Consider the following 54,477-nt stretch of genomic DNA (forward strand, 5'->3'; position numbering starts at 1 on the left):
CTCGGGCCGCGCCTGCGTCAGTACCTGGATGACGACGTCGCCGGGGATGCGGCCCTCTTCGATGATCTGCCGGACGAAGTCGAAGTCGGTCTGCGAGGCGGCGGGGAAGCCGACCTCGATCTCCTTGAAGCCCAGGCGTACCAGCAGCTCGAACATCTGGAGCTTGCGGTGGGAGTCCATCGGGTCGATCAGCGCCTGGTTGCCGTCGCGCAGGTCCACCGCGCACCAGCGGGGCGCCTTGGTGATGACCTTGTCGGGCCAGGTGCGATCGGTCAGCTTGACGGGCTGAAAGGGCTGATAGCGATGGATCGGCATCCGGCTGGGCTGCTGAGCGGTCATGGTCGTTGCTCCTCGTCGGGCGGTTCGGAAAGGAAGCGGCCGACGCGCATGACTGGCTCCGCGGCGAGGGAGCCGGCCTTAAAGGCCCCCGCCGCGGCAGCTAAGAAGGAGCCCGCGCAGCATGTCTTGCACGCTATCAGACGTCTCGGTATGCGCCGTGCGTTATCTCAGATCGCGAGAAACGGTGTGTCGCGGCTCACTCCTCGACGAGCACGCTGAGGCAGGTCACGCAGCCTTCGAGCTTCTCGAACTCCGAGATGTCCACGGCCGTGACGGCGAGCCCGCGCCGCTCCAGCAGCTCGGCGGTACGCGGGGCGGAGGCGGCGATCAGCACGCTCTCGCCGCCCAGCGGGACGACGTGGGCGCCCGGCTCCTCCGGCGGCACCAGCAGGCCGGGCAGGTCCACGTGGCGGGGGTCGCCGATGAGGGTGCCGTCGGGCAACGCGGTCACGGCGGACTTGAGATGCAGGACGCCGCGTACGTCCACGGGCACGACGCGGCGCTCCGGCAGCAGGGCCGCGAGCTGGCGGATGCCCTCCTCGTTGGTGCGGGCGGAGCGGCCGACGTAGACGGTGGGGCCGGACTGCAGCACGTCGCCGCCGTCGAGCGTGCCCGGCCGGGCGATCATGACGGTCTTCAGCCCGAGGTCGCGTACGGTCCGCGCCACGGACTCCACCTCGGGCCGCCGCTCGGCCGCGCCGGGCCGGGTCAGCACCGCCACGCGGCCCGACACCACCACCGCGTCCTCCACGAACGGCGCGTCGGGCAGGTCGTCGGCGGGCTCGGCGTACACGATCCGCCGGCCGGCCGCCTCCAGCGCGGCGACGTACGCCTCGTGCTGGTCGAGGGCCCGCCCGGGATCCACCGGCTCGCGCTGGAGGTGGGTCACGATGCCCTCGGCGATACGGGGGCCGGGCTTCCTTACCAGCGCGATACCAGACATAGGGCGTGTTCTATCACGTTCGGATTAGAGTCTTGGCATGAGTGATGACGAGATTCTGACGAGGATCAGCGCCCTGGTCGACGAGGAGCACCAGTTGCGCGAGAAGCTCTCGAACGGCGAGGTGACGACGGACGACGAGCACAACCGCGTCAAGGAGCTGGAGACGGCGCTCGACCAGTGCTGGGACCTGCTGAGGCAGCGCCGGGCCCGGCGCGGCGCGGGCGAGGACCCGGACGAGGCCGCGGTCCGCCCGGCCGGCCAGGTGGAGAACTACCGCCAGTGACCCGCGCTCCGGAGTGCGCGATCATCATGGAGTGAACCCCCGTTTCCTCGGCATCACTGACTTGGTCGAAACCCCGTCCGTGGCGGTCGTGGTGGACGTCATGCGCGCTTACACCGTGGCCGCCTGGGCCTTCGCCCAGGGGGCGGAGAAGATCGTGCTCGCCGAGTCGCTGGACGACGCCCTGGCGCTCAAGGCCCGCCACCCGGACTGGGTGGCGCTCAAGGACGGTCCGCCCGCGCCCGGGTTCGACGCCGTCAACTCGCCGGCCCTGCTGCGCTCCCTTGACCTCGGCGGACGGACCGTCGTGCAGAAGACCACGGCGGGGACGGTCGGCGCCCTCGCCGTCAAGGAGGCGTCGCTGGTGCTGTGCGCCGGCTTCGTGGTGGCGGAGGCGACGGCCCGGCTCCTGCGGGCACGCGGGTACGACAGCGTCACGTTCGTGGTCACCGGCGAGGACGGGCAGGCCGACGAGGATCTGGCGTGCGCCCAGTACATCGCTCACCGCGCCGCCGAGGCCGGGACGGATGCGGCCGAATTCCTCCGCCGCGCCGCCGGGTCACGTGCCGCCGCCGAGCTGACGGAGGGGGTGCGTGAAGGAGCCCATCCTGACGACGTCGCCCTCTGCCTTGAGCTCGACCGGTTCCCCTTCGCCATGGTGGCGACCCTGGAAGACTCGATCATGGTCCTCCGGCCGCACGCCGTGCCTATGCTGACCGGATGGCTGTCCAGCGAGTCGATCTCGGCCGGGACGAGGGCATGGTCGCGGGCCTGTACGACGCCTACGTGGCGGCCAACGCCGACGACCCCGGCCCCCTCCCCACCCTGCCCCGCTTCCGCCTGAACTTCGGCGCCGACCGGCCGGGCCAGGGAGTGGAGATGTGGGTGGCGGTCGAGCGCGGGAACGTCGCCGGCGGCTACAGCCTGGGGCTGCCGCGCCTCGACAACACGCACACCGCGTCGGTGTTCCCCCTGGTGGTGCGGCCCGAGCGGCGCGGGCGCGGACTGGGCGCCGCGCTGTTCGAGCACGCCGTGGGCCGGGCCCGCGCGCACGGCCGCCGGCTGCTGCTCACCGAGACGCCGGCCACGGGCGCGGGCGCGCGGTTCGCGCGGGCGCACGGCATGACGCCCTCGGTCACCGAGGCGCGCCGTACGCTCGACCTGCACGCGGCCGACCCGGCGGCGCTGCGGGCGCTGACGCCGGCGGTCGAGGGTTACACGCTCCAGCAGTGGGTGGGTCCGGCGGGGCCGGAGCTGCTGGACGACCTCGCCACGCTGTTCGACGGCATGAACGACGCGCCGCGCGACGCCGGCGTCGAGGCGAGCCGCTACGACGCCGAGCGGGTCGGCGAGCGCGAGCGGAGCATCGCCGAGGCGGGCCAGACCTGCTACACGACGATCGCCCGCCGCGCCGGCGACGGCGCGCCCGCCGCCTTCACCCGCATCGTCCTGAAGGCCGACCGCTCCGACGGCTGGGCGAGCCAGGTGGACACGGTGGTGCTGCGCCCGCACCGGGGCCGCCGCCTCGGCCTGCTCGTCAAGCTCGCCAACCTGCTGTGGCTGCGCGAGAGCGAGCCGCACCTCGACCGCGTCATCACCTGGAACGCCGGCACGAACGTCCACATGCTGGCCATCAACGAGGCCATGGGATTCCGGCTGCTCGACGAGTGGCACACCTGGCGGCTTGAGCTGTGACCCTCCCCAGGCTCCTGCGGGCGGGTTACTCTGACGGCTTATGACCTTGGACGCGCTGCGCGACGGGGATCCACGCCAGGCCGGGCCCTACACCCTGCTGGGCCGGCTGGGCGAGGGCGGCATGGGGATCGTCTACCTCGGGCGGGCGCCGGACGGCGCCCGGGTGGCGGTCAAGCTGATCAACGCGCGGATGAGCGCGGACCCCGGGTTCCGCCGCCGCTTCGCCAGGGAGGTCGCCGCGGCGCGGCGGGTCGCCCGCTTCTGCACCGCCCCGGTCCTCGACGCCGACGTGGACGGCGACCCCGCCTACCTGGTCACCGAGTACGTCGAAGGCCCGAGCCTCGGTGACGCGGTACGCGCGTCGGGGCCTTTGACGGGGTCGGCGCTGGACGGGCTCGCGGCGGCCATGGCGGTGGCGCTGCGGGCCATCCACGGGGCGGGCGTGGTGCACCGGGACCTCAAACCGTCCAACGTGCTGCTCTCCCAGGTGGGGCCCAAGGTCATCGACTTCGGGATCGCGCGCTTCACCGAGGCGGAGGTGAGCAGCGCGATCGTGGGGACGCCCGCGTACATGTCGCCCGAGCAGGTGTCGGGGTCGCGGGTGGGGCCCGCGTCGGACATCTTCTCGTGGGGGTGCACGGTGGCGTTCGCGGCGTCGGGGGTGTCGCCGTTCGGTACGGGCTCGGTGCCGACGATCCTGCTGCGCATCGTGAACGAGGCTCCGGAGCTGCACGGGCTGTCGGGGGTGCTGCGGGAGCTGGTCGAGGCCGCGGTCACCAAGGACCCGGCGCGGCGGCCCACGGCCCAGGACCTCCTGGACCGTCTCAGCGCCGCCAATCCCTCGGCCCTGCCCGTGGACGCCTTTCCCGCCCCTCCCCCACCGGACTCTCAGGGCGGGGCGGAGGGTGAGGGCGTGGCGGGAGACGAGGGGACGACCGCGCCGTCCGGTGGCCGGAGGCGGGGCAGGGTCGTGGCCGGGGTGGCGGCGGTGACCGTGGCCGTGGCCGGGGTGACGGTGGGGCTGGTGCTGAACGGGGTGGCCGGGCCCGGCGGCGGCTCGCCCGCCGAGAACGCCTCGCCCGGCGCGGCCTCCCGGGTGAGCGGCCGGGGCGATCCCACGACGACGGCCACCGCTCCAGGGGACGGGAACCCGCTGCGCGCCGCCCGTCCCGTCGCCTTCTACTCCCCCGAAGAGCCCAACGCCGCCGGCCAGGCGGCCCTCTGGAAGAAGGACCGCCCCCAGGACGCCGCCCTGATGGAGAAGCTGGCGAAGGTCCCGCACGCCATCCGCCTCGGCAACCCGGAGGTACGCGACAAGGTGGCCCAAGCCGTGGACAACGCCGCGGGCGGGGTCCCGGTGTTCCTGGTCAACTACCTGCCGGGCAGCGACCAGTGCCGGCCCGCCACCCCGGCGGAGCTGGAGTCGTACCAGAGCTGGATCGAGGGGATCGCCGGCCAGATCGGCACGTCCCCGGCCGTGGTCGTCCTGGAGCCGGGCAGCCTGGTCAAGCTGCCCGGCACGAAGAACTGCGACCCGCAGGGCTCCCCCGACCAGCGCTACGCGGCCCTGCGCGCGGCGGCCGGGGCGCTCAAGGCGAACCCGCGCACCGCCGTCTACCTCGACGGCGCCCAGGACCTCTACCCCGGCACCGAGGTCATGGCCGAGCGCCTGCTCAAGGCGGGCGTCGGCGAGACCGACGGCTTCTTCGTCAACGCCGCCGCCTTCCAGCGCACCGCGAAGGCCGTCGGGTACGGCAAGAAGCTCTCGGTTTGTGTCGCCCTGCGCCGCGCCGGCCGTTCCGACTGCCCGCCCGACGCGCCGGTGGACCCGGCCGCGCTGCCGCACTTCGTCGTCGACACCGCCCGCAACGGACAGGGTTCCTGGGCGCCGGAGAAGCACTACGCGGACCCGCAGACCTGGTGCAACCCGCCGGGCAGGGGCGTCGGCGACCGTCCGACGACCGAGACGGGCGAGGAGCTGGCCGACGCCTACCTGTGGATCGCCCGTCCCGGCACCTCCGGCGGCCACTGCCGGCGCGGCACGAAGGGCGACAAGGACCCCGAACGGGGCGTCGTCGCGCCGGAGGCGGGCACATGGTGGGCGGAGATGGCCCTGGAACGGGCGAAGCTGGCGAACCCGCCGTTGCGCTGACGTTTCCACCGGAAGGCGCCGATGTTAAGCGGACGTTAGATCTCGGCCCCTCCACCTTGTCCGGGCTCCTTCCTGGGGTGAGGCTCTGACCTGCAGGTACTCCCCCAGCCCCCTGGAGGTCCCCAAGTGAGCAAACCCCGTGTGCCGTGGAAGGCGGTGGTCGGCGGCTCGGTCGGCAACCTGGTCGAGTGGTACGACTGGTTCGTCTACAGCAGCTTCGCCGTCTACTTCGCCGCGTCCTTCTTCCCGGAGGGCGACGACACGGCCAAACTGCTCAACACCGCGGCGATCTTCGCCGTCGGCTTCTTCATGCGCCCGCTCGGCGGCTGGCTGCTCGGCCGTTACGCCGACCGCCGGGGCCGCAAGGCGGCGCTCACGCTGACGGTCACGCTGATGTCGGCCAGCGCCCTGCTGATCGCGATCGCGCCCACGTACGAGTCGGTCGGCTACTTCGGCGCGCTGGTGCTGGTCGTCGCCCGGCTGCTCCAGGGCCTGTCGGTGGGCGGCGAGTACGCGGCCAGCGCCACGTACCTCACGGAGGCGACCCCGCGCGGCCGCCGCGGCCTGGCCTCCAGCTTCCAGTACGTCTCCATGACCGCCGGCCAGCTCGTCGGCCTCGGCCTGCAGATCATCCTGCAGAACACGATGTCGAAGGAGGCGCTCAGCTCCTACGGCTGGCGCATCCCGTTCGTGGTCGGCGCCCTCGCCGCCGCGGTCGTGTTCTACCTGCGGCGGAGCCTGCTGGAGACCGAGGCGTACGACGAGGAGCGGCACGCCGAGGAGAGCTCGGACCGGGGGACGATCCGGGGGCTGCTCGCCCACAAGAGGGAGGCGCTGCTGGTGATCGCCCTGACGATGGGCGGCACGGTGGCGTACTACACCTACACGACCTACCTCACCAAATACCTGTCGAACACGGCGGGCCTGGCGAAGGAGACGGCCACGCTGGTGAGCTTCTGCGCGCTGTTCGTCTTCATGTGCCTGCAGCCGCTGGCGGGGGCGCTGTCGGACCGGATCGGGCGGCGGCCGCTGCTGATCACGTTCGGGATCGGGTCGATGCTGGGGACGGTGCCGCTGATGACGGCGCTCGGCGGGGCGAGCGGGTTCGGCGGGGCGCTGGCGCTGTCGCTGACCGGGCTGGTGATCGTCACCGGCTACACCTCGATCAACGCGGTGGTGAAGGCCGAGCTGTTCCCGACCGGGGTGCGGGCGCTCGGGGTGGCGTTGCCGTACGCGATCGCGAACGCGCTGTTCGGCGGCACCGCCGAGTACGTGGCTCTGTGGTTCAAGAACGCGAAGATGGAGTCCGGTTTCTTCTGGTACGTCGCCGGTTGCGCCGCCGTCTCGCTCGTCGTCTACCTGTTCATGCGCGAGACCCGGGACGCGGCCCTGTCGCGGGCCGAGCAGACGGCGGGGGCCGTCCCGGAACGCGTGTAGCCCGCGCGCGTCTACCCTGGCGGCATGCGAGTTCTGCTGGTCGAGGACGATGACCGGCTGGCCGCCGCGCTGACGACGGCGCTCGCCCGGCACGGCCACCGGGTGACGCGGGCGGGTCTGGCCGTCGACGCCCTCCGCCTGGCGGGGGGCGTCGACTTCGTCCTGCTGGACCTGGGTCTGCCCGACATGGACGGCCTCGACGTGCTGCGCCGCCTGCGCCGGGTGTCGGCCGTGCCGCTGATCGTGGTGACCGCGCGCACCGAGGAGCGCGAGGTGCTGCGCGGCCTGCGCTCGGGGGCCGACGACTACCTGGTCAAGCCGTTCCGTACGGCGGAGCTGATGGCCCGTATGGAGGCGGTCGTGCGGCGCGGCACCCGCCCGCTGCCGCGCCGCGACGACGTGGTGCAGGTCGGCGACGTGCGTATCGACCTGGAGACGCGGCAGGTGACGGTGGCCGGGGAGGCGGTGACGCTGACCCGGCGGGAGTTCGACGTGCTGGCGCTGCTGGCCAGGGAGCCCGGCGTGGTGCGCAGCCGGGAGGAGATCCTCGACGAGGTGTGGGGCGACCCGCTGCTGTCGGCCTCGCGGTCGCTGGACGTGCACGTGGCGGGGCTGCGCGCCAAGACGGGCCGGCCGGGGCTGGTGGAGACCCTGCGGGGCACGGGCTACCGGCTGGGCTCGGCCGGATGAACGCGCGGCTGGTGGTCACGTTCACCACGCTGATCGCGATCCTCATCGCGGCGCTGGCGGTGCCGCTCGGCTGGGCGTACGCCTCCCACCGGACGAACCGGCTGCTCCTCGACCGCCGCGCCGACGCCACCCGCTTCGCCGAGCTGGCCGACCAGGCGGCGCGCGAGGGCGACTACGCGGGCCTGGTGCAGGAGGTGCGCCGCTACGCCGACCTGTACGGCGCGGCGGTCCGCGTCCGCGACCGGGACGGCTCGGTCCGCTTCACCGCCGGCTCCTTCGCCGCCGACGACCGCGAGGCCACCCGCCTGGCGCTGTCCGGCCGCACCACCGATGACCTGCCGATGACGACGCCGTTCGGGCCGGCGTACGCGCTGCTGGCCGAGCCCGCCGGGCGGGACGCGCAGCTCTCGGGCGTGGTGCTGCTCCAGGCCCCGGCGGGCCGCGCCCGGCTGGACGTGTCGCTGGTGTGGGGCGCGCTGGCGCTCGGCGCGCTGGCCGCGCTCGGGCTCGGCGCGCTGGTGGCCAGGCGGCTGGCCCGCTGGATCCTGCGCCCGGTCACCGAGCTGGACCGCACCACGCGGGCCATCGCCCGGGGCCGGCTGGACGCGCGGGCGCATCCGGGGGCCGGGCCGTCGGAGCTGCGGCGGCTGGAGGAGCGCTTCAACGCGATGGCCGACGCCGTGGCGGGGGCGATGGAGCGGCAGCGGGCGTTCGTCGCCGACGCCTCGCACGAGCTGCGCACCCCGCTCACCGTGCTGGGGCTGCGGCTGGAGAACCTGGAGCCGCATCTGAAGGCCGAGGGCTCGGCCGAGTACGCCGAGGCGATGGCCGAGCTGGACCGGCTGGCGCTGCTGGTGGAGGACCTGCTGACCCTCGCCAGGGTGGAGGCGGGAGCAGGGCTGGAGTCCCGGCCGGTCCCGCTGGGTCCGCGCCTCGCGGTCTGGCGCGAGGTGTACGCGGCCAAGGGGCTCGCCCTGGTGGCCCCCGAGCACGGCGAGGTGCCGGAGGCGGCGGCCAGGATCGCCGACATCGCGCTGGACAACGCGCAGAAGTTCGTCCCCGAGGGCGGGACGGTGACCGTCACCCTGGCCGGCGGGGTGCTGCGGGTGGCCGACGACGGGCCGGGGCTGGGCGAGGAGGAGCGGGCCGAGGCGCTGGGGCGCTTCTGGCGGGCGGGCTCGCACGCGAACGTGCCGGGGAGCGGGCTCGGCCTGGCCATCGCCGCCGAGCTGGCCCGCGCCTGCGGCGGCGCCCTCCACCTCCTGCCCACCGTTCCTCACGGACTGACCGTGGAGCTCCGTCTCCCCTCGTGAGCTCCGTGTCGGATTCCGGGGCCGGTCCGTGCCGAGTTGGAGAGCCGGCGGACAGCGAAGACGCCGAGTGCCAGGTGCAGGACGCCGGCCACGGCGGCGGCCACGTGCAGGCCGGTCACGAAGGCCGTCTTCGCCTCCTCGGCCGCCGCCGCCGCGAGGCCGGGAAGCCGGAGGGTCTCGCCGAGGGTGGGCGCCAGGTCCGGCCCCTGGAGGCGGAAGACCAGGGCGGCGAGCGAGCCGAGGAGCGCGATGCCGAGGGCGTTGCCCAGCTCGTTGCTGGTCTCCGCGATCGCGCCCGCCGAGCCCGCTCGTGCCGGAGGGACGGCGCCGACGGCGGTGTCGGCGACGACGCTGAAGGAGATGCCGTAGCCGATGCCCGCGACGACCGTGGAGGCGACGTACCAGCCCGTCCCGCCCGTGACGGCCGTGGGCAGCAGGAGCAGCAGACCGGCCGCGATGGAGAAGTGGCAGACCGCGAGGGCGGCGCGCTTCCCGACGCGGCCGGCCACGAGGGGCGTGACGACGCAGCTGACCGTGAGGACCACGGCGCCGGGCAGCGCGAGCAGGGCCGCGCGCAGGACGGGCAGGCCGAGGACGGACTGCAGGTAGACGCCCGCCAGGTACGCGGTCGCCGACCAGGCCGCCAGCGGCAGCAGCCCGGTGATGATCGCCACCGTGAAGACCCGGTCGCGGAAGAGCGAGAAGTCCACCAGCGGGTGCCGGAGGCCGCGCTGCCTGCGCGCGAACCACGCCAGCAGCGCCGCCCCCGTGATCCCCGGCACGACCGCGACGGCCGACGGGCCTTCGGCGGCGGCGTGCTTGAGCGCGTAGATGACGAGCAGGAGACCGGCCGCCGAGGTCACGACGCTGAGCACGTCGACGCGACCCGGACGAGTCGCTCGGACCTCGCGTAGCAGGATGGGCGCGAGGAGCAGGAACAGGGCGACGACGGGCAGGTTGATCAGGAAGACCGAGCCCCACCAGAACCGCTCAAGCAGGATGCCGCCGACGACCGGGCCGATGGCGAACCCGGCCGCGAACGCCGCCGCGAAGACGCCGATGGCCTGCGCCCGCCGCCGCGGGTCGGCGAACAGCTCGCTCAGCACCGCGAGGGCCGACGGCAGGAGCGTGGCGCCCGCCACCCCCATCAGCGCGCGGGCGACGATCAGCAGCTCGGGGCCGGGCGCGAACGCCGCTCCCGCCGAGCCGATCCCGAACGCCGTCGCGCCGATCATGAGCAGTTTCAGCCGGCCGTACCGGTCGCCGAGGTTGCCGAACGCGATCAGCAGGGAGCCGACGGCGAAGCCGTAGACGTCCAGGATCCACAGGGCCTGGTCGGCGGTCGGCGTGAGGTCCTGGCTGATCCGGGGCATCGCCAGGAAGAGGATGGACCCGTCCATGGAGACCAGCAGGACGGGCCCGAGGATCACCGCCAGGCCGAGCCAGGCCCGCGGCCCCGGCGAAGTGTGCGTGTGCTGTCGAGACATGGCATCGACGGTCCGCCAGGAGGGGGCCCGGCAACCATCCCCCTGGCGTGGGTGCACTTGACAGGGACACCCTCCGGGGCGCCGCTCGGCCTACGATCGACGGCGTGGAGAGTTTCGGAGCGTTTCTGAAGAGCCGGCGTGACCAGGTGACGCCGGCCGCGATCGGTCTGCGCACCTTCGGGACCGCCCGCCGGGTCCCCGGTCTGCGGCGCGAGGAGCTCGCCCAGCTCGCGGGGGTGAGCGTCGGCTACTACACGCGCCTGGAGCAGGGGCACGCGGACACCGCCTCCGAGCAGGTGCTCGACGCGCTGGCGCGGGTGCTGCGGCTCGACCCGGTCGAGACCGTGCACCTGCACAACCTCGCCCGGCAACCCGCGCGGCCCGGCCTCTCGGAACCGCCGCCGGAGGAGCCGCACCCGCGGGTCCTCGCGCTCCTGCGCTCCCTGGCGGACGCGACGCCGGCGATCGTGCTCGGCCGCCGGGGCGACGTGCTCGCCTGGAACCGCGCCGGTCACGCGCTCGTCGCCGAGCACCTTCCCTTCGACGCGCCGTGGGAGCCGGCGGGCCGCCCGTCCGTCCCGCGGATGTTCTTCCTCGACCCGCTCACCCGCGACCTGCACCACAACTGGGACGAGCTTGCCCGCGTCCACGTCGCCTACCTGCGGCTCACCGCCGGGCGGTTCCCCACGGACGCGCGCCTGGCGGAGCTGATCGGCGAGCTCACGATGCGCAGCGACGCGTTCGCGACGATGTGGGCGGCCGGCGAGGTCGCCGACTGCACCGTGGGGGCCATGCGCCTGCGGCACCCCACCGTCGGCGCCGTGAACGTCACCTACCAGGTCTGGCTCCAGCCCGAGAGCCCGGACCACCGGCTGGAGTTCTACACCCCGGACGACCCGGGCTCCGCCGACGCCCTGCGCCTCCTGGCCCACCAGAGCCGGGCACTGGAAGAGTCTCAGCCCAGCTCCGCCCTTTCTCTCCAAGGACCTCAGCCGTAGACCGACCGGTAGTACCGGATCGCGCCCGGGTGCAGCGGCACCACCCCGGTGCCGATGGCGTAGCGCGGGTCGAGCCGCCCGCCGGGCGCGGACGGCGCCTGGAGCCGGTCACGGGCCCTGAACACCGTCTCGACCACCGTGTACGCCACGTCCTCCCCCAGCGACGCCCGGCACATCAGGTAGCTGGGCGTCCCGACGGTGGCCACCGGCCCGGCCGCGCCGTACGCGCCGGCGGGGACGGTGCCGTGCTCGTACACGGGGCCGAACTCCCGCCGCAGCACCGTCACCATGGGGTCCAGCGGCACGAGCCGGATCCCGCCGGCCGCCTCAAGCGCGGGCGTCGGCACCCCGCCCGACCAGAAGAACGCCTCCACCTCCCCGGCCCGCAGCGCCGCGATGGACGCGTCCAGCTCCAGCCGGACGAGCTCGGGCGGGCGGGCGAGCCCGGCCGCGGCGAGCACGCGGGTGGCGGTCACCGCGGTGCCCGACCCCTCCGCCCCGATCGCGACCCTGCGCCCGGCGAGGCCGCCGACGGCGGCGATCCCGGACCCGGCGGGCACGACGAGGTGGACGTAGTTCATGTAGACGCGGCCGAGCGCCGCGACCGCCTGGTGGCGTACCCGGATCGCGTCGTCGGCGGTGTCGGCCAGCGCGAAGCCGACGTCGGCCCGCCCGTCGGCCATCATCGTCAGGTTCTGCACGCTGGCCGCCGTGGACAGCACCCGTACGCGGAGCCCGTCCCGCCGCAGCTCCCCTGCCAGGCGGTCGCCGAGCTGCCCGTACGCGCCGCCGGTCTGCCCCGTGACCAGCCGCAGCTCGGCCTCGGGCGGGCCGCCGCCCGAGCAGGCGGCCGCCGCCAGGGGCAGCGCGAGCAGCGACCGGCGGGTAATGGACATGAACTCACGTTATCCGCCGGAGCAGAATGGACCTTGTGACCACCGCTCGCCTGCGCATCGCCCCAGAGCTGAGGATGTTCCTGCCCGTGAGCCGCCGCCAGGAGTGGCACGAGGTGACGCCGGACGGCACCTCCACCCTGGGCCACCACGTGGAGTCCACCGGCGTCCCGCTGACCGAGGTGGGCCAGCTCACCGTGGCCGGCCGCCCGGTGCCCTTCTCCTACCAGCTCGCGCCCGGGGACGTGGCGGAGGTCCCGCCCAAGCCCCGGCCCCAGCGCCTGCCCGACGACCCCCGCTTCCTGCTGGACGTGCACCTCGGCACCCTGGCCCGCCGCCTGCGCCTGCTCGGCGTCGACGCCGCCTACCACAACGACATGGACGACCCCTCGCTCGTGGCGCAGGCCAACGCCGAGCGCAGGGTCCTGCTCACCCAGGACCGCGGCCTGCTGCGCCGCCGCGCGCTGTGGCTCGGCGCGTACGTCCGCGGCTCCGACCCCGCCGACCAGCTGCACGACCTCCTCGACCGCTTCTCGCCGCCCCTGCGCCCGTGGTCGCGCTGCACGGCCTGCAACGGCGAGCTGGACCCGGTCGACAAGCAGGAGATCTCCCGGCAACTGGAGTCGGGCACCAGGCGCAGCTACGACGCCTATGGCCGCTGCCGCGACTGCGGCCAGGTCTACTGGCGCGGCGCCCACAGCGGCCGGCTGGAGGAGATCGTGCGCTCGGCCCTCGCCTGGACCGGCGGCTCGGCGCCGGGTTGACCTTTCCGGGTAGCCGGAGCTCCAGGGGCCTGATAAGGAAGGGCGGTGGAATTCCGCATCATGGGGCCGCTGGAGGTCCGGGACGCCGACGGCGCGGACCGCACCCCGGCCGTGCCCAAGCACCGGGATCTGCTGGCGATGTTCCTGCTCAACGCCGGCCGGCCGCTCACCGCCGAGCGGCTGCGGCGGCTGCTGTGGCCGCGCGAGGGCGGTGAGCGCTCCGACTCGCTGATCCGCGGCTACGTCGGGCAGCTCCGCAAGCTCATCGGCCAGGACACGATCGCGACCGTCTCCGGCGCGTACGCGCTGCACCTCGGCGACGGCCGGCTCGACGTGGACCGGTTCCGGCTGCTGGTGGGCGAGGGCGCGTACGAGGAGGCTCTGGGCCTGTGGCGCGGGGAGGCGCTGGAGGACCTGGACCCCGACGGCGTGCGGTGGGTGGAGACGCGGCGGCTGCGCGAGGAGCTGGAGGAGCTGCGGCTGCTGGCCCTGGAGCGGCGGGTCCAGGCCGACCTGGACGCCGGACGGCACCGCGAGCTGCTGGCGGAGCTGCGTCAGCTCACCAAGCGGTATCCGCTGTGGCAGCGCTTCCGCGGCCAGTACATGCTGGCGCTCTACCGGAGCGGGCGGCGGGTGGACGCGCTGGCCGCGTACGCGGTGCTGCGCGACCGGCTCGACGGCGGGCACGCGATCGAGCCGGACCCCGAGCTGCAGCTCCTCTACCACCGCATGCTGCACGACGACGTGTCGCTGCACGTCTCGGCCGGCCCGCCGGTGCTGCTGCCGCCCGACGTGGCCGACTTCACGGGCCGCGAGGACCTGCTGAGCGAGGTGGTCGGCGGGCTGGTCGTGGTGCACGGGCAGGCGGGGGCGGGCAAGTCGGCGCTGGCGGTGCACGCGGCCTGGCGGGCCCGCGAGCGTTTCGGCGACGGCATCCTGTACGCCGACCTGCGCGAGACCACGACCCCGGCCGCCGTCCTGGAGGACTTCCTGCGCTGGCTCGGCTGCCCCGCGCAGGCCATCCCGGCCGGGCTGGAGCAGCGCGAGCGATTGTTCCGCGCCTACACCGCCAACCGGCGGCTGCTCGTGCTGCTGGACAACGCCGTCGGCGAGGCGCAGGTCCGGCCGTTGCTCAGCGCCTGCCCGACGGTCGTGACCAGCCGTTCGCCGCTCGGCGGGCTGCCGGGCGCGCGGCGGCTGTCGGTGGGCGTCCTCGACGACGCGGCGGCGCTGGAGCTGCTGGCCAGGAGCTCGGGCCGGGCGGGCGACGACGGGCTGCGCGGCCTGGCCCGCTTCTGCGGCGGCCTGCCGATCGCGCTGCGCATCGCGGGCTCGCGCCTCGCGGCCCGCCCCGAGTGGACCGTCGGCTACCTGGTCCGCCTGCTGGAGGACGAGCACGAGCGGCTGGACCGGCTGCACGCCGGCGACCTGGCGGTGCGCAGCGTGTTCGCGATCGGGTTCGACGGGCTGCCGGAGGCGGCCAGGCGCACGCTGCGCGGCCTCGGCGCGCTGTCGGCCCCCGACTTCGCCGACTGGGTGACCGACCTGCTGGGCGGCCAGGCCGAGGCGCTGGTGGACGCGGGGCTGCTGGAGACGCACGGCGTGGACGTGGCGGGCCAGGTCCGCTACCGGCTGCACGACCTGACCCGGCTGTTCGCCCGCGAGCGGCCGGTGCCCGAGGTGCTGCCGCGGCTCGCGGAGGTGGTGCTGGAACGGGTCCGCGCCTCCCGCTTCCAGCTGGTGTCCGGCGATCCCGCGACGACCGTGGCGACCCGCGACATCCGCGAGTCGGTGGAGTGGCTGGCGGCCGAACGTGGCTTCCTGGTGAGCCTGGTGGCCGACCTGCACGCGGCCGGCCTCGACGAGCCGTGCTGGCGGCTCGCGCACCTGCTGGCGCCCTACCTGGAGCGGCAGCGCTTCCTGGACGACTGGCGGGCCGTCACCTCGCTCGCGCTGGTGTCGGCGCGGCGCTCCGGCGACGGCGAGGGGCTCGTCCTGCTGGATTTGGGCGATCTGCACCTGGCCGAGCGGGACTGGGCGCGGGCCGAGGAACTGCTGCTCGCGGCGCTGGCGAAGCTGGCCGGACAGCCCAGGGAGAGCGCCCGCGCCACCCGCAGGCTCGGCCGGGTGCACCTGGAGCTGGGCCGGCTGGAGGAGGCCGAGCGCACGCTGCTGGCCTGCCTTTCGCGGGCGGAGAACCAGCGCGACGCGGCCGACGCCGAGCAGGCCCTCGGCATGGTGCTGCGCCGCGCGGGACGCCTGGACGAGGCCGCCGACCGGCTGACCGCCGCCGTGGACCGGCTGGCCGCGCTGGGCGACCGGCACCGGCAGGCCGACACGCTGCTGGAGCTCGCGGCGGCGCGCCTCGCGCAGGGGCGCAAGCCGGACGCCCGCGCCGCCGCCGAGCAGGCGAGAAGCCTCGCGGTACGCCTCGGCGACCGGCTGCTCGACGCCCACGCCCTGCTGGCCCTCGCCCGGGTGGGCCGGGCGGAGGGCGCGGCCGGGCGGGCCGGCGAGCTGGCGAGGGCGGCGCTGGAGATCTTCGACAGGACGGGCGAGCGCCGGGGCGCCGCGAACGCCCGCAGCCTGCTCGCCCTCCTGGGCTCCTCCGCGTAAGCGGCCTACACCGCCAGCAGCCTGCGTACGTCGTCGCGCCGCAGCTCCTCGGCGCCCCCGGTGCGGACGACGTGCCCGGCGTCGAGGATGACGAACCGGTCGGCGAGCCGCAGCGCGATGTCCAGATACTGCTCGACGAGCAGCACCGCCAGCCCGGCGGCGTGCAGCCGCTCGATGGCCGCCTCGATCTCCAGGATGATCGACGGCTGGATGCCCTCGGTCGGCTCGTCCAGGATGAGCATCCGGGGGCGGGTGACCAGGGCGCGGGCCATCGCGAGCTGCTGCTGCTGGCCGCCGGACAGGTGCCCGGCGCTCCGCCTGAGCATGGGCTTGAGCGCCGGGAACAGGTCCAGGGCCTCGTCCACGGCCTCCTTCGGCTGCTTGGCGGCCTCGACGGTGACCAGCAGGTTGCCGAGCACCGAGAGCTGGGGGAAGCACTGGTGGCCCTGGGGGACGTACCCCATGCCGAGCCTGACCCGCTCGTGCGGCTTCAGTCCGGTCACGTCGCGGCCGTCGAAGGCGACCGTGCCGGCCGTGGCGGGCAGCACGCCCATGACGGTGTTGAGCAGGGTCGTCTTGCCGACGCCGTTGCGGCCCATCACGCAGACGAGCCGGCCGGGCTCCACCTCCAGCGACACTCCGAACAGCACGTGCGCCCGTCCGTACCCCGACTCAAGTCCGTTCACCGACAGCAGCATCGCTCGGCCTCCTCCCGAGATAGACCTCCTGCACCCGCGGGTCGGCGCTGACCTGCTCCACCGAACCCTCCACGAGCACCTTGCCCTCGTGCAGCACGGTCACGGTGGACGCGTGCCGCCGCAGGAACTCCATGTCGTGCTCGACCACGATCACCGTGTGGTCCGCGGCGATCTCGGTGAGCAGCCGGCCGGTGCGCTCGCGTTCGTCGCCGGACATGCCGGCCACCGGCTCGTCCAGCAGCAGCAGCCGCGGCCGCTGCGCCAGCAGCATCCCGATCTCCAGCCACTGGCGCTGGCCGTGCGAGAGAACGCCCGCTGAACGTTCGGCGAGCTCTTCGAGCCCGGTCCTGGCCAGGGCCTCGGCGACGGTCTCGGAGACGCCGCGGCGCCGCCGGGCGAGCGACCAGAGCGGGCTGCGGAAGCCGGCCGCCAGGTCGAGGTTCTCCAGGACGGTCAGCTCCTCGAACACCACCGACGTCTGGAACGTCCGGCCGACGCCGAGCCGGACGATCTGATGCTCCTTGCGGCCTGCCAGGTCGTGGCCGGCGAAGCGCACGCTGCCCGCCACCGGCCGGGTCAGCCCGGTGATCACGTCGATCAGCGTGGTCTTGCCCGCGCCGTTCGGCCCGATGAGGAAGCGCAGCTCGCCCTCGGGGACCGTCAGGTCCACGCCGTCGAGCGCCCGGTAGCCGTCGAACTCCACCCGCACGTCACGCAGTTCGAGCACGGCGCACCCTCCCGAGCAGTCCGGCGATCCCCTTGGGGGCCAGGGTCATGACCAGGATGAACAGCGCGCCCTGCAGGTAGAGCCAGCCGTCGGCGAACTGCTCGCTGAAGGCGGTCTTGGCGTAGCCCATGACGACCGCGCCCAGCACGGCCCCCGCCAGGGCGTGCCGCCCGCCGACCGCCACCGCGACCACCAGCTCCAGCGACGGCACGACGCCGAGCAGCGCCGGCGAGATGATGCCGACGACCGGCACGAACAGCGCGCCCGCCAGCCCGGCCATGCCGGCCGAGATCGCGAAGGTGACGGTCTTGACGAGGGCCGGGTCGTAGCCGAGGAAGCGCACCCGGTCCTCGCCGTCGCGCACCGCCACCAGCAGCCGGCCGAAGCGGCTGTTCACGAGCTGCCGGGTGGCCAGGTAGAGGACGCCGAGCACGCCCGCGGTCACCAGGTAGAGCCCGCGCTGCGTGGAATCCTCGGCGAGGTCCTGGCCGAACAGCTCGAAGAAGTTCGTCATGCCGTTGGTGCCGCCGGTCAGCCCCTGCTGACCGACCAGCAGGATGACCAGGGCGGCGGCCAGCGCCTGGGTGAGGATCGCGAAGTACGCCCCGCGCACCCGCTGCCGGAACACCAGCGTGCCGAGGACCGCCGCGAGCGCCATCGGCCCGAGCACGGCCATCGCGAGCGCGAGGACCGGGCTGGCGAACGGCGCCCACAGCGCCGGCAGCTCCTCCACGCCGCTCCACACCATGAAGTCCGGCAGCCCGCCGGGCCCGGCCTCGGTGAGCTTGAGGTACATCGCCATCGCGTAGCCGCCGAGCCCGAAGAAGACGCCCTGCCCGAGGGTGAGCATGCCGCCCTTGCCCCACGCCAGCCCGATGCCGAGCGCGACGATCGCGTAGCACAGGTACTTCGCCAGCAGGCCCAGCCGGAACGGCTCCAGCAGCAGCGGCGCGGCGACCAGCGCCACCACGGCGACGGCGGCGAACGGCAGGTTGCGCCGGATCAGCCCTTTCATGTGAGCACCCGCGATCGGAGCACGAACATCCCCTGCGGGCGCACCTGGAGGAACGCGATGATCACGGCGAACACGATCACCTTCGCCAGCGAGGCGTCCGACCAGAACTCGGCGTAGGAGTTGAGCAGGCCGAGCCCGGCCGCCGCGAGCACCGCCCCGCGCAGCTGCCCGAGCCCGCCCGCGACCACCACGAGGAAGGCGTCCACGATGTAGTACGTGCCGAGCCCCGGCCCGACCGGCCCGATGAGGGTGAGCGCCACCCCGGCCACGCCGGCCAGCCCGGACCCGACGAAGAACGTCAGCATGTCCACCCGCCCGGTGTCGATCCCGCTGGTCGCGGCGAGCCGCCGGTTCTGCACCACCGCCTGCGTACGCCGCCCGAGCGCGGTCCGGTTGAGGTAGACCCAGACCGCGACCACGCCGGCGACGGCCAGCGCCATGATGAACAGCCGGTTGTAGGGCAGGATGCCGACGCCCCCGGCCAGCCAGGAGGGCGCGGGCACCTGCACGTTGGGCGCGCCGAACAGGTCGCGGGCGAGCTGCTGCAGCACCAGGCTGACGCCCCAGGTGAGCAGCAGCGTGTCCAGCGGGCGGCCGTAGAAGTGGCGGACGGCCGCGCGTTCCAGGACCAGCCCCATGGCCCCGGCGACGAGGAACGCCGCCGGGAGCGCGAGCACGAGGTCGCCGATGAGGAACGCGGTGTACGCGCCCGCCATGATGAACTCCCCGTGCGCCATGTTGATCACGCCCATCTGGCCGAACGTGAACGTCAGCCCGAGCGCCACGAGCAGCAGCACCGCCCCGATGGACAGCCCGATGGGAAGCTGGTTGACGAAGGCCGTCATCAGGAGGCCGCCAGCCCGGCCGCCCAGGGGTAGCCCTTCAGGTACGGGTCGGGCTTGATCGGCTCGCCGGAGTCCCACACCTGCTTGATCAGCCCGTCGGGCTGGATGATGCCGATGCGGGCGGTCTTGTACAGGTGCTGGTTCTCGCCGTCGATGGTGACCTTGCCCTCGGGGCGGTCCAGCGAGATGCCGGGCGCGGCCTTCTTCACCGCCTCGACCTCGGTGGTGCCGGCCTTCTTGACGGCCTCGGCCCACAAGTAGACGGCGTTGTAGCCGGCCTCCATCGGGTCGGAGGTGACCTTGTTCGCGCCGTACTTGGCCTTGTACGCCTTGACGAACGCCTCGTTGGCCGGGGTCTCGGTGGTCTGGTAGTAGTTCCAGGCGACCGGGTGGCCGGCGATGTTGTCCACGCCGATGCCCGTGACCTCCTCCTCGGCGACGCTGACCGACAGCACGGGCATCGTCTCGGCGGTGACGCCGGCGCTCTTGAGCTGCTTGAAGAAGGCGACGTTGCTGTCGCCGTTGAGGGTGTTGAACACGGCGTCCGGCTTGGCCTGGACGACCTTGTTGACGAGGGTCGAGTATTCGGTGTGGCCGAGCGGGGTGTACTCCTCGCCGAGGACCTCCATGCCGTTGGCGGCCGCGTACGCCTTGATGATCTTGTTGGCGGTGCGCGGGAAGACGTAGTCGCTGCCGACCAGGAAGACCTTTTTCTTGCCCTGCTCCTTCAGGTAGTCGAGGCCGGGGATGATCTGCTGGTTGGTGGTGGCGCCGGTGTAGAAGATGTACGGCGAGCTCTCCAGGCCCTCGTACTGCACCGGATACCACAGCAGCGCCTTGTAGCGCTCGAAGACCGGGAGCATGGCCTTGCGGCTGGCGGAGGTCCAGCCGCCGAAGACGGTGGCGACCTTGTCCTGCCTGATGAGCTTGGTGGCCTTCTCGGCGAAGGTCGGCCAGTCGGAGGCGCCGTCCTCGGCCACGGGGACGAGCTTCTTGCCGAGCACCCCGCCCGCCCGGTTGATCTCGTCGATGGCCAGCAGCTCGGCGTCGCGTACGGTGACCTCGCTGATCGCCATCGTGCCGCTGAGCGAGTGGAGGAGGCCGACCTTGATCTCCTGGGCCTCGGCGGCCGGCTGGGCGTTGGATCCGCAGGCCGCTAAGGCCAGGACGAGGGCTCCTGAGACAATCGGGCGGGAGATGCGCACGGCGGTTCCTTCCTGCCGACCGGTTCTGCGAGAAAGGTGACCCCGGCGCGTTTCGCGCTCGGATCCCGGGCGTTAATACGCCTTTGCCGGATCTTCACAAGTGCACATAACCCGTCATGTGCGCCTTCTCCGCAGCGCGAAACAGACCCGACATCCCCCGGCAACGGCGGCGAAACCCCCGGTTCCTATGGTCCGGCCATGCGGCTTACCTCACACGAGCAGGAACGGCTGCTCATCCACGTCGCCGCCGGGGTGGCGCGCGAGCGGCAGGCCAGGGGCCTGCGGCTCAACCACCCCGAGGCCACCGCCGTCATCGCCTCGTTCCTCATGGAGGGCGCCAGGGACGGGCGCACCGTGGCCGAGCTCATGGAGGCCGGCCGCGCGGTGCTGAGCCGGGCCGACGTCATGGAGGGCGTGCCGGAGATGCTGGAACGCGTGCAGATCGAGGCCACGTTCCCCGACGGCACGAAGCTCGTGACCGTGCACAGGCCGATCCCGTGATCCCCGGCGAGTACGCGCACCCCGAGGGCTCCCACCCGCTCAACCCCGGGCGCGAACGGACGACGCTGCGCGTGGTCAACACGGCAGACCGGCCGGTCCAGGTGGGCTCCCACTACCACTTCGCGGCCGTCAACCCGGGGCTGGAGTTCGACAGGAAGGCGGCGTGGGGGATGCGGCTGGACGTGCCCGCGGGCACCGCGATCAGGTTCGAGCCGGGCGTCGAGCGCGACGTCACGCTCGTGCCGCTGGCCGGCGGCCGGATCGTCCCCGGGCTGCGTCCCGAGTGGGCGGGGCCGCTCGATGGCTGACCTCTCGCGGGCCCGCTACGCCGCGCTCTACGGCCCCACCACCGGCGACCGGATCCGGCTGGCCGACACCGACCTGTTCATCGAGGTCACCGAGGACCTGTCGATGGGCCCGGCGGGCGCCGGCGACGAGGCCGTGTTCGGCGGCGGCAAGGTCATCCGCGAGTCCATGGGGCAGTCGCGCGCCACCCGCGCCGAGGGCGCGATGGACCTCGTCATCACCGGCGCGGTCATCCTCGACCACTGGGGCGTGATCAAGGCCGACGTCGGCATCCGCGACGGCCGCGTCCACGGCCTCGGCAAGGCCGGCAACCCCGACACCATGGACGGCGTGGACCTCGTCATCGGCCCGTCCACCGAGATCCTGTCCGGCAACGGCAAGATCCTCACCGCCGGGGCCGTCGACTCGCACGTCCACCTGATCTGCCCGCAGCTCCTCGACGAGGCCATCGGATCGGGCGTCACCACGATCGTCGGCGGCGGCACCGGACCCGTGGACGGCACCAAGGCCACCACCGTGACCGGCACCTGGTATCTCGGCCGCATGCTGGAGTCGCTCGACTCCTACCCGCTGAACTTCGCGCTGCTCGGCAAGGGCAACACCGTCAGCGCCGAGGGCCTGCTGGAGCAGTTGCGCGCCGGCGCCTCCGGCTTCAAGCTGCACGAGGACTGGGGCACCACCCCGGCCGCCATCGACGCCTGCCTGCGGGTGGCCGACGCGACCGGCGTGCAGGTGACGATCCACACCGACACCCTGAACGAGGCCGGGTTCGTCGAGTCGACGCTCGCCGCCATCGGCGACCGGATGATCCACGCCTACCACACCGAGGGCGCGGGCGGCGGCCACGCCCCCGACATCATCCGCGTCGCCGCCTACCCCAACGTGCTGCCCTCCTCCACCAACCCCACCCGGCCGCACACCGTCAACACGCTCGACGAGCACCTCGACATGCTGATGGTCTGCCACCACCTCAACCCGTCGATCCCCGAGGACCTCGCCTTCGCCGAGTCGCGCATCCGGCCCACGACGATGGCCGCCGAGGACGTGCTGCACGACATGGGCGCGATCTCGATGATCGGCTCCGACTCGCAGGCCATGGGCCGCATCGGCGAGACGATCATCCGCACCTGGCAGACCGCGCACGTCATGAAGACCCGCCGCGGCCGGCTCGGCGACGGCCCCGCGGACAACCTGCGGGCCCGCCGCTACGTCGCCAAATACACCATCTGCCCGGCCGTCGCCCACGGCCTGGACGGCGAGGTCGGCTCCGTCGAACGCGGCAAGCTCGCCGACCTCGTCCTGTGGGACCCGGCGTTCTTCGGCGTCAAGCCGGACCTCGTGCTCAAGGGCGGCGTGGTCGCCTGGGCGCAGATGGGCGACGCCAACGCCTCCATCCCGACGCCGCAGCCGGTGCTGCCACGGCCCATGTTCGGCGCCTCACCGGTCACCGCCGCGGCCACCTCGCTGCACTTCGTGGCGCCGATGGCGCTGGAGTCGGGGCTCGCCGACCGGCTCGCCGTGCGGCGGCGGCTCGCTCCGGCCGCCGACGTACGCCGGCGCGGCAAGTCCGCCATGCCGCTCAACGACGCCCTGCCGAGGATCGAGGTGGCGGCCGACACGTTCGAGGTGCGGGTCGACGGCGAGCTCATCGAGCCCGCCCCGGCCGTCAGCCTGCCCATGGCCCAGCGTTACTTCCTGTTCTGATGACCTCATGCTGAGTCCAGGTCTGCTGCTGCTCGCCGACTCCCGCCTGCCGGCCGGCGGCCACGCGCACTCCGGCGGCGCCGAGCGGGCGATCGCGTCGGGGGCGGTGCACGACGTGCCGTCCCTGGAGGGGTTCCTGCGGGGCCGCCTGCACACGGCGGGCGCGCTGGCCGCCGCCCTCGCCGCCGCCGCGCACGCCGCCGCCGAGCGTCCCGGGTGGGAGCTGCTGGACGAGGAGGCCGACGCCCGCACCGCCTCCCCCGCCCAGCGGGCGGCGTCCCGTACGCAGGGCCGCCTGCTGCTGCGGGTCGCCCGCCGGGTGTGGCCGGCCGAGGCTCTGGAGGAGCTGGCGCGGCGGACGCCGAGCCCGCACCACCCGGTCGCGCTCGGCGTGGCCGCGTACGCCGCCGGGGCCACGGCCGGGGAGGCGGCGCTGGCGGCGGCGTACCACGCGGTCAGCGGCCCGGCCACGGCGGCGGTCCGGCTGCTCGGCCTGGACCCGGTCGCCGTGCACGCCCTGCTCGCCGCCCTCGGCCCCGACCTCGCGGCGGTGGCCGGACGGGTGCACCCGCCCGGCTCATGGGCGGAGCTGCCCGCGTGCTCGGCCCCGGCCCTGGACCTGCTCGCCGAGCAGCACGCCAGGGCCGAGATCCGGCTGTTCGTCTCCTAGGAAGGACCCTTCACATGGGCGCTCGACACGACGACCACCACCACGCTCCCGACGGCCACGGCCGGGCGCTGCGCCTCGGCGTGGGCGGCCCCGTGGGCAGCGGCAAGACGGCCCTGGTGGCCGCGCTGTGCCGGACGCTCGGGCCCGTCATGTCCCTGGGCGTGGTGACCAACGACATCTACACCACCGAGGACGCCGACTTCCTGCGCCGCGCGGGCGTGCTCGACCCCGAGCGCATCCTCGCCGTCGAGACCGGCTGCTGCCCGCACACCGCCATCCGCGACGACATCGCGGCCAACCTCGACGCCGTCGAGACGCTCGAAGATCGGTTCGGGCCGCTCGACCTGGTCATCGTGGAGAGCGGCGGCGACAACCTCACGGCCACGTTCAGCCGCGGGCTCGCCGACCGGCAGATCTTCGTCCTCGACGTGTCGGGCGGCGACAAGGTGCCGCGCAAGGGCGGACCCGGCGTCACCACCGCCGACCTGCTGGTGATCAACAAGACGGACCTGGCGCCGATGGTGGGCGCCGACCTCGGCGTGATGGACCGCGACGCGGCCGCCGTACGCGGCGAGCGCCCGGTCCTGTTCACCTCGATCCGCGAGCAGCCGTCGGCGGACGCGGTCGCGGGCTGGGTCAGCGACCAGGTGACCACCTGGTCCCACGCGCACGCCGCCCCCGCCTCCTGATGCGTGCGGCCGGGATGCGTGCCGCCGCGGCCGTGGGGACGGCGCTCGGCCCCGGCGGGCGGACCGTGCTGCGGCGGCTGGCCTCGGCGCCGCCGTTGACGCTGCGCCAGACCGGCCCGCACACCGTGCACCTGGTCTCGACGGCGGCCGGTCCGCTCGGCGGTGACCGCCTGTGGCTGGACCTGGACGTCGCTCCCCGTACGACGCTGGAGCTGGCGTCGGTGGCCGGCACGCTGGTCCTGCCCGGCACCGGAGAGTCGGAGCTGCTGGTCACCGCCCGGGTCGGCGCGGGCGCGCGGCTCCGCTTCGTCCCCGAGCCGACGGTGCTCGCCGCGGGCTGCGCGCACCGGCTGATCGTCCGCCTGGAGCTGGAGCCGGAGGCGAGCGTGCTGTGGCGCGAGGAGATCGTGCTCGGCCGGCACGGCGAGCGGCCCGGCCGCTGCCGCACCCGCTTCGACGCGACCCTCGCCGGCCGCCCGCTGCTGCGGCAGGAGCTCACGCTCGGCGATCCCGGCCTCGACGCCTCCCCGGCGGTGCTCGGCGGGGCGCGCTGCCTCGGCACCACGTTCCTCACCGCCACCGCGAAGGAGCCCCTGGTGTCCGACGGGCTCGCGGTGCTGCCGCTGGCGGCGTCCGGCACGGTGGTCTCGGCCCTCGCCACGGACGCGGTGGAGCTGCGCGCCCGCCTGGAACGCGGGGAGCGCGCGGTGTCCGGAGATGGTGACGACACTGTCGCAGGCCGTGGCGGTGGCGCGCGGCCCGGCATACCCTGATCGTGTGGCCGAAGACCTGCAGCTCGTCCGCCGCCCCGGCCGCGGCTACCCGCTGGCCGTGACCGTCGTCGCGGCGCTCCTGGTGTTCTGTGCGATCCTGCCCTGGGCCGGCGTCGAGGCCAGGATCGGCGTGCTCGGCGCCGGGGTGTCGGGCGACGTGCGCGGCATCGACGACGGGCTCGGCGTCTATGCCCTGCTGGCCGGGCTGGCGGCGCTCGCCTGCGGGCTCGCCGGGCTGCTGGCGCATCCGCGCCTCGCCGCCCTGGCCGTGCTGCCCGGCGGGCTGGCCGTGGCCGCCACCCTGATGTTCCAGCTGCAGGGGGGCGGCGTGCGGGACCGGATCTCGGTGGACCTCGGCCTGCTGTCGGTCTCGCCGGTGATCAGGGCCGGCTGGTTCGCCACGCTGGCCTGCGCGCTCGCGCTCGTCGTGCTCGGGGTCCTGGCGCTGGTCAGGAGGGCCAGGCCCGCAGGCCGGTCGTAGCAGGTCAGTCGTAGAAGCCGAGGCGGCGCAGCTGCTTGGGGTCGCGCTGCCAGTCCTTGGCCACGCTGATGCGCAGGTCGAGGTAGACGCGGGTGCCGAGCAGCGCCTCGATCTGCTTGCGGGCCTTGGTGCCCACCTCGCGCAACCGCTCGCCCTTGTGCCCGATGACGATGGCCTTCTGCGAGGGCCGTTCGACGAACATGTGGGCGTAGATGTCGAGCAGGTCGTCACGCCCCTCGCGGGGCAGCATCTCGTCGACGACCACGGCGATGGAGTGGGGCAGCTCGTCGCGTACGCCCTCCAGCGCGGCCTCCCTGATGAGCTCGCCGACCAGCACCTGCTCGGGCTCGTCGGTGAGGGTGCCGTCCTCGTAGAGCGGCGGCGACTCCGGCAGGTGCTTGATCAGCACGTCGCCGACGACGTCGAGCTGCTCGCCGGACTGCGCCGAGACCGGCACCACGTCGGCGAACTCCGCGATCTGCGACACCGCGAGCAGCTGCTCGGCGATCTGCTCGCGCGAGGCCAGGTCGCACTTGGTGACCACGGCCACCACCGGCGTCTTCTTCACCGCCGACAGCTTGTCGGCGATGAACCGGTCGCCCTTGCCGATCGGCTCGTTGGCCGGCACGCAGAAGCCGATCACGTCCACCTCGGTCAGCGTGGACAACACCAGGCTGTCCAGCCGCTCGCCGAGCAGCGTGCGCGGGCGGTGCAGGCCGGGGGTGTCCACGATGACGAGCTGGGCGTCGGGACGGTGCACGATGCCCCTGATGGCGCGCCTGGTGGTCTGCGGCTTGGAGGAGGTGATCGCCACCTTGGAGCCGACCAGGGCGTTCATCAGCGTGGACTTGCCGACGTTCGGCCTGCCCACGAAGCAGGCGAATCCGGCGCGATGGCTGTCTGGCGAGGTCACCTCTGCATTCTGTCCTATCGGCGGGCGTGTTCACGCCACCAGGCGAACGCCTCGGGCGCCGCCAGCGGCATCCAGGCGGTGGTGTCGAGGCCGGCCAGCTCCTCCTCCCTCACCCACCGGCACTCGTTGATCTCGTCGCCGTCGGGCTCGGGGTCGCCGGAGACGATCACGCAGGCGTAGCCGGCGATGACGTAACCGACCTGGTGGCCGTTGGGGTAGCGGACGCGGAACTCCGGGCCGCCGTAGACGCCGACCAGGCCGCGTACCTCGATCTCGATGCCGAGCTCCTCGCGCAGCTCGCGCGCCACGGCGTCCTGGGGGCGCTCGTCGGGGTCGACGCCGCCGCCGGGCGCCGCCCACAGGCCCACGTCGCCGTGCCTGGCCACCAGCAGCCGCCCCGTCCCGTCGAAGACGAACCCGGTCACCGAGGGCAGCATGAGCAGGTCGCCGCCCACCTTCTCGCGCAGCCTGGCGAGGAACGGGGACATCGGCATGTCAGCTCCGCAGCGTGCCGTCGGGGCCGGCCACGAGCAGCGTCGGCACGCCCAGCTCGGCGGCCACGGCCCGGTCGGCGTCGCCCGGCTCGCCCTCGGTCACCACCGCGACCGCCTCCAGGGACCGCGCGCCGCTGGAGATGGCCATGGCCACCGCGACCTGCACGGCCGAGAGCGAGAGCGCGGCCAGCTTGACGTCGGTCGCCGAGTAGGTGCGCCCGGTCTCGTCGCGCACTGCGGCGCCCTCGGCCGAGCCGTTGCGCGCCCGCGCGGCCCGCGCCAAGGTGATGATCTTGCTGTCTTCAGGGTCGAGAGTCACGCGCTCTAGATTAGGCGCCCCGGATCAGGTGCCGGCCATCGCCATGGCCGCCTCGACCACCTGCCTGGTGCGTGCCGGGTCCACGTCGTTCATGCCCGTGTGCACCACCGACACGAGCGTGTCGCCCACCCGGGAGAAGACCACGTCCAGCGCGTACGGATACCCGTGCAGCCGCCCCTGCAGCCGCGCGCCGACGGCGTCGTCCCCGGCGGCCTCCGGCGGCAGCTCGCTCAGCCACAGGTCGGTCCCCGACGAGGTGCGCACCACCTGGCACTCCCTGCGGGCCCTGTCCAGCTCGTCGAGGTGCGCCCCGGCCTCCCCGCCGGCGTACCGGGCCAGGCCCACCCCGGCCTGCTCCCCCAGTCCGTCGCCCTGGTAGCTGACCGCCGCCTGCGCGGTGAGCGCCTGGCCGGGCGCGTGCCCGGCGGCCGGCTCCAGCAGCGCGCGGCAACTGCGCTGCGCCGGGCCGAACGGCATCCGCCACGCCTGGTCGGGCCGGGCCGTGAAGCCGTCGGGCAGGCTCGGCTCCTTGCTGAGCGCCTCACGCAGCTGCGCCATGGCGCGCGGGTCGATGAAGCTCTCCCCGCCTCCGCCGCCGCAGCCCGCCAGCGCGCCCGTGAGCACTCCGGCGAGCGCCCAGGCGAGCAGGGCCGTGGCGGCGGTCCTCCGTCTTCGTCTCATGATTCCCCCAGCGCGGAAAATGCCCTGGGCGCTCACCAGGGGATCTCGGCGACACGCAAAAAGGGTGTCCTCATCCGGTATGCCGGACAAGAACACCCTTTACGCCGACCAGCGCCTCAGCCGGCCGCCCGGCCGGGACGCTGTCGTCCCCCCTGGAGTCGTCCTCCCGCCGCGAACCCCACCCGGCGTTCGGACGCCTCCCCCTTGACACCCACCGCACTGGATGTCGTGATTCACAGAGTGCCCGACGGTGCTTGCAGAAAACTTGTAGATCGCTTGCGAGCGGCCTTCCCGCCTACTCCTGCCCCGCGTTCGCCGGGACCGACTCCTCGTCCTCCTCGGGGGAGGCCACGCGGCGTACGACGACGGTGCTGATGCGGTTGCGCCGGCCGGCCAGCGTCTCCGCGGTCAGCGACAGCCCGGCCACCTCCGCGTGGGAGCCCGCGATGGGCACCCGGCCGAGCGCGTGGGCCAGCAGGCCGCCGACGGTCTCGACGTCGTCGACCTCGATCTCGGTGTCGAACAGCTCGGCCAGCTCGTCGACGGGCATCCGGGCGGTGACCCGCAGGGCGCCGTCGGGGACCCGCTCGACCCGGGGGGCCTCCTGGTCGTACTCGTCGGTGATCTCGCCGACGATCTCCTCCAGGACGTCCTCGATGGTGACCAGGCCGGCGGTGCCGCCGTACTCGTCGATGACGATGGCGATGTGGATCTGCCGGGCCTGCATCTCGCGCATGAGCTGGTCGATGGGCTTGCTCTCCGGCACGTACGCGGCCGGCCGCATGATCGTCTCGACCGGCTCCTTGCCGCCGCCCTCGCCCGACTCGTGGATCTTGCGGGCGATGTCCTTGAGATAGGCGATGCCGACGACGTCGTCCTCGTTCTCGCCCGCGACCGGGATGCGGGAGAAGCCGCTGCGCAGCGCCAGCGACAGCGCCTGGCTGATCGTCTTGCCGCGCTCGATGTAGACCATGTCGGTGCGCGGCACCATGACCTCGCGCACGAGCGTGTCGCCCAGCTCGAACACCGAGTGGATCATCTCGCGCTCGTCCGGCTCGATCACCCGGCGCTCCTCGGCCAGGTCGACCAGGTCACGCAGCTCGGCCTCCGAGGTGAACGGGCCGTCGCGGAACCCCTTGCCGGGCGTGAGCGCGTTGCCGAGCAGGATGAGCAGCTTGGGCAGCGGGCCGAAGATGCGGGTGAGCCCGTAGACGACCGGCGCACTGGCCAGCGCGACCGGCTCGGCGTGCTGGCGGCCCAGCGTGCGGGGCATGACCCCGACCACCACGTAGCTGATCACGATCATCACGACCGCGGCCCAGACGTACGCCCAGCCCTGGTCCTCCATGACGTCGATGAACAGCAGCGTGGCGATGACCGTGGCCACCAGCTCGCAGCTCAGCCGGAGCAGCAGCAGCAGGTTGAGATAGCGCGGCGGGTCGGTCACGATGGCCTGCAGCCGCCGCGCCCCCCGCCGGCCGTCGCGGACGAACTCCTCGGCCCGCACGCGGGAGATGCGCGTCAGCGCGGTCTCCGCACTGGCGATCAGGCCACCGATGATGACGAGCGCGACGGCCAGGAGCAACCAGGGCACGTTCACCGCGAGTCGCGCACCTCCTGCCACGACTCCAGGAGCTGCGCCTGGAGCCCGAACATCTCCTTGTGCTCCTCCGGCTCGGCGTGGTCGTAGCCGAGCAGGTGGAGGATGCCGTGCGTGCACAGCAGTTCGAGCTCGTCGGCGGTGGCGTGGCCGGCCTCCTGGGCCTGCCGGGCGGCCACCTGCGGGCAGAGCACGACGTCGCCGAGGAGCGCCGGGTCGGCCGGGCTCTCGGAGTCGCCGCGCGCGCCGCCGCCGGGGCGCAGCTCGTCCATCGGGAAGGCGAGCACGTCGGTGGGGCCGGGCTCGCCCATCCACTTCTCGTGCAGCTCGGCCATGGCGTTCTCGTCGATCACGACGATGGACAGCTCGGCGAGCGGGTTGATGCCCATCTCGCCGAGCACGTGCGTGGCCAGCGCGACCAGGCTCTCCTCGTCGACGCCTACGCCGGACTCGTTGTTGATCTCGATGCTCATGGCCGGCGCTTCCCCCGCTGCTGGATGGCCTTGGGCTCCTGGGCCGCCTGCGAGGCGTCGTAGCGCCCATAGGCGTCGACGATCTCGCTCACCAGCTTGTGGCGGACGACGTCGGCGCTGGACAGGCGGGCGAAGTGGATGTCGGGGATCCCGTCGAGGATCTCCTGGACCACCCGCAGCCCGCTGACCGTGCCCGAGGGCAGGTCGACCTGCGTGACGTCACCGGTCACCACGATCTTGGAGTTGAACCCCAGCCGGGTGAGGAACATCTTCATCTGCTCGGCCGAGGAGTTTTGCGCCTCGTCGAGGATGATGAAGGCGTCGTTGAGCGTCCTGCCGCGCATGTAGGCGAGCGGCGCGACCTCGATCGTCCCGGCGGCCATCAGCTTGGGGATGGAGTCGGGGTCGACCATGTCGTGCAGCGCGTCGTAGAGCGGGCGCAGGTAGGGGTCGATCTTCTCGTAGAGCGTGCCGGGCAGGAAGCCGAGCCGCTCGCCGGCCTCGACCGCCGGGCGGGTCAGGATGATGCGGTTGACCCGCTTCTCCTGCAGCGCCCGGACCGCCTTGGCCATGGCCAGGTAGGTCTTGCCGGTGCCGGCGGGACCGATGCCGAAGACGACCGTGTGCTTGTCGATCGCGTCGACGTAGCGTTTCTGGTTGACGGTCTTGGGCCTGATCGTGCGGCCGCGCGAGGACAGGATGTCGAGCGACAGCACCTCGGCGGGACGGTCGGAGGTCATGCGGAGCATGGCGATGCTGCGCTCGACCGCGTCGGGGGTGAGCTCGCCGCCGCTGCGGAGCACCTCGACGAGCTCCTCGAACAGGCGCACGACGACGCCGCTCTCGTCCGGGCTGCCGGTGACGGTGATCTCGTTGCCCCGTACGTGGATGTCGGCCTTGAAAGCGCCCTCGATGACGCGAAGCAGCTCATCACGGGAGCCGAGGAGGCTGACCATCGGGTATTCGTCCGGAATCAGCACCTTGGCTTGAGTGCGCGAGGGAGGTGCCGTGCGTCGGGATTCATGTAGTTCGGACATGGGCAGGCCAGTGGCCTGATGCCTCCCGGTCTCTTGCGGAGTTCTTCTCCGCCCATCGTATCCGGGGCCAGGCGGTTTGCTCGCGTCAATATCACCGCACCGGCCCCTCTCGACACCACAACAGGTCTAACCGGGCGGCTCTAACCGGGCGGCCAGGTGAGGTCGCGGCCGCCCAGGACATGGGCGTGCGTGTGGAAGACGGTCTGCCCGGCGGCGGGTCCGGTGTTGAAGACGACGCGGTAGCCGCGCTCGGCCACCTGGTCGAGCACGGCCACGGCGTGCGCGGCCTTCAGCACCTCGTCGGCCAGGCCGTCGTCGGCCTCGGCGAGCGCCGCCGCGTCCGCGTGGTGCTCCTTGGGGATCACCAGGACGTGGGTCGGCGCCTTGGGGTCGATGTCGCGGAACGCCAGTGTCCTGCCGGTTTCGTAGACGATCTCGGCGGGAATCTCCTTGGCGACGATTTTGCAGAAGAGGCAGTCCTTCACAGCAGCACCATACCGACCCGCCTCCCGCCCGCCGGTCCGTTGCGAATCGGTAATCGGCGGTGTCGTGCGCGGGAAGATCAACGCGGTTAGGGTGGGTGTGCGACACTTCAACAAAAAAGACGATTCAGGGTCGGGCGAGCGCCACCTGGCGAGGACACGACTGGGTAATGCACCCTAAGGAACCGGGGAAACCTCAAGAACCGGAAGAGCGTAAACCCACTGGGAAGGCCGCGCGTCCCACTGATGTGACCACCGAAACCCTTCTGGCCGACAGGTCGATGGGGGCGGTGCCGGTCGAGTGGGATGCCGACATGGCCGTTACCGCGCTCTACAGCGCGCACTTTCGGTCGTTGGTGCGTCTCGCTGTGTTGCTGGTGCGCGACATCGCGACCGCCGAGGAGGTCGTGCAGGACGCGTTCGTCGCCATTCACGGCGCCTGGCGCAGGCTGCGCGACCCCGACAAAGCACTCGCCTACCTCCGTCAGTCCGTCGTCAACCGCTCGCGTTCGGTGCTGCGCCACCGCGCCGTCGTCGAGAAATACGCGCCCAAGGGCCTGCCCGACGCGCCGAGCGCCGAGAACGGTGCGATCGGCGAGCTGGAACGGTCCGCCGTCATCGAGGCGTTACGAGCCCTCCCGACCCGGCAGAGAGAAGCACTGGTTCTGCGGTATTACGGTGATCTGTCCGAAGCTGAGATCGCTCACGCGATGGGCATCAGCAAGGGCGCGGTCAAGAGCCACACCGCCCGTGGCATGGCCGCGTTGCGATCCGTCCTGGAGAAAATGTCATGACCCTTCGCCCCGACGAGCACGGCGACCTCCTGCGCCGTGCGCTCCGCGCGGAGGCGGACGCGGTCGTGCCCTCGCCGGACGGTCTGGAGATCATCCGTGCCAGGATCGAGCGGCGCGGCGTGCGCAACCTCTTCTGGTGGCGGGCCGGCGCGGCCGCGGCCAGCGCCGTCCTGGTGGCCGGCACGATCGTCATGGTGGTGCCCGAGCTGCGGTCCAAGGTGATCAACGAGAGCCCGATCACGGTGGTCGATCAGGAGACCACGGGCAGGGTGCCGTCCAACTCCTCCACCACCCGCTCCCATCAGCCGCCCCCGCCTCCGCCCAGCCAGGACAACCCGGTCGTCGTGCCGCCGGAGCCCACCACCGAGTCGCCGAGCAAGCCGCCCAGGACCGCCGGGTCCACGAGCCGGCCGTCGCCGACCCCGCGTACGGAGACCACCACCACCTGCCCGCCCGTGGCCGCGACCCCGGGCGACGACTGCCCGGCCACGTCGGCGTCGCCGGCGCCCACAGAGGCCGACCCCGCCGCTCAGCCCTCGACGTGCCCCACCGAGCAGTGCCCGGCCGACAGCATCAGCGAGAGCCCCGCCGAGATCGCCACCCCGCTCATCGAGACCGGCGGCGGCACCACCCCTTAGCACCAGGTGTCGACCGGCGGCTCACCACCGGCCCGTGCGCGTGAGCAGCACGGCCGCCGCCGCCACCCCCGCCGTGGACGTGCGCAGCACCGTCGGCCCGAGCAGCGCCGGCGCCGCCCCCGCGGCCTTGAACCGGTCGAGCTCCTCGTCCGAGACGCCGCCCTCCGGCCCGACGACCACCACGATGTCGCCCTCGGCCGGCAGCGCCACCTTCGACAGCGGCTCGGCCGCCTCCTCGTGCAGCACCAGCCCGAGCGCCGCCCCGGCCAGCAATTCCGCCACCCGCGCGGTGGTGGCCGGCTCGCTCACCTCGGGCAGGTGGAAGCGGCGGGACTGCTTGCCCGCCTCGCGCGCGGTCGCCCGCCAGCGGCCGAGACCCTTGGCGACCTTGTCGCCCTTCCACTGGGCGATGCTGCGCGAGGCCGACCAGGGGACGATGACGTCCACCCCGGCCTCGGTCATCATCTCGACGGCCAGCTCGCCCCGGTCGCCCTTGGGCAGCCCCTGGACCACGGTCAGCCGCGGTCGCGGGGCCGGCACCTCGTAGCGGCGCAGCACGTCCAGGCCGAGCGCGTCCTTGGACGCCTCGCGCACCACGCACTCGGCGACCCGGCCGGCCCCGTCGGTGAGATCGACCCGCTCGCCGGCCCGCAGACGGCGCACGGAGGCGGCGTGGCGCCCCTCGGGGCCGTCGAGCGTCAGCTCCGGACCGTCGCCCAGCTCGGGGGCGATGAACACCGGAACGCTCACGTCACCTGCCGTTGAACGCGTCGCGCAGGCGCGAGAAGAAACCCTGCTGGCCCGGCGCGAACTTGCCCGGCGGGCGCTCCTCGCCCCGCAGCCTGGCCAGCTCGCGCAGCAGGTCCTCCTGCTGGGCGTCGAGCTTCGAAGGGGTCTCGACGTTGACGTGGATGAGCAGGTCGCCCCGGCCGGACTCGTTGAGGCGCTGCACGCCCCGCCCGAACATGGTGATGACCTGGCCGGACTGCGTGCCGGGCCGGACGTCGACCTCCTCGGTGCCGTCGAGCGTCTCGACCGCGAGCACCGTGCCGAGCGCGGCGGCCGTCATCGGGAGCTGGACGGTGCAGTGGAGGTCGTCACCGCGCCGCTCGAAGATCTCGTGGGCGCGCTCGACGATCTCCAGGAACAGGTCTCCGGGCGGGCCGCCGCCGGGGCCGACCTCGCCCTCGCCGGCGAGCTGGATGTGGGTGCCGTCCTCGACGCCCGCCGGGATGCGGACCTTGATGGTGCGGCGGGTGCGCACCCGGCCGTCGCCCGAGCACTCCTGGCAGGGGTGGCGGATGATGGTGCCGAAGCCGCCGCACTGCGGGCACGGCCGCGAGGTCATGACCTGGCCCAGGAACGAGCGGGTGACCTGGGAGATCTCGCCGCGCCCGTTGCACATGTCGCAGGTGTCGGGGTGGGTGCCGGGCGAGGCGCCGGCGCCGTGGCAGACCTCGCACACCACGGCCGTGTCGACGACCAGCTCACGAGTGGTGCCGAACGCCGTCTCGCGCAGGTCGAGCTCGACCCGGATGGTGGCGTTGCGACCCCGGCGGGCGCGCGAGCGCGGGCCACGGGCGCCCGCGGCGGTGCCGAAGAAGGCGTCCATGATGTCGCTGAACGGGAAGCCGGCGCCGAAGCCCCCGGCGCCCGCTCCCGCGCCGGCGAAGGAGGAGTCGCCCCCCAGGTCGTACATCTGGCGCTTGTTCGGGTCGGACAGCACCTCGTAGGCCTGCGTGATCTCCTTGAACCGCTCCTGGGTGTCAGGATCGGGGTTCACGTCGGGGTGCAACTCGCGGGCGAGCCGGCGGTATGCCTTCTTGATCTCGTCCTGACTCGCGTCACGCCGCACCCCGAGGGTGGCGTAATAGTCGCTGTTTGCCACTTATCGACCTCTTATGATGCAGCCAGGATCTGGCTGACGTAGCGAGCCACCGCGCGCACGGCGCCCATCGTCACGGGATAGTCCATCCTGGTGGGACCCAGCACACCGAGCCGGGCGAGTTGGTTGTCGCCAAGACCGTATCCGGTCGCGACCACGGATGTGCCCTGGAGGTAGGGGTTTTCCGAGCCGATCCGTACGGTGAGGGCGGACGGGGTGTCGGGGGAGGTCTCGCCGAGCAGCCGCATGAGCACGACCTGCTCCTCCAGCGCCTCCAGCACGTCGCGCAGGCCGACGGAGAAGTCCGCTCCGGCGAGGTTGGCCGCACCCGCGAAAACGATCTTTTCGTCATACCGCTCCACCAGGGTCTCCAGCAGCACGGACAAGATCGTGGCGGCGGCCGGGCGGTCCTCCACGGGCAGCCGCTCCGGCAGGTCGGCGACCAGCTCGGGAACGCTGCTGAGCTGGCAGCCGTCGAGGCCGGAGTTGAGCACCGCGCGCAGGTGCGCGATGCGGGTGTCCTCCAGCGCCTCGGGCAGCTCGACGACGCGCTGCTCGACGCGGCCGGTGTTGGTGATGAGCACCAGCATGACGCGGCGCTCGCTCAGCGGCACCAGCTCGACGTGCCGGACGGTCGAACGGGTGAGCGTGGGGTATTGCACGACGGCCACCTGCCGGGTGAGCTGCGCGAGCAGCCGCACCGTGCGCATCACCACGTCGTCCAGGTCGACGGCGCCGGCCAGGAACGTCTCGATCGCCCGGCGCTCGGCGCCGGACAGCGGCTTGATCTGCGAGAGCCGGTCGACGAACAGGCGGTAGCCCTTGTCCGTCGGCACCCGCCCCGCACTCGTGTGCGGCTGGGTGATGTAGCCCTCCTCCTCCAGCGCGGCCATGTCGTTCCTGACCGTCGCCGGGGAGACCTTCAGATTGTGGCGCTCGGCCAGCGCCTTGGAGCCCACCGGTTCGTTGGTGGACACGTAGTCCTCGACAATGGCGCGGAGCACCGCCAGCTTCCGTTCGTCGAGCACGTGCTCACCTCCTGCCTCTGCCCGTAGGGAAAACGCGGTGCCTAGCACTCTGTGTTCCCGAGTGCCAAGTGTACGGCTCTCGCCCACAGGGTGCGATGACACCGGCTCCCATCCTCTTGCTAGCGTCTTACAAGCGACAGGCTTCACACTTGCGGACATGTCGGACGAAGCACAGCCCCCGTACGGGCCACCGCCCGGACAGGGTCCGTACCACCATCAGCCATTCCCGCCTCAGCCCGGATACGGCCCGCAGCCCGGCTCCCAGCCCGCATACGGGCCGCAGCCCGGATACGGTGGGCAGCCGGGATACGGCACGCCTCCGCAGCCGTATGGTCCGCCGCCTCAGTACGGACAATACGGCCAACAACCACAGTTCCCACCACGAATCGATTCCAAAGCCATCAAACCCAGCTTGTGGTGGGTCGGCGGCGCCTGGATCGTGGCCGTGCTCTGCGGCGTCCTCGGCATCGTGCTCTTCGTGAACGGCGTCGCCGGCGGCGTGAACGACCTCGCGCCCACCAAGACGTTCGCCTCGGGGGAGAACGTCACCGTCACCGTGGACCCGGCCGACAAGCCCGCCGTCTACCTCTCCTCCGACACGCCGGTCACATACTCGTGCCAGATCGCCGGCGGATCGGGGCAGGCCAAGCTGGCCAAGACCGGCGGCTCGCAGACCGTCACGGTCAACGGCGTCGTGTGGGAGCAGATCCTCGTGGTCAACGCGCCCGCCAAGGGCGACTACCAGCTCACCTGCAGCAACGAGGAGTCGGCCGCGGTCAAGTACGGCGTCGGCAAGCCGCTGTCGTCCGCCGCCGGCGGGGTGGTCGGCGGGGTCGTCGCGCTGCTCGCGATCCCCGGCGCGGGCATCCTGCTCGCGATCATCGCCACCATCGTGGTCCTGGTGCGCCGCTCCTCCGCGCGCAAGCGCCTTGCGGCCGCCGGGTGATTTGCTACGGTCCCCCCTGTGTACGACGGTGATGTTCTGGCGGGTAACTGGCGGCGGCCCGGCAAGGGCAAGATTCCGAAGGTGCCCGCCGAGCCGGATCTCGTCGTGGAGGACGCCGACAGCGGCTTCTGCGGCGCCGTGGTGGCCTGCGACAAGGAGGCCGTCACGCTGGAGGACCGGTTCGGCAGGCGGCGGCTGTTCCCGCTGGCGCCGGCCGCGTTCCTCCTGGAGGGCAGGCCGGTGACCCTGGTGCGCCCCGCGCCGGCCGCCGCCCCCGAAGGCCCCCGGCGCAGCGCGTCGGGCTCCATCGCCGTCGAGGGGCTGCGGGCCCGCGTGGCCAGGGAGAGCCGCATCTACGTCGAGGGCGTGCACGACGCCGCGCTCGTGGAGAAGATCTGGGGCCACGACCTGCGGGTCGAGGGGGTCGTGGTCGAATACCTCGAAGGCGTCGACCACCTGCCGGACATCGTCGCCGAGTTCGGCCCCGAACCGGGGCGGCGGCTGGGGGTCCTCGTGGACCACCTCGTCCCCGGTTCCAAAGAGAGCCGGATCGCCGCCGAGATCACCTCGCCGGACGTGCTCGTCGTGGGGCATCCGTTCGTCGACATCTGGCAGGCGGTCAAGCCGTCCGTGCTGCGCATCCCCGCCTGGCCCGAGGTGCCGCGCGGGGTGCCGTGGAAGGAGGGCGTGATCGCCGCCCTGGGCTGGCGCCTGGAGCCGGCCGACGCCTGGCGGCGCATCCTCGGCGCCGTCTCGACCTTCACCGACCTGGAGCCCGAACTGCTCGGCCGGGTCGAAGAACTGATCGACTTCGTTACGGAGACATGATGAGCCAGGATCCCCACGCCCCGCCGCCGGACGACGACGCGACCCGGTACGTCCCGCCGTCGGCCGTCCCCCAGCAGCCGGGCTACGGCTACGGCCAGCAGCCGCCCTCCCAGCCCGGTTACGGGTACGGCCAGCAACCCCCTTCCCAGCCCGGCTACGGATACGGGCAGCAGCCCGGCTCCCAGCTCGGCTACGGATACGGGCAGCAGCCCCCGTCCCAGCCCGCCTACGGGTACGGTCAGCAGCCCGGTTACGGGTACGGCGAGCAGCCCCCGTCACAGCCGGGCTACGGCTACGGCCAGCAGCCCGGCTACGGCTACCAGCAGCAGCCCCCGCCCGGCTACGGCTACGCGAAGCCCCCCGGCGGCCCGTACGTGCCGGGAATGCACGGCCCCCGCCCCGGCACCGACGACACCACGATGGCGATGCTGGCGCACCTGCTCGGCCTGCTCGCCTCCTGGATCGGCCCGCTGATCATCTACCTGATCAAGCGTGACCAGTCCCCCTACGTCCGCGACCAGGCGGCGGAGGCGCTGAACTTCCAGATCACGATGTTCATCGGCTACGTCGTGGCGGGCGTCCTGTCGGTGGTGTTCATCGGCGTCCTGCTGCTGCCGGTGATCTGGGTGCTGTCGCTGATCTTCCACATCCAGGCGGCCGTGGCCACGAATAAGGGCCAGCGCTACCGCTACCCGCTCTCCATCCGGATGATCACCTAGACCAGCAGGTCGCGTACGAGGGCGTCGGCCAGCAGCCGCCCCCTCAGCGTGAGCACCATCAGCCCGGCCTTGAACGGCTCGGGCTCCAGCAGCCCCCGCGCCAGCGCGTCCGCCACCACCGGGCGCGCCCGCGGCGCCACGTCGCCGAGCGGGTAGCCGGTGACCAGGCGCAGCTCCAGCATGAGGCGTTCGGCCGCGCGGTCGTCCGCGTCCAGGACCTCACGGGAGTGGGCAGGCGAGACGCCGGCGGCCAGGCGCTGGGCGTAGGCGGCGGGATGCTTGACGTTCCACCAGCGGGTGCCGCCCACGTGGCTGTGCGCGCCGGGCCCGGCGGCCCACCAGTCGCCGCCGGTCCAGTAGAGCAGGTTGTGCCGGCAGCGGGCCTGCTCGGAGGTCGCCCAGTTGGACACCTCGTACCAGTGGAAGCCGGCCTCGGCCAGCAGTTCGTCGGCGATGAGGTAGCGGTCGGCGGCCACGTCGTCGTCGGGCAGGGGCAGCTCGCCGCGCCGGATGCGGGCGGCGAGCCTGGTGCCGTCCTCGACGATGAGCGAGTAGGCCGACACGTGGTCGGGCCCGGCCTCGATCGCGGCGGCCAGCGAGGCCCGCCAGTCGTCGTCGGACTCCCCCGGCGTGCTGTAGATGAGGTCGAGGTTGACGTGCTCGAACCCGGCCTCCCTGGCCTCGCGCACGGCCGCCGCCGGGCGTCCCGGCGTGTGCTTGCGGTCGAGCACGCGCAGCACGTGCTCGCGGGCGCTCTGCATGCCGAAGCTGATGCGGTTGAACCCGCCGTGGCGCAGCTTCTCCAGCGAGGAGGGATCGACGGACTCGGGGTTGGCCTCCGTGGTGACCTCGGCCCCCGGCCGCAGCCCGAACTCGGAGTCGATCGCCGCGAGGATCCGCGCGAGGTCCTCGGGCGGCAGCAGCGTGGGGGTGCCCCCGCCGAAGAACACGGTGTCCACCGGCAGCTCGCGCTCGCCCAGGACGCGCCTGGCGAGGCGCACCTCCTCCACGACCGTGTCGGCGTAGTCGCGCTGGGAGGCGCCGGGGCCGAGCTCGGCGGCGGTGTAGGTGTTGAAGTCGCAGTAGCCGCAGCGGGTCACGCAGAACGGCACGTGGACGTAGAAGCCGAACGGCCGCTCGCCGAGGCCGCGCAGGGCGCTGTCGGGCAGCTCGCCCGTGCTGGGCGCGGGGTCGCCGTCGGGCAGGGTGGATGGCACCCTTCCAGTCTGCCGGTCGTCAGGGGGTGGTCCCGCCTGCGGGATCGTTGACGCCCTGGTACGCGGGCTCTACCATCACGTCAACTTATAGGAAAGTTTCTTATGAGTTGACGGGAGTCGTCCGGTGAAGAAGAAGACCCTGATCATGCTCTCGCTCTTACTGGGACTCACGGCGGTCTCCGCGCCCGCCGAGGCCCAGACCCGCAGCGGCTTCAAGCGGGTCGCGTACTTCATCCAATGGGGTGTCTACGGCCGCGACTACCACGTCAGGGACGTGGACGTCAGCGGCGCCGCCGCCAAGCTCACCCACCTCAACTACGCGTTCGGCTTCGTCGACGCCGGAGGCTCCTGCTACTCGGCGGATCCGTGGGCCGACTGGCAGCGTCCGGTGCCGGCCGAGCAGAGCGTGGACGGCGTGGCCGACGCGCCCGGCCAGGCGCTCAACGGCAACCTCAACCAGCTGCGCAAGCTCAAGGCCAAGCACCCCGGGCTCAAGGTGCTGATCTCGCTCGGCGGCTGGACCGGGTCTAAATACTTCTCCGACGCCGTGCTCACCGCCGACTCGCGCGCGAAGCTCGCCCGGTCCTGCGTCGACCTGTGGCTGCGCGGCAACCTGCCGGGGCTGGAGCCGGGCGCGGGCGCCGGCGTCTTCGACGGCATCGACCTGGACTGGGAGTGGCCCGGCTCGGCCGGAGCCGAGGGGAACGTCATCCGGCCCGAGGACAGGCGCAACTTCACGCTGTTCGTCGAGGAGCTGCGCGGGCAGCTCGACGCCTACGCCCGCGACGCCGAGCTCAGCGCCTTCCTGCCGGCCGCCGCCGCCAAGATCGACGCCGGGTACGAGGTGCGCCGCGTCTTCAAGCAGCTCGACTTCGCCACCGTCCAGGGCTACGACCTGCACGGCACCTGGGAGCCGCAGACCGGGCACAACGGCAACCTCCTCACCGACCGCCGCGACCCGAACCCCGTCAGGTACAGCGTCGACCAGACCGTGCGCGACTACCTGTCGCGGGGCGCGCCCGCCCGCAAGCTCGTGATCGGCGTGCCCGCCTACGGCCAGGGCTGGACCGGCGTGACCGGCGGCGGCGACGGCCTCTACAAGCCCGCCACCGGCCCCGCGCCCGGCAAGTGGGCCGCCGGCAACGAGGACTACAAGGACCTGGTGAACAAGCCGGGCAAGCGCTACCGGGACCTGCTGACCGGGGCGATGTGGCTGTACGACGGCAACGAGTTCTGGTCGTACGACGATCCGGCGGTGCTGGTGCAGAAGGCGGCGTACATCCGGCTCAAGGGGCTGGGCGGCTCGATGATGTGGTCCATCGACCAGGACGACTCGCGCGCCTCCCTGACGTCGGCGTTGCACTCGGTCCTCCGCTGACACCCCGGCCGGGGACTCAGCCGGCCGGAGCCGCCGCGGGCTCGTCCTGCCCGGCGCTCCGGACCGGCGTCCCCAGGGCCCTCGCCGCCAGCTCGTCCCAGTGCGGGTCGCGGCCCGGCAGCGTCAGCACGCGCCGCAGCGCTTCCCCGTCGCCGTGGCGGGCCAGGAACCAGTCGGAGATCGTCACCCCGTGCCCGGGCCGTGCGACGATCGCCACCTCGTCGCCCGCCCCCACGTCACCGGTCTCGATCACCCGCAGGTACGCACCCGGCCGTCCCGCCTCGGTGAACCGCCTGACCCACGCCGGCTCGTCCATCCAGTTGCGGAACACCACGCACGGCACCCGGGGCCTGGTCACCTCCAGCAGCGCGCCGCCGATCCGCCACCGCTCGCCGATGACGGCCCCGTTGACGTCGAGCCCCGCCGTGGTGAGGTTCTCGCCGAAGAGCCCGTCGCGCAGCTCCCGCCCGAGCCGGTCCTGCCACCAGTCGTAGTCCTCCCGGGCGTAGGCGTAGACCGCCTGGTCGGAGGAGCCGTGGTGCTTGTGGTCGGCGCGCTCGTCGCCGGCGAGCCCGTTGAGGAGCACCGGGACGCGGTGCCCGGCGGGCTGCTTGTCGATCGCGGTCCGTCCCAGCCTCCCCGACCACTCAGCCGTCACCGCGACGCCGACATTTACCGAGATGATGCGCATTCCTGAACGGTAGCCGAGCTTCCTGTCGCGAGCGAGTCCGTGACACAACGATGACAGGGCGCTGACGAGGCGCGGACATGATCAGCCGACAGTGGTGGGGCCCTGTCCCGCTGCCGAGAAAGGCTGATCGATCGTGGCCCGACGCATACGTGTGGCCGTGCTGGCGGGCGGCCCGTCCGCCGAGCACGAGGTGTCCCTGCAATCGGCGCAGTCCGTGCTCGCCGCGCTGCCGAGGGATCGGTACGAGCCCGTCCCCGTCATCATCGGCCGCGACGGCGGATGGCCGGTGGACCTGCGGCGCGACGTGGCGGACGTGGTCTTCCCCGTGCTGCACGGCCCGTTCGGCGAGGACGGCGTGGTCCAGGGGCACCTGGAGACGCTGGGCATCCCTTACGTGGGGTGCGGCGTCCTGGCCTCGGCCGTGGCCATGGACAAGGTCGCGATGCGGCGCGCGTTCCTGGCCGAGGACATCCCGGTCACCCCGTACGTGTGGTTCAGCGCGCACGAATGGCGCACCGCCACCGACCACGGGGAGCTGGTGAAGCCGCTCGACTGGCCGATGTACGTCAAACCGGCCGGCCTGGGCTCCTCCATCGGCGTCTCCCGCGTCACCGGCATGGCGGAGCTGCGCGCGGGCGTGGAGCTGGCGCTGGCCCACGGCCGGACGGTCGTCGTCGAGCAGGGCGTGACCGCGCGCGAGCTGATCTGCGGCGTCCTCGGCGGCCACGACGACCCGGGCGTCTCGGTGCCGGGCGAGCTCATCGTGCCCGGCGACTGGCTCGACTACGAGGCCAAATACCTCAGCGGGGCCGAGATCGCCACCATCCCCGCCGTCCTGTCAGAGCGGGTGGCCGGGGAGGTGCGCGAGCTGGCCCTGCGCGCCTTCCGCGCGATCGGCGGCTACGGCCTGGCCCGGGTCGACTTCCTCCACGAGGAGGACACGGGACGCCTGTACGTGCTGGAGATCAACACCATGCCCGGCTTCACCTCCCGGTCCGTCTACGCCAGGGCCTGGGCGGCGAGCGGCGTCCCGTACCCGGAGCTGCTGCGCCGCCTCATCGACCTCGCGTTCGCGAGGAGCGGCTCGTGATCCCGATGACGCTGGACGAGATCGCGCGGGCCTGCGGCGCGAGCCCGCACGACGTGCCCGACCCCGGGGCGCTGGTGACGGCGCCCGCGGCGGTCGACTCCCGCGAGGTGACGCCCGGCGGCCTGTTCGCCGCGACGGCCGGCGCCCGGACCGACGGTCACGACCACGCGGCCGCCGCCGTCGCGGCCGGGGCCGTGGCCGTGCTGGCCGCGCGGCCCGTCGGCGTGCCCGCCCTCGTGGTGGCCGACGTGCGGCTCGCGCTCGGCCTGCTGGCCAGGGAGCTGCTCCGGCGCATCAGCCCGACCGTGATCGGCCTGACCGGCTCGGTGGGCAAGACCACCACCAAGGACCTGCTGGCCCAGGTGCTCGAACGGCACGCGGCCACGGTCGCCACCGACCGGTCGTACAACAACGAGCTCGGGCTGCCGCTCACCGTGCTGCGTGCCGACGCCGCCACCCGCCACCTGGTGCTGGAGATGGGCGCGAGCAGGAAGGGCGATCTGACGTACCTGACCGGGATCGCGCCGCCCCAGGTCGGGCTGGTGCTCAACGTCGGCACCGCGCACCTGGAACGGATGGGGACCGGGCGGGCCGACGTGGCCGAGGCGAAGGGCGAGCTGGTCGAGGCGCTGCCCGCGGACGGGTACGCGCTGCTCAACGCCGACGATCCGTACGTGCTGGGCATGGCCGCCCGCACCGAGGCCCAGATCCTGCTGTACGGCAGGTCGCCGCGGGCGCGGGTGCGCGCCGAACGCGTGCGGATGGACGAGCGGGCGCGGACGGCGTTCGAGCTGGTGACGCCCTCCGGCCACGCTCCGGTCGCGCTCGACCTCATCGGCGAGCACCAGGTGAGCAACGCCTTGGCCGCGGCCGCCGTCGCCACCGCGCTCGGTCTGGACGCCGCCGAGATCGCGGACGGGCTGACCGCCGCCCGGCGGCGCTCCGCGGGCCGGCTGCAGATCACGGAACGACCCGACGGCGTCACCGTCGTCGACGACGCCTACAACGCCAACCCCGAATCCATGCGGGCCGGGCTGCGCGCGGCCAAGGCCCTGGCCGGCGTCCGCCGTACCGTCGCCGTCCTCGGCGGGATGGGGCAGCAGGCGGACGCCTCCCGCGCCCGGCACGCGGAGGTGGGCCGGCTCGTCGCCGGCCTCCGCTTCGACGTGCTGATCACGGTCGGCACGGGCGATCCGCTCGCGACGGCGGAGGCGGCGCGGTCCTCGGGCGTGGCCGTCCACGCCGTCGAAGACGTGACAGAGGCGATCGAGCTGGCCACCGCCCTCCTCGAACCGGGCGACGTGGTGTTCGTCAAGGCCTCCAGCGAGTACGGGCTCGGCGCCTGCGCCAGGGCCCTCGCCACCGCAAACCAGTGAAACGGAGTTCCATGCGCGCCATCGGCCTCATCGGCGGGTTGAGCTGGGAGTCGACGGTGATCTACTACCAGATCATCAACCAGCGGGTACGCGAGCGGCTCGGCGGCAGCCATTCCGCCGACAGCCTCATCTGGTCGGTCGACTACACGACCGTCGAGGACCTCATCTTCGCCGACCGCTGGGACGAGGTGAGCGCGCTGCTGGCCGACGCCGGCCGGAAACTGCAGAGCCTCGGCGCCGGCGTCCTGCTCGTCTGCAGCAACACCTTCAGCCGGGTGAGCGACGACGTGGCGCGCGCCGCGAGCGTGCCCGTGCTGCACATCGCCGACGTCGTGGGCGCCGAGGTCCGGGCCAGGGGGATGCGCAGGGTCGGTCTGCTGGGCACCCGCTTCACCATGGAGCAGCCCTTCTACCGGGACCGGCTGGCCGCCCACGGCTTCGACGTGGTCGTCCCGCCGCGGCAGCAGCGGGAGCTGGTCCATCGCGTGATCTTCGACGAGCTGGTGCGCGGGGTGCTCAGGGAATCGTCCAGGGACGCGTTCGCCCGGATCATCGCCGGCCTCGCGGACCGCGGAGCGGAGGGTGTCATCCTCGGCTGCACGGAGATCGAGCTCCTGATCACCGAGAAGGACACCCCGGTTCCGCTGCTGCCGAGCGCGCGGCTGCACGCGGAGGCCGCGGCCGGCTTCGCCCTGAGCGGCTAGTTCCCGATGACGTGGCCCGCGCCCGGATGGGGCCGTCGTGGTGGGGGCGTGCCGCCGCACTCCGGGCGGTGCTCGAAGTGCCACCATTCGTTGTCGTACAGGCGGTAGAGGTCGTAGCGGGCGCCGTGTTCCTCCAGCCACCGCGCGCCCTCATGGGGACGGACGTCCAGCGCGACGCCCTTCACGTGGCCGGACTCCGCCGGCGGCAGCACGAGCATGCGTGCCGAGGCCGGGGAGCCGGAGCGGCGGACCTCCTCGTCGAACATCCGCTGCTGGACGGCGGGGTCGCGGTAGCCCGAGGTGAGGCCGATGAGCTGGCGGTGCCGCCAGAGCGCCTCGGTGCGCGCCGCGGTGAACGCCGCCCTTGCGCCCTCGGTGAGCCCGGTCAGGTCCTCGGCGGGGAAACGCATCGCCAGCACCCAGCCGCAGGCCAGCTCGCGGGCGTGGCCGGGACGGCGGACGAACGCCACGGGCAGCAGCAGCACGGCGAGCACCAGCGTGACGGCGGCGTACAGCCGGTCCCGGGGCCGAGGTGGGATGGTGCGTGGTTCGTTCATGGCGAACTACGATTGGCGCCGAATGTGCGCGCGTCGTCAGCCGTATGTCACCGTTCGTCGACGCGTTCGTCGACGGGGACCCTCGCTCGTGCGACCGTGACACAACCATGACATGGCGCTGACGGGACGAGGACACGACCGGCCGACAGTGGTTGGGGTCGACCGACGGGCGAGTTACGGAGTGTGCGGTGAAACCCGGGGGCATGTCGCGAATACTGCTCATCGAGGACGACCCGGCCGTGCGGGAGGGCCTTGAGCTGGCGCTGTCCCGGCACGGGCACCGGGTGCGCGCGGTGGAGTCCGGCGAGCAGGGGCTGGACCGGCTGCGCGCGGACGTCCCCGACGTCGTCGTGCTCGACCTGATGCTGCCCGGCATGGACGGGTTCGAGGTCTGCCGCCGCATCAGGGCCACCGGGAACGTGCCGATCATCATGCTGACCGCGCGCGGCGACGACATGGACGTGGTGGCCGGGCTGGAGTCGGGCGCCGACGACTACGTGGTCAAGCCCGCGCAGCCCAGGGTGCTGGAGGCCCGCATCCGCGCGGTGCTGCGGCGGATCGGCCGCGAGCAGGCCGAGCTCGAACGGCACGGCGACCTGACCATCGACCGGGCCGGGCTGGTGGTCGGCAAGCGCGGCGAGCCGGTCAGCCTCGCCCCGACCGAGCTGCGCCTGCTGCTCGTGCTCTCCAGCACGCCCGGCCGGGTGCACAGCCGCCAGCAGCTGCTGGAGTCGGTGTGGGAGCACGGCTACTTCGGCGACTCGCGGCTGGTGGACGCGTGCGTGCAGCGGTTGCGCGCGAAGATCGAGGACGACTCGGCGGCGCCCGTCTACGTGCAGACGGTGCGCGGGTTCGGCTACCGGTTCGGGCCGGTGTGAGCCCGCGGTGGCCCCTCGACCGAGCCTGGGGCTGCGGGCCCGGCTGCTGTTCGCTTTCGCGCTGCTGTGCGTGGTCACCGCGGCGGCGGTGGCCGGCGGGAGCTACGTCCAGGCCCGCAACGCCATCCTGGAGCGGACCCAGGACGCCGCGGTGCAGGCGCTGACCAGCCGCCTGCAGGCGCTCTACCCGCTGCCGACCGCCACGCCGGACCAGGAGGAGCTCGCCGAGATCGCCGCGGCCGCCCAGTCCGACTTCTCGGTCGCCGTCTACGGCGAGCGGTACGCGCCGGTCCGCCCTCCCCAGCCACCGGCGCCGGGGCACGAAGGCCCGGGGCCGGAGGCTCGGGTGCAGGCTCTCTCGGTGATCTCGCCGGAGATGCGGCGGACGGTGGCCGGCGGCCGTACCGCGTGGCAGCGGGTGGCGTGGCAGGGCTCACCCTGGCTGATCGTCGGCATGCCGCTGCTGGTCACCGAACGGGGTAGGCCGGCGCAGCCGTCCGGCATCGAGGTCTACGTCGCGCGCAGCCTGCTCGCCGAACAGCGCAGCATCGACGAGCTCGCCACCCGCGCCTGGCTCACCGGCGGGGCGGCGCTGGCGTTCGCGGTCGTCCTCGCGTCGCTGGCCACCCGCGGCGTGCTGGGCCCGGTACGCGAACTGGGCCGGGCGGCGCGCCTGCTGGGCGAGGGCGAGCTGCGGACCAGGATCGAGGTCCGGGGCTCCGACGAGCTGGCCGACGTGGCGCGTACGTTCAACAACACCGCCGCCGAGCTGGAACGGCACGTCGAGCAGCTGCGTGCGATGGAGGCCGACGCCCGCCGGTTCGTGGCCGACGTGTCCCACGAGCTGCGCACCCCGCTGGCCGCGCTCGCCGCGGTCGCCGACGTCCTCGACGAGGAGGCGGCCCGGCTGCCCGAGCCCGCCGCCAGGGCCGCCCGGCTGGTCAGCCAGGAGACGCACAACCTCACCGGCCTGGTGAACGACCTGATCGAGGTCAGCCGGTTCGACGCCGGCGTCGCGGCCCTCGCGCTGAACGACATCGACGTGGCCGAGCTGGTGCACGCGACCCTGCGCGCCCGGGGCTGGCCGGATCGGGTGGAGGCCGAGCTGCCGTCCGGGGTGACGGCCCGGCTGGACCCGCGCCGGGTGGACGTCATCCTCGCCAACCTGGTCGGCAACGCTCTGCGGCACGGCGAGCCACCGGTGTCGGTGCGCCTGTCCGCCGACCCGGAGTGGATCGAACTGCAGGTCCGCGACCACGGGCCGGGGCTGGACGACGCGGTGCTGCCGCATGTGTTCGACCGCTTCTACAAGGCCGGCGCGGCCAGAACTCGGTCCGAGGGCAACGGCCTCGGCCTGGCCATCGCCCGCGAGAACGCCCGCCTGCACCAGGGGGACATCACCGTCACCAACGCCGAGGACGGAGGCGCCATCTTCACCTTGCGCCTGCCCCGCCGATCCTCCGATCCGGAGGAGGACCCGGCATGAGAACCCGGCATGAGGACCCGGTTCACCGCTTCCACCCCACCGCACCTCACACTCGCACGGAGACCCGGCATGAGGACCCTGTTCACCGCTTCCACCCCACCGCACCTCACACTCGCACGGAGACCCGGCGTGAGGACCCGGTTCACCGCTTCCACCCCACCGCACCTCACACTCGCACGGAGACCCGGCGTGAGGACCCGGTTCACCGCCTCGCCCAGCCAAGCAGGCAACCCCGACGGAGGTTCGGTGTGAGGATTCGGTTCGCCCGGCGCGTGTTCGCTGCGGACTTCGTCGGGCTCGTGGTGGGCTTCGTCGCGCTTGTCGCCGTGGCGGGGTGTGGCGTGCGGCCCAGCGATGTCATCCTCGCCGGTGACCCGCCGAGCGGGCCCGTTCAGCATGCCACGACGGTCACCCTCTACCTGGTCAAGGACGGGCGGCTCAGCGTGGTGGCACGGCCCGACGGGCGGCTGACCCCGGCGGACACGCTCGCGCTGCTGGCGGCCGGCCCCACGCCGAGGGAACAAGCGCACGGGCTCACCTCCGAGGTCCCGCCCGACGCCGGCCCGTTCTCGCTGACCGCCGGCCCGGCCGGCCAGCTGGTGGTGACCCTGTCCGCTCCGGCCGGTGAGCTGTCGGCTCCGGCCGTCGACCAGATCGTCTGCACAGCCGCTGCCACGATGCGGGGCAGCTCCGCACAGGTCACCGTGGTCGGCGCCGGCCGGAGCATCGGCCCCCGGACTTGCCCGTCCTCCCCTCCTGACGCTGCGGACGGGCCGAGACGGCCGCCTTCTACCGTATCCCCCCGCCCGAGTTGAGCTGCGACTCGTCGTCGAACCCGGCGAGCTGTAACAAGGTCTCCAACGCCGCCTGCCGCGTCTCCTCGACCGAGCCGCCCCGCTCGCCGAAACACTCGGCCGCCACGTCGAGCAGGGCCGTGACCACCGCGGCGTCGGGATAGGGCACGTCGACCAGCACGGTGCCGTCCGCCCCCTCCTCGCTCGCCGCAGGGTCGAGATGCCGGCTCAGCAGCCGCCTGGCCTCCTCCGCCACAGCGACCCCCAGCACCGCAGCACGCTCGAAGCGCTCAGAAGCAATCATGCCGACCTCCAGTCGCACAGGTGTTCGGAACAGAAGGTAGACGACCGCACCGACAGAATCGCCTGTGCGCACGGGGATCTGGCTAGGCTCGAACGGTGGACGAGCCGATCATCAGTGTCGAGAACCTCACGGTCGAGCTCGGCGGCAATCCCGTGCTGCGCGAGCTCACACTGACCGTGTCCCCAGGCGAGATCGTCGCGGTCGTGGGCCCGAACGGCTCCGGCAAGTCGACGTTGCTCCGCACCCTCGCCGGGCTCCAGCCGGTCTCGGGCGGCGAGGTACACGTGTTCGGGGCCCCGCCGGTGGACGACGCGGCGTTCTGGCGCAGGGTGGCGCATCTCGGCGACGAGCCCGCCTGGTACCCGGGGCTGACGGCGGGCGAGCATCTGGAGCTGATGGCGGCCGTGCATCCGCGTGCCCGGATGGACGCCGGGACCGCGCTGAAGGTGTTCGACCTGGTGGAGCGGGCGGACGCGGCACCGCTCAACCTGTCCACCGGGCAGCGGCAGCGGCTCGCGCTGGCGGCCACGCTGCTGAGACCGAGCAGCGTGCTGCTGCTGGACGAGCCGGAACGCGGCCTGGACCTCGGGTTCCGGCTGCGCCTGGCGGAGTTGCTGACGGCGTACCGGGACGAAGGCGGCACCGTGGTCATGGCCACGCACGATTCCGGCCTGGCCGCGCACGGGCGGCTGATCTCACCGGCGGGGATGGCGGCGTGAGCGGGGACGGCGTGAGCGCGGGCGGCGGCGTCGGTGCTGGTGCTGGCGCTGGTGGCGGCGTCGGCGCTGGTGGCGGCATGAGTGTGGGCGGTGGCGTGGGTCAGGGGCAGGGGCAGGGTGGCGTGCGGGCGGTGCGCGGGTTCCTGCGGGCCCGGAGCCGGACCCGATCGACGTCGCTCGACCGGTACGTCACCCTCTTCTGCCTGCTGATGTTCGCCGCCGTCGCCGGGCAGCCGGTGTCGGAGCTGCTGACCGACCTGGCCGGGGCGGCGGGGGCCGTCGAGCCGGCCCGCATGGGGGCGGGGGTGGCGCTGCTGGCGCTCGGGCTGGCCGGGTTCCTGGCCCTGGCGCGGGCCGCCGGGCCGGTGATGATGACGGCGCCGGACGCGTCCTGGCTGCTGCTGTCGCCGCTGGACCGCAGGCAGGTGCTCGGGCGTACCGGGCGGGCGCTGCTGATGGTCGCCGTGGCGGCGGGGCTGGTGCTCGGGCTGGGGCTGGTGGCCGTGCTGGGCGCGCCCGACCAGCTCGCCTGGCGGGTGCTCGGCGCGCTGGTGCTCGGGGTGTCGGCGAGCCTTGGCGCGATGGCGCTGGCCGTGCTGGCGCGCGCGTCCCAGTCGTGGCAGGTGTGGCTCGTCGTGGCGATGGTCGCGCTCCTGGTGGTGGCCGTGATGGCGGTCAGCGGCCAGGCCCGTACGGTGCTCGCGATCGCCAGCGGCGCTCCCCTGACCGCCGTGGCCGTCGCCGCCTCGCTCGCGGCGGCGGGCTCGGCCCTCCTGGCGTGGCAGGCGTGGCGGGCGTTCGGCCGGATCCCGGCTCGGGAGATCGCCGCCTCCTCCACGCGGGGCGGGCACGTCGCGGACGCGGCCACGGGGGTCGATCCCAGTGCGCTCACCTGGATCGCCGAGGACAACCACTGGCGGGGCAGGAGGCTCAGGTCGCGGAGGTGGCCGGCGCTGCCGGCGGCGTTCGCGACCGCCTGGCAGGACTGGAGGCGGCTTGCGCGGCGGCCGGGACGGCTGGCGTTCACGCTGGCCACGGCCGGGCTGCCGGCCCTCCTGGCGCAGGCGGGCGGCGCGCCCGGCATGCTCGGGGTGGTGGTGCTGGCGGGCGGGCTGGCGGTGGCGGCCTCCGCCGCGACGGGGGCGCGCCGCGACGCCGCCAACCCGGCCCTGGCCCGGCTCCTCGGCATCGGCCACCGATCGACGCTGGCGGCGCGTGCGGTGCTGCCCGCCCTGCTCGCGGCCCTCTGGACCTCGGCCGCCCTCGCGGGCCTCACTCTGACGGCCGCGCCGCCGTCCCCGGCCCCTGCCGTGGTCCAGGCGACGAGCAGCGCTGCCCCGGTGGCGGGCGCTCCGGCGCACCAGTCGAACGCCGCCGGGCCGGAAGCGAGCGCCGCAGGAACAGGAACGGGCGTCCCAGAGCACGGACCGAGCGCCGTCGTACCCGGAGCGGGCGCCCCAGGGCACGGGCCCGGGACGGGCGCTCGCGAGGCGAGTGTCGCCGGGGGCGGTGAGGGCGTTGCCGTGGTGGTGTTGTTCGGGGTGTTGGCGGCGCCGGGGTTGGCGGCTGGGGCGTTGCGGGTGGTGCGGCGGCGGCCGGTCGATCATTCGCTGCCCGTCATCGACACGGGCGCGGGTCCGGTCCCCCTTGGTCCCGTCCTCTGGGCGGTCACCGGGCTCGACCTGGCTCTCGTCGGGTGCCTGCCCGCTCTCCTCGCGTTGTCCACCGCTCCCCCGCAGCCGGGCCCGTACCTGGCGGCCCAGGCCGTGACGGGGGCGGCGGCGCTGGCGGGCTACGTCCTGCGGGCCGGCAGGGCGACGTAGACGTAGCTGGGCACGCCCCCGTACGGGATCGCGCGGTCCCGGCGCATCCCCGCGCGCTCGGCCACCCGGAGCGAGCGGGTGTTGACGTCGCGGATGACCGCGACGACCGTCCCTAGTGGGCCGCCGACGCGCAGCGCCGCTCTGACCAGCTCCACGGCGTACCCGTGGCCCCAGGACATCGGATGGAATCGGTAGTAGAGGTTGAGCACCTCGGCGCCGTCCACGACGGCGTGCCGGAGACCGCCGACGCCGATGAGGTCCGGCGACGTCAGCGGCCGGGCGGCCCAGTAGCCGAGGCCGCGTTCGGCCCAGTCGGCCAGCCACAGGTCCAGCATCGCGCGGCTGGACTCCAGGTCCGGGGACGGGCCGGCCGGGTTGTACACGCTGGTACGCGGATCGGAGTGAAGCTCGTGCACGGCCTCCAGGTCGTCGGCCGTGACGCGAGATAGGAGCATTCGCGCCGTTTGCACCACTTCCATGGTTCCAGCGTAGCCCCACCCATCGAAAGGCAATCGGTACCGATCGAAGGAGCGATCGATGGACGTTCCGAAGATCCAGAACGCGCTGCGGACCATCGCGCGCGGCCTGGAGGAGCTGGCCGGGGCGCTCGGCGACGAGCAGGAGGCCGGCGAGGACGAGCGCACCGCGCGGGTCATCAGGGAGTGGGGGCGGCGAGGGCTCACCCAGAAGGAGGCGTCCGCGCTGTTCCAGCGGCACGGGTTCGCCCCGCAGACCACCGGCGGCTGGGCGCGCGGTGAGTGGGTGGAGCTCGGCGACGACGGCCTGCGCTACCTCACCGCGAAGTCGCACGCCTGGCTGGAGGGCCGGCCGTGACCTTCTCCGTACGCGTCGCCGTACGCGGCTACGAGCTCGACACGCAGGGCCACCTCAACAACGCCGTCTACCACCAGTACGGCGACCACGCCCGCTGGGAGTGCCTGCGCGCCGCGGGCATCGAGCTCGGCGAGATGCTCGCCGCCGGCATCGGCCCGGTCACCCTGGAGAACACCATCCGCTTCCGCCGCGAGCTGCGCGGCGGCGACGAGGTGGACGTGACGTGCGCGTTCGAGTGGGGCGCGGGGAAGACGTTCCGGGTCAGGCAGGAGTTCCTGCGGGTGCGGGACGGCGCGCAGGCCGCCGCGCTGACCGGCGTCGGCGGCCTCATGGACCTGCGCGAGCGCCGCCTGCTCGACGACCCGGGGGCGCGCTGGCGAGCCCTCGCCCGCGCGCCCGAGGTGCTCAACCTCTGAGACCGGCTACTTTTTCGGCTTGTCGGAGCTGGACTCGGTGGACAGCGCGGCGACGAAGGCCTCCTGCGGCACCTCGACGCGGCCGACCATCTTCATCCGCTTCTTGCCTTCCTTCTGCTTCTCCAGCAGCTTGCGCTTACGGGAGATGTCACCGCCGTAGCACTTGGCCAGAACGTCCTTACGGATGGCCCGGATGTTCTCGCGGGCGATCACCCGGGCCCCGATGGCGGCCTGGATCGGCACCTCGAACTGCTGCCTCGGGATCAGCTCGCGCAGCTTCTTGGCCATGTCGACGCCGTAGGTGTAGGCCTTGTCCTTGTGGACGATCGCGCTGAAGGCGTCGACCGGCTCGCCCTGGAGCAGGATGTCGACCTTGACGAGGTCGGCCTCCTGCTCGCCGGCCGGCTCGTAGTCGAGCGAGGCGTAGCCGCGGGTGCGGGACTTGAGCTGGTCGAAGAAGTCGAAGATGATCTCGCCGAGGGGCAGCGTGTAGCGGATCTCGACGCGGTCCTCCGACAGGTAGTCCATGCCGAGGAGCTGGCCGCGCCGCCCCTGGCAGATCTCCATGATCGCGCCGATGAACTCGGACGGCGCCAGGATCGTGGACTTGGTCACCGGCTCGTGGACGGTCGCGATCTTGCCGCCGGCCGGGAACTCCGACGGGTTGGTGACCGTGAACTCCTTGCCGTCCTCCATGACGACCCGGTAGATCACGTTGGGCGCGGTGGAGATGAGCGACAGGCCGAACTCGCGCTCCAGCCGCTCGCGCACGATCTCCATGTGGAGCAGCCCGAGGAAGCCGACGCGGAAGCCGAACCCGAGCGCGGCTGAGGTCTCGGGCTCGTAGACCAGCGCGGCGTCGTTGAGCTGGAGCTTGTCGAGCGCCTCGCGCAGCTCGGGGTATTCGTCGCCGTCGATCGGATAGAGGCCGGAGAACACCATCGGCTTGGGGTGCTCGTAGCCGGCCAGCATGTCGCCGGCGGGCTTGGCGGCCGAGGTGACGGTGTCGCCGACCCGCGACTGGCGGACGTCCTTGACGCCGGTGATGAGGTAGCCCACCTCGCCGACGCCGAGCCCGAGGTCGGCGGGCTTGGGCTCGGGCGAGATGACGCCGATCTCCAGCGTCTCGTGGGTGGCGCTGGTGGACATCATGAGGATGCGCTCGCGCTTGCCCAGGTGGCCGTCCACGACCCGGACGTAGGTGACCACGCCGCGGTAGGTGTCGTAGACGGAGTCGAAGATCAGCGCCCGCGCGGCGGCGTCGGCGACGCCCACCGGCGCGGGGATGGTCTGCACGACGTGGTCGAGCAGCTCGCGTACGCCCTCGCCGGTCTTGCCCGAGACCCTGAGCACGTCGGACGGGTCGCAGCCGATGAGCCCTGCCAGCTCCTCGGCGAACTTCTCCGGCTGCGCGGCGGGCAGGTCGATCTTGTTGAGGACCGGGATGATGTGCAGGTCGGCGTTCATGGCCAGGTAGAGGTTGGCCAGCGTCTGCGCCTCGATGCCCTGGGCCGCGTCGACCAGCAGGATCGCGCCCTCGCACGCCTGGAGCGACCGGGAGACCTCGTAGGTGAAGTCGACGTGGCCCGGCGTGTCGATCATGTTGAGCACGTGGCCGTCCCACGGCAGGCGGACCGCCTGCGACTTGATGGTGATGCCGCGCTCGCGCTCGATGTCCATCCGGTCGAGGTATTGGGCGCGCATGGAGCGGTCGTCGACCACCCCGGTGATCTGCAGCATCCGGTCGGCAAGGGTCGACTTGCCATGGTCGATGTGCGCGATGATGCAGAAGTTGCGGATCAACGCGGGGTCGGTCTGGCCAGGCTGAGTGCGCACCGAAGTCCGTTTCAACAGATTTGAGGTCAGGCAGTCTTCTATGGTGACATGCCCGGATGATTGTCCGGACCGTCATCCGCCGCGGCCTGCGCCTGCTCGCGCTTGCCTTGGTCGTCGTGGTCGCGCTGGCCGGCCTGCTCGCCGCAGCGCTCCGCGTCCAGTTTACCGGTGCCCCGGCCGCGTGGGCGAAGAGCACGGGAGATGACGCTCTGTGGCTGGGGCACATGTGGGTGGACGGCCGGCGCGGGGAGGCGGACGTCGAGCGGCTGGCACGGCGGCTGGGGGCGACGGGAATCAAGGACGTGTACGTCCATTC

General features: G+C 72.9%; 60 protein-coding genes (2 of these 60 cut by a window edge). 34 read left to right on the forward strand and 26 right to left on the reverse strand.

Translation table 11 applies throughout. The features are described from left to right. Window positions 1–339, reverse strand: the start of a protein-coding gene (leuA, locus tag ACBR40_RS31605; RefSeq protein WP_371251117.1) for a 2-isopropylmalate synthase. Its footprint begins 1,368 nt before the window's first position; only the first 339 of its 1,707 coding nucleotides appear in the window; its start codon is at window positions 337–339; its stop codon lies off the left edge, out of view. 196 nt (window positions 340–535) lie between these two features. After that, window positions 536–1,282, reverse strand: a complete 747-nt coding sequence (gene ddaH, locus ACBR40_RS31610) for a dimethylargininase (protein ID WP_371251118.1) — start codon at window positions 1,280–1,282, stop codon at window positions 536–538. Window positions 1,283–1,319: 37 nt separating this feature from the next. Between ddaH and ACBR40_RS31615 the strand changes: the two genes are divergently transcribed. The 7 genes from ACBR40_RS31615 (at window position 1,320) to ACBR40_RS31645 (ending at window position 8,849) form a co-directional block, all read left to right on the forward strand. Continuing rightward, the gene (locus ACBR40_RS31615; protein WP_329582781.1) at window positions 1,320–1,565 is read left to right on the forward strand and encodes a DUF2630 family protein; all 246 of its coding nucleotides are present in this window, start codon (window positions 1,320–1,322) and stop codon (window positions 1,563–1,565) included. Between the two features lie 31 nt (window positions 1,566–1,596). Beyond that, the gene (locus tag ACBR40_RS31620) at window positions 1,597–2,406 is read left to right on the forward strand and encodes a 2-phosphosulfolactate phosphatase (RefSeq protein WP_371251119.1); all 810 of its coding nucleotides are present in this window, start codon (window positions 1,597–1,599) and stop codon (window positions 2,404–2,406) included. Between the two features lie 35 nt (window positions 2,407–2,441). After that, complete coding sequence (locus ACBR40_RS31625; RefSeq protein WP_371251211.1) at window positions 2,442–3,257, forward strand: N-acetyltransferase family protein; 816 nt, start codon at window positions 2,442–2,444, stop codon at window positions 3,255–3,257. Between the two features lie 40 nt (window positions 3,258–3,297). Continuing rightward, entirely contained in the window at window positions 3,298–5,409 is a 2,112-nt protein-coding gene (locus tag ACBR40_RS31630; RefSeq protein WP_371251120.1) for a glycoside hydrolase family 6 protein, read from the forward strand. A gap of 126 nt (window positions 5,410–5,535) precedes the next feature. Beyond that, window positions 5,536–6,846, forward strand: coding sequence for an MFS transporter (locus tag ACBR40_RS31635; RefSeq protein WP_344204837.1), 1,311 nt, complete (start codon window positions 5,536–5,538; stop codon window positions 6,844–6,846). A gap of 24 nt (window positions 6,847–6,870) precedes the next feature. Next, window positions 6,871–7,536: a response regulator transcription factor gene (locus ACBR40_RS31640; RefSeq protein WP_344204838.1), complete on the forward strand. Its 666-nt coding sequence runs from the start codon at window positions 6,871–6,873 to the stop codon at window positions 7,534–7,536. After that, window positions 7,533–8,849, forward strand: coding sequence for a HAMP domain-containing sensor histidine kinase (locus ACBR40_RS31645; RefSeq protein WP_344204839.1), 1,317 nt, complete (start codon window positions 7,533–7,535; stop codon window positions 8,847–8,849). Before ACBR40_RS31640 ends, ACBR40_RS31645 begins: the two co-directional genes overlap by 4 nt. On the opposite strand, the gene ACBR40_RS31650 is transcribed toward ACBR40_RS31645, so the two are convergent. Further along, a complete protein-coding gene (locus ACBR40_RS31650; RefSeq protein ID WP_371251121.1) occupies window positions 8,813–10,336 on the reverse strand; it encodes an MFS transporter in 1,524 nt (507 codons plus the stop codon). The two genes, ACBR40_RS31645 and ACBR40_RS31650, sit on opposite strands and share 37 nt — an antisense overlap. A gap of 104 nt (window positions 10,337–10,440) precedes the next feature. Between ACBR40_RS31650 and ACBR40_RS31655 the strand changes: the two genes are divergently transcribed. Continuing rightward, complete coding sequence (locus tag ACBR40_RS31655) at window positions 10,441–11,334, forward strand: helix-turn-helix domain-containing protein (protein ID WP_371251122.1); 894 nt, start codon at window positions 10,441–10,443, stop codon at window positions 11,332–11,334. Here the strand turns inward: ACBR40_RS31655 and ACBR40_RS31660 are convergent. Further along, window positions 11,325–12,230, reverse strand: coding sequence for a TAXI family TRAP transporter solute-binding subunit (locus ACBR40_RS31660; protein WP_344204842.1), 906 nt, complete (start codon window positions 12,228–12,230; stop codon window positions 11,325–11,327). The two genes, ACBR40_RS31655 and ACBR40_RS31660, sit on opposite strands and share 10 nt — an antisense overlap. Before the next feature lie 26 nt (window positions 12,231–12,256). Here ACBR40_RS31660 and ACBR40_RS31665 point away from each other — a divergent pair, with 26 nt between their 5' ends. Together ACBR40_RS31665 and ACBR40_RS31670 are read left to right on the forward strand one after the other, a co-directional pair. Continuing rightward, entirely contained in the window at window positions 12,257–12,991 is a 735-nt protein-coding gene (locus tag ACBR40_RS31665; RefSeq protein WP_344204843.1) for a Mut7-C RNAse domain-containing protein, read from the forward strand. Window positions 12,992–13,036: 45 nt separating this feature from the next. Continuing rightward, a complete protein-coding gene (locus ACBR40_RS31670; RefSeq protein WP_371251123.1) occupies window positions 13,037–15,607 on the forward strand; it encodes a BTAD domain-containing putative transcriptional regulator in 2,571 nt (856 codons plus the stop codon). A 5-nt stretch (window positions 15,608–15,612) separates the two neighbouring features. Here ACBR40_RS31670 and urtE read toward each other — a convergent pair whose 3' ends face one another. From urtE to urtA, 5 genes are read right to left on the reverse strand one after another with little or no spacing between them, the layout of a single operon-like run. Then, complete coding sequence (gene urtE, locus ACBR40_RS31675; RefSeq protein WP_371251124.1) at window positions 15,613–16,305, reverse strand: urea ABC transporter ATP-binding subunit UrtE; 693 nt, start codon at window positions 16,303–16,305, stop codon at window positions 15,613–15,615. Continuing rightward, window positions 16,280–17,032, reverse strand: a complete 753-nt coding sequence (gene urtD, locus ACBR40_RS31680) for an urea ABC transporter ATP-binding protein UrtD (RefSeq protein ID WP_371251125.1) — start codon at window positions 17,030–17,032, stop codon at window positions 16,280–16,282. The genes urtE and urtD overlap by 26 nt, the downstream gene beginning before the upstream one ends. Further along, the gene (gene urtC / locus ACBR40_RS31685; RefSeq protein ID WP_371251126.1) at window positions 17,016–18,047 is read right to left on the reverse strand and encodes an urea ABC transporter permease subunit UrtC; all 1,032 of its coding nucleotides are present in this window, start codon (window positions 18,045–18,047) and stop codon (window positions 17,016–17,018) included. Before urtC ends, urtD begins: the two co-directional genes overlap by 17 nt. Next, window positions 18,044–18,892, reverse strand: a complete 849-nt coding sequence (gene urtB, locus ACBR40_RS31690) for an urea ABC transporter permease subunit UrtB (RefSeq protein ID WP_329582820.1) — start codon at window positions 18,890–18,892, stop codon at window positions 18,044–18,046. Before urtB ends, urtC begins: the two co-directional genes overlap by 4 nt. Further along, complete coding sequence (gene urtA / locus ACBR40_RS31695) at window positions 18,892–20,097, reverse strand: urea ABC transporter substrate-binding protein (protein ID WP_344204850.1); 1,206 nt, start codon at window positions 20,095–20,097, stop codon at window positions 18,892–18,894. The genes urtB and urtA overlap by 1 nt, the downstream gene beginning before the upstream one ends. Before the next feature lie 198 nt (window positions 20,098–20,295). Here urtA and ACBR40_RS31700 point away from each other — a divergent pair, with 198 nt between their 5' ends. From ACBR40_RS31700 to ACBR40_RS31730, 7 genes are read left to right on the forward strand one after another with little or no spacing between them, the layout of a single operon-like run. Continuing rightward, window positions 20,296–20,598: an urease subunit gamma gene (locus ACBR40_RS31700; protein WP_329582825.1), complete on the forward strand. Its 303-nt coding sequence runs from the start codon at window positions 20,296–20,298 to the stop codon at window positions 20,596–20,598. After that, a complete protein-coding gene (locus ACBR40_RS31705) occupies window positions 20,595–20,906 on the forward strand; it encodes an urease subunit beta (RefSeq protein WP_344204851.1) in 312 nt (103 codons plus the stop codon). Before ACBR40_RS31700 ends, ACBR40_RS31705 begins: the two co-directional genes overlap by 4 nt. After that, window positions 20,899–22,608 carry an urease subunit alpha gene (locus ACBR40_RS31710; protein WP_344204852.1) on the forward strand — a complete coding sequence of 570 codons (1,710 nt, stop codon included), beginning with the start codon at window positions 20,899–20,901 and terminating at the stop codon, window positions 22,606–22,608. The genes ACBR40_RS31705 and ACBR40_RS31710 overlap by 8 nt, the downstream gene beginning before the upstream one ends. Window positions 22,609–22,615: 7 nt before the next feature. Next, on the forward strand, window positions 22,616–23,278 hold the full coding sequence (locus ACBR40_RS31715; protein WP_371251127.1) for an urease accessory protein UreF: 663 nt from the start codon (window positions 22,616–22,618) through the stop codon (window positions 23,276–23,278). Between the two features lie 14 nt (window positions 23,279–23,292). Beyond that, window positions 23,293–23,967, forward strand: coding sequence for an urease accessory protein UreG (ureG, locus tag ACBR40_RS31720; protein WP_371251128.1), 675 nt, complete (start codon window positions 23,293–23,295; stop codon window positions 23,965–23,967). A 14-nt stretch (window positions 23,968–23,981) separates the two neighbouring features. Then, window positions 23,982–24,740 carry an urease accessory protein UreD gene (locus ACBR40_RS31725; RefSeq protein ID WP_364451184.1) on the forward strand — a complete coding sequence of 253 codons (759 nt, stop codon included), beginning with the start codon at window positions 23,982–23,984 and terminating at the stop codon, window positions 24,738–24,740. Between the two features lie 4 nt (window positions 24,741–24,744). Beyond that, window positions 24,745–25,221, forward strand: a complete 477-nt coding sequence (locus ACBR40_RS31730) for a hypothetical protein (protein WP_371251129.1) — start codon at window positions 24,745–24,747, stop codon at window positions 25,219–25,221. A 4-nt stretch (window positions 25,222–25,225) separates the two neighbouring features. Here ACBR40_RS31730 and era read toward each other — a convergent pair whose 3' ends face one another. From era to ACBR40_RS31770, 8 genes are all read right to left on the reverse strand, one after another. After that, window positions 25,226–26,134 (reverse strand): GTPase Era, encoded by a 909-nt coding sequence (gene era, locus ACBR40_RS31735; RefSeq protein WP_344204857.1) that lies wholly within the window; start codon window positions 26,132–26,134, stop codon window positions 25,226–25,228. Window positions 26,135–26,148: 14 nt separating this feature from the next. Next, on the reverse strand, window positions 26,149–26,628 hold the full coding sequence (locus ACBR40_RS31740; RefSeq protein WP_344204858.1) for an NUDIX domain-containing protein: 480 nt from the start codon (window positions 26,626–26,628) through the stop codon (window positions 26,149–26,151). Between the two features lies 1 nt (window position 26,629). Further along, a complete protein-coding gene (locus tag ACBR40_RS31745; RefSeq protein ID WP_344204859.1) occupies window positions 26,630–26,947 on the reverse strand; it encodes a cytidine deaminase in 318 nt (105 codons plus the stop codon). A gap of 24 nt (window positions 26,948–26,971) precedes the next feature. Beyond that, window positions 26,972–27,628 (reverse strand): hypothetical protein, encoded by a 657-nt coding sequence (locus ACBR40_RS31750; protein ID WP_344204860.1) that lies wholly within the window; start codon window positions 27,626–27,628, stop codon window positions 26,972–26,974. Window positions 27,629–27,923: 295 nt separating this feature from the next. Further along, a complete protein-coding gene (locus tag ACBR40_RS31755) occupies window positions 27,924–29,228 on the reverse strand; it encodes a hemolysin family protein (RefSeq protein ID WP_329582853.1) in 1,305 nt (434 codons plus the stop codon). Next, window positions 29,225–29,701, reverse strand: coding sequence for an rRNA maturation RNase YbeY (ybeY, locus tag ACBR40_RS31760; protein WP_344204861.1), 477 nt, complete (start codon window positions 29,699–29,701; stop codon window positions 29,225–29,227). The genes ACBR40_RS31755 and ybeY overlap by 4 nt, the downstream gene beginning before the upstream one ends. Then, window positions 29,698–30,738, reverse strand: coding sequence for a PhoH family protein (locus ACBR40_RS31765; protein WP_344204862.1), 1,041 nt, complete (start codon window positions 30,736–30,738; stop codon window positions 29,698–29,700). Before ACBR40_RS31765 ends, ybeY begins: the two co-directional genes overlap by 4 nt. Before the next feature lie 140 nt (window positions 30,739–30,878). Continuing rightward, entirely contained in the window at window positions 30,879–31,223 is a 345-nt protein-coding gene (locus tag ACBR40_RS31770; RefSeq protein WP_371251130.1) for a histidine triad nucleotide-binding protein, read from the reverse strand. A 278-nt stretch (window positions 31,224–31,501) separates the two neighbouring features. Here ACBR40_RS31770 and ACBR40_RS31775 point away from each other — a divergent pair, with 278 nt between their 5' ends. Both ACBR40_RS31775 and ACBR40_RS31780 read left to right on the forward strand, forming a co-directional pair. Beyond that, a complete protein-coding gene (locus ACBR40_RS31775) occupies window positions 31,502–32,014 on the forward strand; it encodes a SigE family RNA polymerase sigma factor (RefSeq protein ID WP_033408433.1) in 513 nt (170 codons plus the stop codon). Then, window positions 32,011–32,652 (forward strand): hypothetical protein, encoded by a 642-nt coding sequence (locus ACBR40_RS31780; RefSeq protein ID WP_344204864.1) that lies wholly within the window; start codon window positions 32,011–32,013, stop codon window positions 32,650–32,652. Before ACBR40_RS31775 ends, ACBR40_RS31780 begins: the two co-directional genes overlap by 4 nt. 21 nt (window positions 32,653–32,673) lie before the next feature. On the opposite strand, the gene ACBR40_RS31785 is transcribed toward ACBR40_RS31780, so the two are convergent. From ACBR40_RS31785 to hrcA, 3 genes are read right to left on the reverse strand one after another with little or no spacing between them, the layout of a single operon-like run. Then, window positions 32,674–33,402, reverse strand: coding sequence for a 16S rRNA (uracil(1498)-N(3))-methyltransferase (locus ACBR40_RS31785; protein WP_344204865.1), 729 nt, complete (start codon window positions 33,400–33,402; stop codon window positions 32,674–32,676). Between the two features lies 1 nt (window position 33,403). Then, window positions 33,404–34,540, reverse strand: a complete 1,137-nt coding sequence (dnaJ, locus tag ACBR40_RS31790; protein WP_371251131.1) for a molecular chaperone DnaJ — start codon at window positions 34,538–34,540, stop codon at window positions 33,404–33,406. Window positions 34,541–34,551: 11 nt separating this feature from the next. Continuing rightward, the gene (gene hrcA / locus ACBR40_RS31795) at window positions 34,552–35,565 is read right to left on the reverse strand and encodes a heat-inducible transcriptional repressor HrcA (protein WP_344204867.1); all 1,014 of its coding nucleotides are present in this window, start codon (window positions 35,563–35,565) and stop codon (window positions 34,552–34,554) included. A gap of 412 nt (window positions 35,566–35,977) precedes the next feature. Between hrcA and ACBR40_RS31800 the strand changes: the two genes are divergently transcribed. The 3 genes from ACBR40_RS31800 to ACBR40_RS31810 are packed head-to-tail and all read left to right on the forward strand — an operon-like array spanning window position 35,978 to window position 38,058. Then, the gene (locus ACBR40_RS31800) at window positions 35,978–36,511 is read left to right on the forward strand and encodes a hypothetical protein (RefSeq protein ID WP_344204869.1); all 534 of its coding nucleotides are present in this window, start codon (window positions 35,978–35,980) and stop codon (window positions 36,509–36,511) included. An 18-nt stretch (window positions 36,512–36,529) separates the two neighbouring features. Then, the gene (locus ACBR40_RS31805; RefSeq protein WP_344204870.1) at window positions 36,530–37,339 is read left to right on the forward strand and encodes a DUF3097 domain-containing protein; all 810 of its coding nucleotides are present in this window, start codon (window positions 36,530–36,532) and stop codon (window positions 37,337–37,339) included. Further along, entirely contained in the window at window positions 37,339–38,058 is a 720-nt protein-coding gene (locus ACBR40_RS31810; protein WP_371251132.1) for a DUF4870 domain-containing protein, read from the forward strand. The genes ACBR40_RS31805 and ACBR40_RS31810 overlap by 1 nt, the downstream gene beginning before the upstream one ends. On the opposite strand, the gene hemW is transcribed toward ACBR40_RS31810, so the two are convergent. Continuing rightward, the gene (hemW, locus tag ACBR40_RS31815) at window positions 38,055–39,275 is read right to left on the reverse strand and encodes a radical SAM family heme chaperone HemW (RefSeq protein ID WP_344204873.1); all 1,221 of its coding nucleotides are present in this window, start codon (window positions 39,273–39,275) and stop codon (window positions 38,055–38,057) included. The genes ACBR40_RS31810 and hemW overlap by 4 nt on opposite strands. Before the next feature lie 124 nt (window positions 39,276–39,399). Between hemW and ACBR40_RS31820 the strand changes: the two genes are divergently transcribed. After that, entirely contained in the window at window positions 39,400–40,653 is a 1,254-nt protein-coding gene (locus ACBR40_RS31820) for a glycoside hydrolase family 18 protein (protein WP_371251133.1), read from the forward strand. A gap of 16 nt (window positions 40,654–40,669) precedes the next feature. On the opposite strand, the gene ACBR40_RS31825 is transcribed toward ACBR40_RS31820, so the two are convergent. Beyond that, window positions 40,670–41,344 carry an MOSC domain-containing protein gene (locus ACBR40_RS31825; RefSeq protein ID WP_371251134.1) on the reverse strand — a complete coding sequence of 225 codons (675 nt, stop codon included), beginning with the start codon at window positions 41,342–41,344 and terminating at the stop codon, window positions 40,670–40,672. Window positions 41,345–41,477: 133 nt separating this feature from the next. Between ACBR40_RS31825 and ACBR40_RS31830 the strand changes: the two genes are divergently transcribed. From ACBR40_RS31830 to ACBR40_RS31840, 3 genes are read left to right on the forward strand one after another with little or no spacing between them, the layout of a single operon-like run. After that, entirely contained in the window at window positions 41,478–42,434 is a 957-nt protein-coding gene (locus tag ACBR40_RS31830; protein WP_371251135.1) for a D-alanine--D-alanine ligase family protein, read from the forward strand. Next, the gene (gene murF, locus ACBR40_RS31835; protein WP_371251137.1) at window positions 42,431–43,810 is read left to right on the forward strand and encodes a UDP-N-acetylmuramoyl-tripeptide--D-alanyl-D-alanine ligase; all 1,380 of its coding nucleotides are present in this window, start codon (window positions 42,431–42,433) and stop codon (window positions 43,808–43,810) included. Before ACBR40_RS31830 ends, murF begins: the two co-directional genes overlap by 4 nt. Before the next feature lie 11 nt (window positions 43,811–43,821). Then, complete coding sequence (locus tag ACBR40_RS31840) at window positions 43,822–44,514, forward strand: aspartate/glutamate racemase family protein (RefSeq protein ID WP_371251138.1); 693 nt, start codon at window positions 43,822–43,824, stop codon at window positions 44,512–44,514. Here the strand turns inward: ACBR40_RS31840 and vanY-N are convergent. Continuing rightward, window positions 44,511–45,071 (reverse strand): D,D-peptidase/D,D-carboxypeptidase VanY-N, encoded by a 561-nt coding sequence (vanY-N, locus tag ACBR40_RS31845; RefSeq protein WP_371251139.1) that lies wholly within the window; start codon window positions 45,069–45,071, stop codon window positions 44,511–44,513. The two genes, ACBR40_RS31840 and vanY-N, sit on opposite strands and share 4 nt — an antisense overlap. Before the next feature lie 203 nt (window positions 45,072–45,274). Between vanY-N and ACBR40_RS31850 the strand changes: the two genes are divergently transcribed. From ACBR40_RS31850 to ACBR40_RS31860, 3 genes are all read left to right on the forward strand, one after another. After that, window positions 45,275–45,949: a response regulator gene (locus tag ACBR40_RS31850; protein WP_371251140.1), complete on the forward strand. Its 675-nt coding sequence runs from the start codon at window positions 45,275–45,277 to the stop codon at window positions 45,947–45,949. Window positions 45,950–45,956: 7 nt separating this feature from the next. Next, complete coding sequence (locus ACBR40_RS31855; RefSeq protein WP_371251141.1) at window positions 45,957–47,435, forward strand: ATP-binding protein; 1,479 nt, start codon at window positions 45,957–45,959, stop codon at window positions 47,433–47,435. A 248-nt stretch (window positions 47,436–47,683) separates the two neighbouring features. Continuing rightward, window positions 47,684–48,250 carry a hypothetical protein gene (locus ACBR40_RS31860; protein ID WP_371251142.1) on the forward strand — a complete coding sequence of 189 codons (567 nt, stop codon included), beginning with the start codon at window positions 47,684–47,686 and terminating at the stop codon, window positions 48,248–48,250. Here the strand turns inward: ACBR40_RS31860 and ACBR40_RS31865 are convergent. Beyond that, window positions 48,225–48,533: a hypothetical protein gene (locus tag ACBR40_RS31865; protein WP_371251143.1), complete on the reverse strand. Its 309-nt coding sequence runs from the start codon at window positions 48,531–48,533 to the stop codon at window positions 48,225–48,227. The two genes, ACBR40_RS31860 and ACBR40_RS31865, sit on opposite strands and share 26 nt — an antisense overlap. A 95-nt stretch (window positions 48,534–48,628) precedes the next feature. Here ACBR40_RS31865 and ccmA point away from each other — a divergent pair, with 95 nt between their 5' ends. After that, entirely contained in the window at window positions 48,629–49,252 is a 624-nt protein-coding gene (gene ccmA / locus ACBR40_RS31870; RefSeq protein ID WP_371251144.1) for a heme ABC exporter ATP-binding protein CcmA, read from the forward strand. Between the two features lie 77 nt (window positions 49,253–49,329). After that, window positions 49,330–51,075, forward strand: coding sequence for a DUF6297 family protein (locus ACBR40_RS31875; RefSeq protein ID WP_371251145.1), 1,746 nt, complete (start codon window positions 49,330–49,332; stop codon window positions 51,073–51,075). Here the strand turns inward: ACBR40_RS31875 and ACBR40_RS31880 are convergent. Next, on the reverse strand, window positions 51,045–51,554 hold the full coding sequence (locus ACBR40_RS31880; protein ID WP_371251146.1) for a GNAT family N-acetyltransferase: 510 nt from the start codon (window positions 51,552–51,554) through the stop codon (window positions 51,045–51,047). The two genes, ACBR40_RS31875 and ACBR40_RS31880, sit on opposite strands and share 31 nt — an antisense overlap. 58 nt (window positions 51,555–51,612) lie before the next feature. Here ACBR40_RS31880 and ACBR40_RS31885 point away from each other — a divergent pair, with 58 nt between their 5' ends. Together ACBR40_RS31885 and ACBR40_RS31890 are read left to right on the forward strand one after the other, a co-directional pair. Beyond that, window positions 51,613–51,909 (forward strand): hypothetical protein, encoded by a 297-nt coding sequence (locus ACBR40_RS31885; protein WP_329582922.1) that lies wholly within the window; start codon window positions 51,613–51,615, stop codon window positions 51,907–51,909. Beyond that, complete coding sequence (locus ACBR40_RS31890) at window positions 51,906–52,325, forward strand: thioesterase family protein (protein WP_344204894.1); 420 nt, start codon at window positions 51,906–51,908, stop codon at window positions 52,323–52,325. The genes ACBR40_RS31885 and ACBR40_RS31890 overlap by 4 nt, the downstream gene beginning before the upstream one ends. Before the next feature lie 6 nt (window positions 52,326–52,331). Here ACBR40_RS31890 and lepA read toward each other — a convergent pair whose 3' ends face one another. Further along, on the reverse strand, window positions 52,332–54,161 hold the full coding sequence (lepA, locus tag ACBR40_RS31895) for a translation elongation factor 4 (protein WP_344204895.1): 1,830 nt from the start codon (window positions 54,159–54,161) through the stop codon (window positions 52,332–52,334). A 56-nt stretch (window positions 54,162–54,217) separates the two neighbouring features. Between lepA and ACBR40_RS31900 the strand changes: the two genes are divergently transcribed. After that, a protein-coding gene (locus tag ACBR40_RS31900) for a hypothetical protein (RefSeq protein WP_344204896.1) crosses the window boundary here: on the forward strand, window positions 54,218–54,477 show its 5' portion. The gene runs 118 nt beyond the window's last position; only the first 260 of its 378 coding nucleotides appear in the window; it begins with the start codon at window positions 54,218–54,220; its stop codon lies beyond the right edge, outside the window.

This window comes from Nonomuraea sp. AD125B, from assembly GCF_041402765.1.
GTDB classification, from domain to species: Bacteria; Actinomycetota; Actinomycetes; order Streptosporangiales; family Streptosporangiaceae; genus Nonomuraea; species Nonomuraea bangladeshensis.

What these genes read in the sequence shown, in the direction of transcription:
- ddaH (WP_371251118.1), bottom strand. Translation starts at nt 1,282, where the DNA reads ATGTCTGGTATCGCGCTGGTAAGGAAGCCCGGCCCCCGTATCGCCGAG.
- ACBR40_RS31615 (WP_329582781.1), top strand. Translation starts at nt 1,320, where the DNA reads ATGAGTGATGACGAGATTCTGACGAGGATCAGCGCCCTGGTCGACGAG.
- ACBR40_RS31625 (WP_371251211.1), top strand. Translation starts at nt 2,442, where the DNA reads ATGTGGGTGGCGGTCGAGCGCGGGAACGTCGCCGGCGGCTACAGCCTG.
- ACBR40_RS31630 (WP_371251120.1), top strand. Translation starts at nt 3,298, where the DNA reads ATGACCTTGGACGCGCTGCGCGACGGGGATCCACGCCAGGCCGGGCCC.
- ACBR40_RS31640 (WP_344204838.1), top strand. Translation starts at nt 6,871, where the DNA reads ATGCGAGTTCTGCTGGTCGAGGACGATGACCGGCTGGCCGCCGCGCTG.
- ACBR40_RS31645 (WP_344204839.1), top strand. Translation starts at nt 7,533, where the DNA reads ATGAACGCGCGGCTGGTGGTCACGTTCACCACGCTGATCGCGATCCTC.
- ACBR40_RS31650 (WP_371251121.1), bottom strand. Translation starts at nt 10,336, where the DNA reads ATGTCTCGACAGCACACGCACACTTCGCCGGGGCCGCGGGCCTGGCTC.
- ACBR40_RS31660 (WP_344204842.1), bottom strand. Translation starts at nt 12,230, where the DNA reads ATGTCCATTACCCGCCGGTCGCTGCTCGCGCTGCCCCTGGCGGCGGCC.
- ACBR40_RS31665 (WP_344204843.1), top strand. Translation starts at nt 12,257, where the DNA reads ATGGACCTTGTGACCACCGCTCGCCTGCGCATCGCCCCAGAGCTGAGG.
- urtE (WP_371251124.1), bottom strand. Translation starts at nt 16,305, where the DNA reads ATGCTGCTGTCGGTGAACGGACTTGAGTCGGGGTACGGACGGGCGCAC.
- urtC (WP_371251126.1), bottom strand. Translation starts at nt 18,047, where the DNA reads ATGAAAGGGCTGATCCGGCGCAACCTGCCGTTCGCCGCCGTCGCCGTG.
- urtB (WP_329582820.1), bottom strand. Translation starts at nt 18,892, where the DNA reads ATGACGGCCTTCGTCAACCAGCTTCCCATCGGGCTGTCCATCGGGGCG.
- ACBR40_RS31700 (WP_329582825.1), top strand. Translation starts at nt 20,296, where the DNA reads ATGCGGCTTACCTCACACGAGCAGGAACGGCTGCTCATCCACGTCGCC.
- ACBR40_RS31710 (WP_344204852.1), top strand. Translation starts at nt 20,899, where the DNA reads ATGGCTGACCTCTCGCGGGCCCGCTACGCCGCGCTCTACGGCCCCACC.
- ACBR40_RS31715 (WP_371251127.1), top strand. Translation starts at nt 22,616, where the DNA reads ATGCTGAGTCCAGGTCTGCTGCTGCTCGCCGACTCCCGCCTGCCGGCC.
- ureG (WP_371251128.1), top strand. Translation starts at nt 23,293, where the DNA reads ATGGGCGCTCGACACGACGACCACCACCACGCTCCCGACGGCCACGGC.
- ACBR40_RS31725 (WP_364451184.1), top strand. Translation starts at nt 23,982, where the DNA reads ATGCGTGCCGCCGCGGCCGTGGGGACGGCGCTCGGCCCCGGCGGGCGG.
- ACBR40_RS31740 (WP_344204858.1), bottom strand. Translation starts at nt 26,628, where the DNA reads ATGCCGATGTCCCCGTTCCTCGCCAGGCTGCGCGAGAAGGTGGGCGGC.
- ACBR40_RS31750 (WP_344204860.1), bottom strand. Translation starts at nt 27,628, where the DNA reads ATGAGACGAAGACGGAGGACCGCCGCCACGGCCCTGCTCGCCTGGGCG.
- ybeY (WP_344204861.1), bottom strand. Translation starts at nt 29,701, where the DNA reads ATGAGCATCGAGATCAACAACGAGTCCGGCGTAGGCGTCGACGAGGAG.
- ACBR40_RS31765 (WP_344204862.1), bottom strand. Translation starts at nt 30,738, where the DNA reads ATGTCCGAACTACATGAATCCCGACGCACGGCACCTCCCTCGCGCACT.
- ACBR40_RS31775 (WP_033408433.1), top strand. Translation starts at nt 31,502, where the DNA reads ATGGGGGCGGTGCCGGTCGAGTGGGATGCCGACATGGCCGTTACCGCG.
- ACBR40_RS31780 (WP_344204864.1), top strand. Translation starts at nt 32,011, where the DNA reads ATGACCCTTCGCCCCGACGAGCACGGCGACCTCCTGCGCCGTGCGCTC.
- ACBR40_RS31810 (WP_371251132.1), top strand. Translation starts at nt 37,339, where the DNA reads ATGAGCCAGGATCCCCACGCCCCGCCGCCGGACGACGACGCGACCCGG.
- ACBR40_RS31825 (WP_371251134.1), bottom strand. Translation starts at nt 41,344, where the DNA reads ATGCGCATCATCTCGGTAAATGTCGGCGTCGCGGTGACGGCTGAGTGG.
- ACBR40_RS31840 (WP_371251138.1), top strand. Translation starts at nt 43,822, where the DNA reads ATGCGCGCCATCGGCCTCATCGGCGGGTTGAGCTGGGAGTCGACGGTG.
- vanY-N (WP_371251139.1), bottom strand. Translation starts at nt 45,071, where the DNA reads ATGAACGAACCACGCACCATCCCACCTCGGCCCCGGGACCGGCTGTAC.
- ACBR40_RS31850 (WP_371251140.1), top strand. Translation starts at nt 45,275, where the DNA reads ATGTCGCGAATACTGCTCATCGAGGACGACCCGGCCGTGCGGGAGGGC.
- ACBR40_RS31865 (WP_371251143.1), bottom strand. Translation starts at nt 48,533, where the DNA reads ATGATTGCTTCTGAGCGCTTCGAGCGTGCTGCGGTGCTGGGGGTCGCT.
- ACBR40_RS31875 (WP_371251145.1), top strand. Translation starts at nt 49,330, where the DNA reads ATGAGTGTGGGCGGTGGCGTGGGTCAGGGGCAGGGGCAGGGTGGCGTG.
- ACBR40_RS31880 (WP_371251146.1), bottom strand. Translation starts at nt 51,554, where the DNA reads ATGGAAGTGGTGCAAACGGCGCGAATGCTCCTATCTCGCGTCACGGCC.
- ACBR40_RS31885 (WP_329582922.1), top strand. Translation starts at nt 51,613, where the DNA reads ATGGACGTTCCGAAGATCCAGAACGCGCTGCGGACCATCGCGCGCGGC.